The organism is Psychroflexus salinarum, from assembly GCF_042677225.1.
Classification (GTDB): Bacteria; Bacteroidota; Bacteroidia; order Flavobacteriales; family Flavobacteriaceae; genus Psychroflexus; species Psychroflexus salinarum.
Genome location: NZ_JBHTIV010000009.1, coordinates 173,015 through 229,774, shown reverse-complemented (window position 1 = coordinate 229,774; position 56,760 = coordinate 173,015). Strand labels below are relative to the sequence as shown.

At 34.9% G+C, this 56,760-nt stretch carries 63 protein-coding genes (2 of these 63 only partly in view); 47 read left to right on the top strand and 16 right to left on the bottom strand.

Annotation, left to right across the window (positions count from 1 at the left end; all coding sequences use genetic code 11):
* Positions 1-257, top strand: the final stretch of a protein-coding gene (locus tag ACFQ0R_RS09005) for a rhomboid family intramembrane serine protease (RefSeq protein WP_379658031.1). 511 nt of this gene lie to the left of the window's left edge; the window shows 257 of its 768 coding nt (coding positions 512-768); its start codon lies off the left edge, out of view; the stop codon is at positions 255-257.
* Positions 258-262: 5 nt separating this feature from the next.
* Here the strand turns inward: ACFQ0R_RS09005 and rlmB are convergent, their stop codons facing one another.
* The 6 genes from rlmB to ACFQ0R_RS08975 form a co-directional block, all read right to left on the bottom strand.
* Positions 263-1,006, bottom strand: a complete 744-nt coding sequence (rlmB, locus tag ACFQ0R_RS09000; RefSeq protein WP_379658030.1) for a 23S rRNA (guanosine(2251)-2'-O)-methyltransferase RlmB — start codon at positions 1,004-1,006, stop codon at positions 263-265.
* 67 nt (positions 1,007-1,073) lie between these two features.
* Positions 1,074-2,924, bottom strand: coding sequence for a S8 family serine peptidase (locus tag ACFQ0R_RS08995; RefSeq protein ID WP_379658029.1), 1,851 nt, complete (start codon positions 2,922-2,924; stop codon positions 1,074-1,076).
* Between the two features lie 157 nt (positions 2,925-3,081).
* Entirely contained in the window at positions 3,082-3,801 is a 720-nt protein-coding gene (locus ACFQ0R_RS08990; RefSeq protein WP_379658028.1) for a hypothetical protein, read from the bottom strand.
* 5 nt (positions 3,802-3,806) lie between these two features.
* Positions 3,807-5,297, bottom strand: a complete 1,491-nt coding sequence (locus ACFQ0R_RS08985) for a RagB/SusD family nutrient uptake outer membrane protein (RefSeq protein WP_379658027.1) — start codon at positions 5,295-5,297, stop codon at positions 3,807-3,809.
* A gap of 12 nt (positions 5,298-5,309) precedes the next feature.
* Positions 5,310-8,537 carry a SusC/RagA family TonB-linked outer membrane protein gene (locus ACFQ0R_RS08980; RefSeq protein ID WP_379658026.1) on the bottom strand — a complete coding sequence of 1,076 codons (3,228 nt, stop codon included), beginning with the start codon at positions 8,535-8,537 and terminating at the stop codon, positions 5,310-5,312.
* A 119-nt stretch (positions 8,538-8,656) separates the two neighbouring features.
* Entirely contained in the window at positions 8,657-10,309 is a 1,653-nt protein-coding gene (locus tag ACFQ0R_RS08975) for a ShlB/FhaC/HecB family hemolysin secretion/activation protein (RefSeq protein ID WP_379658025.1), read from the bottom strand.
* Between the two features lie 232 nt (positions 10,310-10,541).
* On the opposite strand from ACFQ0R_RS08975, the gene rpsL reads away from it, so the two are divergent.
* From rpsL to carA, 33 genes are all read left to right on the top strand, one after another.
* Entirely contained in the window at positions 10,542-10,916 is a 375-nt protein-coding gene (gene rpsL / locus ACFQ0R_RS08970; RefSeq protein WP_019039484.1) for a 30S ribosomal protein S12, read from the top strand.
* A 19-nt stretch (positions 10,917-10,935) separates the two neighbouring features.
* On the top strand, positions 10,936-11,412 hold the full coding sequence (gene rpsG / locus ACFQ0R_RS08965) for a 30S ribosomal protein S7 (RefSeq protein WP_379658024.1): 477 nt from the start codon (positions 10,936-10,938) through the stop codon (positions 11,410-11,412).
* Between the two features lie 3 nt (positions 11,413-11,415).
* Positions 11,416-13,524, top strand: a complete 2,109-nt coding sequence (fusA, locus tag ACFQ0R_RS08960) for an elongation factor G (protein WP_379658023.1) — start codon at positions 11,416-11,418, stop codon at positions 13,522-13,524.
* A 12-nt stretch (positions 13,525-13,536) separates the two neighbouring features.
* Positions 13,537-13,842, top strand: a complete 306-nt coding sequence (gene rpsJ / locus ACFQ0R_RS08955; protein WP_019039487.1) for a 30S ribosomal protein S10 — start codon at positions 13,537-13,539, stop codon at positions 13,840-13,842.
* Between the two features lie 164 nt (positions 13,843-14,006).
* On the top strand, positions 14,007-14,621 hold the full coding sequence (rplC, locus tag ACFQ0R_RS08950) for a 50S ribosomal protein L3 (RefSeq protein WP_379658022.1): 615 nt from the start codon (positions 14,007-14,009) through the stop codon (positions 14,619-14,621).
* Positions 14,621-15,250, top strand: a complete 630-nt coding sequence (gene rplD, locus ACFQ0R_RS08945; RefSeq protein WP_379658021.1) for a 50S ribosomal protein L4 — start codon at positions 14,621-14,623, stop codon at positions 15,248-15,250. The genes rplC and rplD overlap by 1 nt, the downstream gene beginning before the upstream one ends.
* Before the next feature lie 5 nt (positions 15,251-15,255).
* Positions 15,256-15,546 carry a 50S ribosomal protein L23 gene (gene rplW, locus ACFQ0R_RS08940; protein WP_379658020.1) on the top strand — a complete coding sequence of 97 codons (291 nt, stop codon included), beginning with the start codon at positions 15,256-15,258 and terminating at the stop codon, positions 15,544-15,546.
* A gap of 9 nt (positions 15,547-15,555) precedes the next feature.
* Positions 15,556-16,383 carry a 50S ribosomal protein L2 gene (gene rplB, locus ACFQ0R_RS08935; RefSeq protein WP_379658019.1) on the top strand — a complete coding sequence of 276 codons (828 nt, stop codon included), beginning with the start codon at positions 15,556-15,558 and terminating at the stop codon, positions 16,381-16,383.
* A 3-nt stretch (positions 16,384-16,386) separates the two neighbouring features.
* Entirely contained in the window at positions 16,387-16,665 is a 279-nt protein-coding gene (rpsS, locus tag ACFQ0R_RS08930) for a 30S ribosomal protein S19 (RefSeq protein ID WP_379658018.1), read from the top strand.
* Positions 16,666-16,672: 7 nt separating this feature from the next.
* Positions 16,673-17,080: a 50S ribosomal protein L22 gene (rplV, locus tag ACFQ0R_RS08925; RefSeq protein WP_379658017.1), complete on the top strand. Its 408-nt coding sequence runs from the start codon at positions 16,673-16,675 to the stop codon at positions 17,078-17,080.
* Between the two features lie 7 nt (positions 17,081-17,087).
* Complete coding sequence (gene rpsC / locus ACFQ0R_RS08920) at positions 17,088-17,798, top strand: 30S ribosomal protein S3 (RefSeq protein ID WP_379658016.1); 711 nt, start codon at positions 17,088-17,090, stop codon at positions 17,796-17,798.
* A 22-nt stretch (positions 17,799-17,820) separates the two neighbouring features.
* On the top strand, positions 17,821-18,240 hold the full coding sequence (rplP, locus tag ACFQ0R_RS08915; RefSeq protein ID WP_224453483.1) for a 50S ribosomal protein L16: 420 nt from the start codon (positions 17,821-17,823) through the stop codon (positions 18,238-18,240).
* Between the two features lie 6 nt (positions 18,241-18,246).
* Positions 18,247-18,438: a 50S ribosomal protein L29 gene (gene rpmC / locus ACFQ0R_RS08910; protein ID WP_379658015.1), complete on the top strand. Its 192-nt coding sequence runs from the start codon at positions 18,247-18,249 to the stop codon at positions 18,436-18,438.
* A gap of 11 nt (positions 18,439-18,449) precedes the next feature.
* Positions 18,450-18,707, top strand: coding sequence for a 30S ribosomal protein S17 (gene rpsQ, locus ACFQ0R_RS08905; RefSeq protein WP_019039497.1), 258 nt, complete (start codon positions 18,450-18,452; stop codon positions 18,705-18,707).
* A gap of 2 nt (positions 18,708-18,709) precedes the next feature.
* Positions 18,710-19,078, top strand: a complete 369-nt coding sequence (rplN, locus tag ACFQ0R_RS08900) for a 50S ribosomal protein L14 (RefSeq protein WP_019039498.1) — start codon at positions 18,710-18,712, stop codon at positions 19,076-19,078.
* 10 nt (positions 19,079-19,088) lie between these two features.
* A complete protein-coding gene (rplX, locus tag ACFQ0R_RS08895) occupies positions 19,089-19,400 on the top strand; it encodes a 50S ribosomal protein L24 (protein WP_224459850.1) in 312 nt (103 codons plus the stop codon).
* A 2-nt stretch (positions 19,401-19,402) separates the two neighbouring features.
* On the top strand, positions 19,403-19,954 hold the full coding sequence (gene rplE, locus ACFQ0R_RS08890) for a 50S ribosomal protein L5 (protein WP_379658014.1): 552 nt from the start codon (positions 19,403-19,405) through the stop codon (positions 19,952-19,954).
* A gap of 2 nt (positions 19,955-19,956) precedes the next feature.
* The gene (rpsN, locus tag ACFQ0R_RS08885; RefSeq protein WP_224487569.1) at positions 19,957-20,226 is read left to right on the top strand and encodes a 30S ribosomal protein S14; all 270 of its coding nucleotides are present in this window, start codon (positions 19,957-19,959) and stop codon (positions 20,224-20,226) included.
* Between the two features lie 21 nt (positions 20,227-20,247).
* Positions 20,248-20,646 carry a 30S ribosomal protein S8 gene (gene rpsH, locus ACFQ0R_RS08880; RefSeq protein ID WP_379658013.1) on the top strand — a complete coding sequence of 133 codons (399 nt, stop codon included), beginning with the start codon at positions 20,248-20,250 and terminating at the stop codon, positions 20,644-20,646.
* Positions 20,647-20,664: 18 nt separating this feature from the next.
* Positions 20,665-21,207, top strand: a complete 543-nt coding sequence (gene rplF, locus ACFQ0R_RS08875; RefSeq protein WP_379658012.1) for a 50S ribosomal protein L6 — start codon at positions 20,665-20,667, stop codon at positions 21,205-21,207.
* A gap of 2 nt (positions 21,208-21,209) precedes the next feature.
* Positions 21,210-21,566, top strand: a complete 357-nt coding sequence (gene rplR, locus ACFQ0R_RS08870; RefSeq protein ID WP_379658011.1) for a 50S ribosomal protein L18 — start codon at positions 21,210-21,212, stop codon at positions 21,564-21,566.
* Positions 21,567-21,569: 3 nt separating this feature from the next.
* Positions 21,570-22,094 carry a 30S ribosomal protein S5 gene (rpsE, locus tag ACFQ0R_RS08865; RefSeq protein WP_379658010.1) on the top strand — a complete coding sequence of 175 codons (525 nt, stop codon included), beginning with the start codon at positions 21,570-21,572 and terminating at the stop codon, positions 22,092-22,094.
* A 10-nt stretch (positions 22,095-22,104) separates the two neighbouring features.
* Positions 22,105-22,287: a 50S ribosomal protein L30 gene (gene rpmD, locus ACFQ0R_RS08860; protein WP_093364563.1), complete on the top strand. Its 183-nt coding sequence runs from the start codon at positions 22,105-22,107 to the stop codon at positions 22,285-22,287.
* Between the two features lie 4 nt (positions 22,288-22,291).
* The gene (gene rplO, locus ACFQ0R_RS08855; RefSeq protein WP_379658009.1) at positions 22,292-22,744 is read left to right on the top strand and encodes a 50S ribosomal protein L15; all 453 of its coding nucleotides are present in this window, start codon (positions 22,292-22,294) and stop codon (positions 22,742-22,744) included.
* A gap of 11 nt (positions 22,745-22,755) precedes the next feature.
* Positions 22,756-24,096: a preprotein translocase subunit SecY gene (secY, locus tag ACFQ0R_RS08850; RefSeq protein ID WP_379658008.1), complete on the top strand. Its 1,341-nt coding sequence runs from the start codon at positions 22,756-22,758 to the stop codon at positions 24,094-24,096.
* A 2-nt stretch (positions 24,097-24,098) separates the two neighbouring features.
* Positions 24,099-24,314: a translation initiation factor IF-1 gene (infA, locus tag ACFQ0R_RS08845; protein ID WP_093364570.1), complete on the top strand. Its 216-nt coding sequence runs from the start codon at positions 24,099-24,101 to the stop codon at positions 24,312-24,314.
* A gap of 5 nt (positions 24,315-24,319) precedes the next feature.
* A complete protein-coding gene (gene ykgO, locus ACFQ0R_RS08840) occupies positions 24,320-24,436 on the top strand; it encodes a type B 50S ribosomal protein L36 (RefSeq protein WP_015361145.1) in 117 nt (38 codons plus the stop codon).
* A gap of 2 nt (positions 24,437-24,438) precedes the next feature.
* Positions 24,439-24,813, top strand: a complete 375-nt coding sequence (rpsM, locus tag ACFQ0R_RS08835) for a 30S ribosomal protein S13 (protein WP_379658007.1) — start codon at positions 24,439-24,441, stop codon at positions 24,811-24,813.
* An 8-nt stretch (positions 24,814-24,821) separates the two neighbouring features.
* Positions 24,822-25,205, top strand: a complete 384-nt coding sequence (rpsK, locus tag ACFQ0R_RS08830; protein ID WP_093364575.1) for a 30S ribosomal protein S11 — start codon at positions 24,822-24,824, stop codon at positions 25,203-25,205.
* Positions 25,206-25,277: 72 nt separating this feature from the next.
* Entirely contained in the window at positions 25,278-25,883 is a 606-nt protein-coding gene (gene rpsD / locus ACFQ0R_RS08825) for a 30S ribosomal protein S4 (RefSeq protein WP_379658006.1), read from the top strand.
* A 21-nt stretch (positions 25,884-25,904) separates the two neighbouring features.
* Positions 25,905-26,897: a DNA-directed RNA polymerase subunit alpha gene (locus tag ACFQ0R_RS08820; RefSeq protein ID WP_224459841.1), complete on the top strand. Its 993-nt coding sequence runs from the start codon at positions 25,905-25,907 to the stop codon at positions 26,895-26,897.
* 29 nt (positions 26,898-26,926) lie between these two features.
* On the top strand, positions 26,927-27,409 hold the full coding sequence (gene rplQ, locus ACFQ0R_RS08815) for a 50S ribosomal protein L17 (protein WP_379658005.1): 483 nt from the start codon (positions 26,927-26,929) through the stop codon (positions 27,407-27,409).
* A gap of 73 nt (positions 27,410-27,482) precedes the next feature.
* Positions 27,483-28,601 (top strand): glutamine-hydrolyzing carbamoyl-phosphate synthase small subunit, encoded by a 1,119-nt coding sequence (carA, locus tag ACFQ0R_RS08810; RefSeq protein WP_379658004.1) that lies wholly within the window; start codon positions 27,483-27,485, stop codon positions 28,599-28,601.
* Between the two features lie 46 nt (positions 28,602-28,647).
* Here carA and ACFQ0R_RS08805 read toward each other — a convergent pair whose 3' ends face one another.
* A complete protein-coding gene (locus ACFQ0R_RS08805; RefSeq protein ID WP_379658003.1) occupies positions 28,648-29,193 on the bottom strand; it encodes a fasciclin domain-containing protein in 546 nt (181 codons plus the stop codon).
* Between the two features lie 223 nt (positions 29,194-29,416).
* Between ACFQ0R_RS08805 and eno the strand changes: the two genes are divergently transcribed.
* The 3 genes from eno (at position 29,417) to azu (ending at position 32,666) form a co-directional block, all read left to right on the top strand.
* A complete protein-coding gene (eno, locus tag ACFQ0R_RS08800; protein ID WP_379658002.1) occupies positions 29,417-30,709 on the top strand; it encodes a phosphopyruvate hydratase in 1,293 nt (430 codons plus the stop codon).
* Positions 30,710-30,852: 143 nt separating this feature from the next.
* Positions 30,853-32,133 (top strand): citrate synthase, encoded by a 1,281-nt coding sequence (locus tag ACFQ0R_RS08795; protein WP_379658001.1) that lies wholly within the window; start codon positions 30,853-30,855, stop codon positions 32,131-32,133.
* A 23-nt stretch (positions 32,134-32,156) separates the two neighbouring features.
* Positions 32,157-32,666, top strand: a complete 510-nt coding sequence (azu, locus tag ACFQ0R_RS08790; protein WP_379658000.1) for an azurin — start codon at positions 32,157-32,159, stop codon at positions 32,664-32,666.
* A gap of 84 nt (positions 32,667-32,750) precedes the next feature.
* On the opposite strand, the gene ACFQ0R_RS08785 is transcribed toward azu, so the two are convergent.
* The 8 genes from ACFQ0R_RS08785 to miaB all read right to left on the bottom strand — a co-directional run bounded on the left by ACFQ0R_RS08785 (position 32,751) and on the right by miaB (position 41,041).
* On the bottom strand, positions 32,751-34,241 hold the full coding sequence (locus ACFQ0R_RS08785) for a S10 family peptidase (protein WP_379657999.1): 1,491 nt from the start codon (positions 34,239-34,241) through the stop codon (positions 32,751-32,753).
* 386 nt (positions 34,242-34,627) lie between these two features.
* A complete protein-coding gene (gene groL / locus ACFQ0R_RS08780; protein ID WP_379657998.1) occupies positions 34,628-36,259 on the bottom strand; it encodes a chaperonin GroEL in 1,632 nt (543 codons plus the stop codon).
* Positions 36,260-36,288: 29 nt separating this feature from the next.
* Positions 36,289-36,564, bottom strand: a complete 276-nt coding sequence (locus ACFQ0R_RS08775) for a co-chaperone GroES (protein ID WP_379657997.1) — start codon at positions 36,562-36,564, stop codon at positions 36,289-36,291.
* A 137-nt stretch (positions 36,565-36,701) separates the two neighbouring features.
* On the bottom strand, positions 36,702-37,025 hold the full coding sequence (secG, locus tag ACFQ0R_RS08770; protein WP_379657996.1) for a preprotein translocase subunit SecG: 324 nt from the start codon (positions 37,023-37,025) through the stop codon (positions 36,702-36,704).
* Entirely contained in the window at positions 37,025-37,795 is a 771-nt protein-coding gene (locus tag ACFQ0R_RS08765; RefSeq protein WP_379657995.1) for a hypothetical protein, read from the bottom strand. The genes secG and ACFQ0R_RS08765 overlap by 1 nt, the downstream gene beginning before the upstream one ends.
* On the bottom strand, positions 37,795-38,295 hold the full coding sequence (locus tag ACFQ0R_RS08760) for an LptE family protein (protein ID WP_379657994.1): 501 nt from the start codon (positions 38,293-38,295) through the stop codon (positions 37,795-37,797). The genes ACFQ0R_RS08765 and ACFQ0R_RS08760 overlap by 1 nt, the downstream gene beginning before the upstream one ends.
* Positions 38,295-39,569 (bottom strand): sigma 54-interacting transcriptional regulator, encoded by a 1,275-nt coding sequence (locus ACFQ0R_RS08755; protein ID WP_379657993.1) that lies wholly within the window; start codon positions 39,567-39,569, stop codon positions 38,295-38,297. The genes ACFQ0R_RS08760 and ACFQ0R_RS08755 overlap by 1 nt, the downstream gene beginning before the upstream one ends.
* A 14-nt stretch (positions 39,570-39,583) precedes the next feature.
* Positions 39,584-41,041: a tRNA (N6-isopentenyl adenosine(37)-C2)-methylthiotransferase MiaB gene (gene miaB / locus ACFQ0R_RS08750; RefSeq protein WP_379657992.1), complete on the bottom strand. Its 1,458-nt coding sequence runs from the start codon at positions 41,039-41,041 to the stop codon at positions 39,584-39,586.
* A 185-nt stretch (positions 41,042-41,226) separates the two neighbouring features.
* Here miaB and topA point away from each other — a divergent pair, with 185 nt between their 5' ends.
* The 7 genes from topA (at position 41,227) to ACFQ0R_RS08715 (ending at position 50,889) form a co-directional block, all read left to right on the top strand.
* On the top strand, positions 41,227-43,803 hold the full coding sequence (gene topA, locus ACFQ0R_RS08745; protein WP_379657991.1) for a type I DNA topoisomerase: 2,577 nt from the start codon (positions 41,227-41,229) through the stop codon (positions 43,801-43,803).
* Positions 43,804-43,818: 15 nt separating this feature from the next.
* Positions 43,819-44,973 carry a formimidoylglutamase gene (locus ACFQ0R_RS08740; RefSeq protein ID WP_379657990.1) on the top strand — a complete coding sequence of 385 codons (1,155 nt, stop codon included), beginning with the start codon at positions 43,819-43,821 and terminating at the stop codon, positions 44,971-44,973.
* A 74-nt stretch (positions 44,974-45,047) separates the two neighbouring features.
* Positions 45,048-46,406, top strand: a complete 1,359-nt coding sequence (porK, locus tag ACFQ0R_RS08735) for a T9SS ring complex lipoprotein PorK/GldK (RefSeq protein WP_379657989.1) — start codon at positions 45,048-45,050, stop codon at positions 46,404-46,406.
* Between the two features lie 28 nt (positions 46,407-46,434).
* Positions 46,435-47,079 (top strand): type IX secretion system motor protein PorL/GldL, encoded by a 645-nt coding sequence (gene porL, locus ACFQ0R_RS08730; protein WP_379657988.1) that lies wholly within the window; start codon positions 46,435-46,437, stop codon positions 47,077-47,079.
* Positions 47,080-47,104: 25 nt separating this feature from the next.
* The gene (porM, locus tag ACFQ0R_RS08725) at positions 47,105-48,661 is read left to right on the top strand and encodes a type IX secretion system motor protein PorM/GldM (RefSeq protein ID WP_379657987.1); all 1,557 of its coding nucleotides are present in this window, start codon (positions 47,105-47,107) and stop codon (positions 48,659-48,661) included.
* A gap of 9 nt (positions 48,662-48,670) precedes the next feature.
* Positions 48,671-49,693 carry a type IX secretion system ring protein PorN/GldN gene (porN, locus tag ACFQ0R_RS08720; RefSeq protein ID WP_449314343.1) on the top strand — a complete coding sequence of 341 codons (1,023 nt, stop codon included), beginning with the start codon at positions 48,671-48,673 and terminating at the stop codon, positions 49,691-49,693.
* A gap of 146 nt (positions 49,694-49,839) precedes the next feature.
* A complete protein-coding gene (locus tag ACFQ0R_RS08715) occupies positions 49,840-50,889 on the top strand; it encodes an NAD(P)/FAD-dependent oxidoreductase (RefSeq protein WP_379657985.1) in 1,050 nt (349 codons plus the stop codon).
* On the opposite strand, the gene ACFQ0R_RS08710 is transcribed toward ACFQ0R_RS08715, so the two are convergent.
* Positions 50,855-51,256, bottom strand: a complete 402-nt coding sequence (locus ACFQ0R_RS08710; RefSeq protein WP_379657984.1) for a DUF983 domain-containing protein — start codon at positions 51,254-51,256, stop codon at positions 50,855-50,857. The genes ACFQ0R_RS08715 and ACFQ0R_RS08710 overlap by 35 nt on opposite strands.
* Positions 51,257-51,319: 63 nt before the next feature.
* Here ACFQ0R_RS08710 and ACFQ0R_RS08705 point away from each other — a divergent pair, with 63 nt between their 5' ends.
* The 3 genes in view from ACFQ0R_RS08705 to ACFQ0R_RS08695 are tightly spaced (at most 45 nt apart) and all read left to right on the top strand, a layout consistent with a single transcriptional unit that may run on beyond the window.
* Positions 51,320-53,230 (top strand): ABC-F family ATP-binding cassette domain-containing protein, encoded by a 1,911-nt coding sequence (locus ACFQ0R_RS08705; protein ID WP_379657983.1) that lies wholly within the window; start codon positions 51,320-51,322, stop codon positions 53,228-53,230.
* A gap of 45 nt (positions 53,231-53,275) precedes the next feature.
* On the top strand, positions 53,276-54,394 hold the full coding sequence (locus ACFQ0R_RS08700) for an efflux RND transporter periplasmic adaptor subunit (protein WP_379657982.1): 1,119 nt from the start codon (positions 53,276-53,278) through the stop codon (positions 54,392-54,394).
* A gap of 10 nt (positions 54,395-54,404) precedes the next feature.
* On the top strand, positions 54,405-56,760 hold the 5' portion of the coding sequence (locus ACFQ0R_RS08695) for an efflux RND transporter permease subunit (protein ID WP_379657981.1). 851 nt of this gene lie beyond the right edge of the window; the window shows 2,356 of its 3,207 coding nt (coding positions 1-2,356); its start codon is at positions 54,405-54,407; the stop codon falls past the right edge of the window.

The following is a 56,760-nucleotide window of genomic DNA, read 5'->3' as shown; positions in this document are numbered from 1 at the left end:
GGGAAGGTCATCTTTCCGGTTTTATTATCGGTCTGGTGTTCAGTTTTATTTTGAAGTCAACTCACTTTAGTAGTTTGCCATCTATTCAAAAACCTAAACCCCATAGCGAAAAAGAAGATGAATTTCTAAGGCAATTTGATGAGCATGGCAATTTCAGCCCTAAGGAACCAGATGTTGAAAATTCAATAGATTATACTCAAGATACAACTGCAGGTGATCAAGATGGTGTGACTTATAAGCAAAACCCTAATTCATGAATTAATTATATGTTGAAAAGCCTTTGTCTTACACTTTCATACAAGACAACACCACAAGCGACGGATACATTTAGAGATTCAATATTTCCTGACATTGGTAATTTGCCTCTATGATCTGCCATTTTTAGAATACTGGATTGTATGCCTTCTCCTTCACCTCCCATAATAATCGCTAATGGTTTATTTAGATCAAGGTCATAAATAGTATCATCAGTTTTTTCTGTAGCTGCTATAAGCTCAACTCCTGACGATTTTAGATAGAATATTGCATCTTTAAGATGATCTACTTTACAAATCGAGATATTAAATGCAGCACCGGCAGAGGTCTTAATGGTTTCGTTATTGACTTGAGCACTCCCGCTTTTTGGTAAGACAACAGCATCTACACCAGTACATTCTGCAGTTCGTAAAATAGCACCTAGGTTTCTAACATCTGTAACTCCATCCAAAAGTAAGAATAGAGGTTTATCCTTTGTTTCTAATACTGCCTCAACGGTAGATTCAAAGTCTTGATAGGTGATTTGAGAGGTGTAAGCGATCACCCCCTGATGATTTAAATTCTCAAACTTTTTAAATTTCTGTATAGGAACATAAGAGACTTTCACCGTTTGCTGTTTAGCTAAACCTTCAATCTCTTTTAGTTTAGGGTTGTCTGAATCTTTTAGCAAATTGATTTTTTCAATATCCTTATTTTGCTTCAGAGCTTCTACAACACTATGAATGCCGAATATAATATGAGAATCTTCCATTGTATTTAAATTAAAAGGAATTGACAAAATTATGTCAATCCCTTTAGTTATCCTATGAATAAGTGCTTTATTCTTTTATGATTCTTTTCTGAATGCTTTGAGCACCATCTGTTAACTTTAGAATATAAATTCCTTTAGATAGTGTACTCGTATCAATACTTAGATTACTTGTCGAACTAAAATCTTTTTTATCGATTACTTTACGACCTACCATATCATAAATTGAAATTCGAGTATTTTTAGTAAGGTCAAATTCTGCAGATGTTATGTTCAACTTATTCTTTACTGGGTTTGGCCAGAATGCAATGTTTTCTGTTTTAAAATCGATAGAATTTAAAGTTGTAGATGTCATACCAGTTATAATGATACTTAACATTTGTTTTCCGCCATCTAGAACTCCTTTGTGTGAGATTTCAACTTGATACGTATTAGCATTTTTATCATCAATTTCAACAACTTCAACATTATCAACATTATTTACTCCTTTAATAGCACCATCAGATAAATTTGCTAAGTCTAACTTCCATGGGAAATATTCTGTTTGATCAGAACCTAACACCTTTAAATCAATATCATTTACCAAAGAAGCTCTAGGATTATTCAATTGATTTTCCAAGGCTTCACCCCTTACGTCAGTCCAAACTACTCCAATTTTCAGTTCTTTGGCTCCGTCTTTAGAGACATTGAATGTAAGATTTTCATCATTTTGCAATTCATATTCATAAATTTTAGAAGTTGTCCCGTTGTCTAATATTGTTTCAGCAGCTTTTTTACTATTCATTATGCCCCAACCCCATAATGGATCTGGTCCAACATCTCCTGCATCATCTGCAGTAATGAAAATTAAATTTTTTAAAGTTGAAGCTAGCATATATTCATTATTTAAGTTGAAGTATAGCTCTTGTAGTAACGTAGCTGATCCAGTGATATTCGGGGCGGCCATAGATGTACCTGTTTCAACTCCGTAGGCACTATTGTTAGTATTGCTTGTTGATAATATTTGAGTACCAAGACCAGTTATATCTGGTTTTATTCTACCGTCATCTGTAGGTCCTTGAGAACTACTAGTGTTTATGTTACCACTTTGGAAATTACCATCATTGTCCAGTACTATATTAGACGCATTAGCAACAACTAAATTATTCTTAGAATTTTTATTTCCAGTTAATTTATCTAGTCTTGAATCTAAGCCTCCAGGATAATTTGCATTACCATCATTTCCCGCTGAAACAACCATTAAGTAATAAGGATTAATATTCAAAACAGCGTCCCATGCCCTGGCCACATTGCTGTATGCTCCCATGTACCATTCATTTCCCTCTAAGTTATCTACAGGAACTCCGTAAGAATGGTTTGAAAATTTTAATCCATTATCTCTAGCTTCCACAAGTGCCTCCGTGACATCGCTTAAGTTATCGAAAGCTAAAAGATTAGATTTTGATGCCATTCCTTTAGCACTTGGGTTTAATCCTATCGCCACTAAAGTACCTGCTACGTGTGAGGAATGAAAACTAGCTTGTTCAACATCATCTCCTATCGATATTTTGCTGAGACCTCTATTATTTCTAAACTCTAGGTGAGTCAATAATGGGTGTCCGCCAACTTCCCATATTCCAATATCTATACCTTCACCTTCTAAATCTAAACCTAAATCTCCGCCTAGTTGTAAAAAATTTGTACGTGTTGCTTCAGAGGCATTTATGTTATGATTCTCTGCATAAATTGGCTTTCCATTAATAACATCTACTAAACTTCTAAGTTGTGAGCTATTCGCTTTAGGGTTATGTTCTAAATAATTAGCTACTCGATTTTGTCTTTCTGCTTCATAAGTTAGCACATCATTTGTAGTGTTATTTTGTGCATATACTTGAAAAAAGCAACATAATGTAAATATTATGATTGTAATTAATTGTTTCATTTTTTTTGTTAAATATATAAAATTATTTATTAATCTTTTAAGCTTATTATTACAATTATGTAAAACAATTATTAATACTCTTTTAAAATTTATTCATAAAAAAACTCCGGATTTTTACAAATCCGGAGTTAAATAAAATTTGATAAAATATTAAAGGTTAATTTTGGATAGAAAACTCGCCTTCAAATAGCTCTCCAAAATCTCCAACTGCTTCGACAAGTACTTCTCCTTTGAAAGTTACACTTGCGGAACCAATGTTCGGAAAAGAAAGACCGTCTCCAAAACTGTCTTCAACAATAAATTTATAGTCACCATCTAGAAGACATACTTCTCTAGTAAATGATTCTTGTCCGTCTACATAATCACTACCTTGATAAATAACAATACCCTCTGAATCAGTGATGAACCAAGTTGTTTCACTTGCATAACCATCAAAATCGAAATTTATAATTGCTCTTTCAGCACAAGAAATACTTATGTCTATGACAGATGAACTTCCGGTTGATAAAGAACTTTGCTCTTCGAGTGATAATTCAAAACTACCACCAGAAATTTCAAAACCTGTGTCATTTACATTTATTGGAATGACGGCTGAATTTGATCCCGCAGGAATTGTTACTGTATTTGGAACATCTAATGCATCGTCATCAGCTCCTAAATTTGAAGTATCAAGAACAACGTTTAGAGTTCTATCACTACCTTGAATATTTGCAGCATAGACATTTACATCCAAAGATGATGATGCACCTATATCAAGATCCACAACATAACTTTCATTTTCTATGCTGACGTAGTTAGGACTTCCTAACTCATCATTTTCACAAGAAATGATGAATGTTGATAATAATAATAAGACTAAAATTTTAGTAATCTTCATCTTTCTTAGTTTTGAGTGTTAATAAATGGGTTATCCTGGATTTCTCTTTCAGGTATTTCAAACGTCATTCTCTCATCATTGTAAGGAATTTCTTCACCTACAAAGGATAAATGGTTTTCACCTCTTGTAGCAGTTCTTTCGTTTCTTTTGAAAGCTAGATAAGTTTTACCTTCACCCCATAATTCTATCCTAGTCTGTAGGTAAATTTCGTTCATTAAATCACTACCATTAAGAGCATCAACATATGATGCGTCAGGTACTCTTTCTTCCATTAACAGCTTTAATGCTGCTCTAGCAGGAGCTGGTTGATTTAACTTTGCGTGAGATTCAGCTTTCAACAAAATCATTTCAGCTACTCTCATATAAACGTAATCTGTAGTTACTACAGTTTGTCCTCCAGCAGTTCTTCCTGGGTGATAAAATTTATTAATTGGAGTTAAAGCAGGCGCTGTTGCATCCTGACCAGTATTAAATTGACTTTTTCTTATATCATCAGCTGGTATGAGGTCATATAATGACTCATCAATAACTTTAGGATCACCTGCCCAAGCGTAGCTATAGGTGTAATAATCCATTTGACCCCACCAAGAAATCAATCCAAGTCCAAGATCCTCATTTAGATCAATACCCCATAACCATCCTTGATTATTCAAGTCATTAAAGCCTCCTAAAGCTTCACTTTCTGGTGTTAACTGAGCTCCGCTATTGCCAATTACATCATCAGTAAGAGCAATAACTTCAGGAAGTCTAGATTCATCTTTTGTTGATGCTATAACATAAGCTAATAAACCTTTAGCTACATACTGATTTATTTGAGCTTTAGTAGGTCTAGAATATGTTGATAACAAATCGATTGAACGATTCAAGTCAGTTTCCATCAAAGTGTAAACTTCACCCATTGTTGATTTAGGAAGACCAGTATTGATCGTTTCATCTAGTAATGGTAAAACTTCAGCATTAGGATCGTACTCATTTACAAAATATTGAGTCAAGTAGAAATATGAAAAAGCTCTTAAAGCGAAAGCTTGACCTAAGATATGCTGGTTTGTTTCTAATTGAGGATCAGCATCATTTCCACCTAAAGTTCCAATTACAGTATTTGCAGATCTTATTATACTGTAATAAAATTGCCAAGGCTGTCTGTTTGATTGTCTAGTAAAATCTAATGGCGCTTGAAATTCTGTAATATCAGCTCTATACCATCCATAAGTACTTACAGATAAAGCGACATCTCCTACAAGCATATCAGAATATAGGTCATATGCTTTATGGCCAAAATCTGTATGGCTAGTAGTTCCTCCTGATGCTGCCTCGGCATTTAAAGCATAAATCCCATCTAAAAACCCTCTTACAATATCAGGGTTATTCTCTGCCGCTACTTCTAATTGATCACTAGTTAAAAACTGCGATGGCTCTTCTACAAGAAATTCATCTTGACATGATACCATATGTACTAAAACAAATGATATCAGCGTAATTTTAATTAATCTTTTCATTTTCATTTTTTTTTAAAATTTAACATTTACACCCATTGTAAGTGTTGTCAACGGAGCGTACAAGGCTCTTCCAGAAAATCCATCTTGCCTTGTTTGAGGATTGTATCCATCTCTCACTGTATTTGCAAACAAGTTATCGCCAGATACAAATATATTCAAACTTTTAATTCCAGTATCACCTAGCATTTTTTGATTAAAAGTATAACCAACTAACAGATTGTTCAATGCAAAATAGTCAGATTTTGTTAAGAATCTAGTCGAAGTTGATGCCGCATTCACATCAGCTGCATCAGCCAATCTTGGTACATTAGTAATGTCACCAGGTTGTTGCCATCTTCCTAAGATATCAGAATGAAAGTTGTTACCTGCCGCACCAAATCTATCAGTCATTAATTCACTATATTGGTTATCATACCCATACCCTCCAATCTGGTAAGTAAACTGTGTAGAAATATTGAAGTTCTTATATGTTGCATTTAATCTAAAAGCTCCTGCTACATCTGGAATTGCAGATTTACCAACATACTTATCAGTAGCTGTAGCATAATCATCCGTTACTCTCTTAGCAACATTAGCTTCAGGGTTTTCATCTAAGTATGGAGTTAATGATTGAATAGCTTCCTCACTACCATCTAGGATTCCATTTCCGTTTTCATCATTAAAGTATTGATTCCATAGCGGAGCACCATTAGAAGAATCTACTCCAGCCCACTCTCTCATGTAGAAATCATAAATTGAACTACCATCTGAATATCCATAAATACCATTTCTGTTTAAAACTTGCGCTTCATTGGTTGAAGGATCGATTGGCATTCGTGTTAATTCGTTTTTGTAGCTAGCACCATTTAATGTAGCAGATAAATTAAAATCTGCAGTCTCTACAAGAGTACTTGAGATATCAAATTCTAGACCTTGATTTCTTAACTCACCATCGTTTACAGTAATAATAGATTCTCCTGTTGATAATGGTATTCTTCTATCAAAAATAAGATTTTCTGTGTCTTTGCGGTAATAGTCAAGAGTTACATCTAGGTATTTTCCTAACCTAAACTCTGTACCAACTTGAGCCATTTTTGATATTTCCCAAGTTAAATCTGGGTTACCAACTTCTCTTAGTGAAAATGTATAGTCTTCACCTAATAGGCCTTGATTCCAAAGATCTTGTCCTGTGTAAAAACCAACTCCACTTTCATCACCAGTTACACCCCAAGAAGCTTTTAGCTTTAAAAAGTTTAAATATTTATTGTTTACTAAGAAATCTTCGTTAGATAAAATCCAAGCACCACCAACGGAACCGAACGTATCCCACTTATCTGTTGTAAATCTAGAGGACCCATCAGTTCTAATAGAAGCTGTAAGGTAATAAGTATCTTTATAATTATAATTGACTTGACTAAAATAAGATTCAAGAGATCTACCAAATGTATATCCAAATGGTTGTTGTAGGTTTTGTACATAATTGGAAAGTTCATATAAACCTGGTACAACTACTTTACCCTTGTAAGCGTTACTTATATTAGTTTCTCTTTTGTTGGTTTCGTGAGCAGCCAACACTTCAAGGTTGTGATCACCAAAACTATTATTGTACCTTAATAATTGTAAAGCGTTTATAATTAAATCTTGTCTGTTCTGTAAGAAAAGATCACCTTGATTTGCTCGACCTCCACCATAAAATGGATTTCTAGCATCCTTGTCTATTCTATTAAAATATTGAGCACCTAAATTAGTTTCAAAAGTTAAATTATCGCTCAAATTAATATTAACAGAAAATGATCCATTAATCTCATGATTCTCATAGCCTGCACGATCATATCTTGCTGATGCAATTGGGTTTAAGGTATTTGCATTGGGTCTATCTCTAAATCCCGAGTCACTACCATAATCATATTGATTACCTCCAAATATCGGATCTGGAACTAATTGATAATTATCATCTCTTAAAAATACTGGGAATATTGGAGCCATTTTATCTGCAAATTCAAATAAATTTTCTGCACCATCAGTTTGACCATTTTGTATGCTCTCTGAATATGCATAACCAATGTTACCTTGAATATCTAACCAATCTTTTACTTGAGACTGTAAATTCAATCTAGTAGTAATTCTTTCGTAGCCAGTGTTAATAGCATAACCTTGATCATCTAGATAGCCAGTAGAGAAGAAGTATCGGCTTGTATCATCACCACCACCCATTCTTATGTTAGCTTCTTTTCTCAATGCAACGTTAAATGCTTCTTCCGCATATCTTTTTGGAGTGTATCTTCTGGTAATCCCTTCATTTACAGTTCTTGTAGTAGGATTAATAAGTTCACCACCATCAGCTGCATTCCACATGTTGTATCCCACAGGTACGTTGTTAGGACTAAACAGGTTATTGTTAGCATTGTCTATAGCTGCAGCATTGTCCAATCCATTAACTCTATTTCTGTTGTACAACCCTTCCCAAACTAAACCAATGTATTGTTCTGGAGATTCTATTACATCATATCTATCAATCAACTGGAAATTCACACCAGTTTTAACGTCTGCCTCAACAAAATTCCCTTCAGCAGTTCCGCTTTTAGTTGTTATTAAGACAACACCGTTGGCACCTCTAGACCCATATATTGCAGTAGCAGTTGCATCTTTTAATATAGTAGTTGATTTAATATCGTTAGGGTTTATTGAGTTTAAGCTACCCGAGAAAGGAACACCATCTACAACGTAAAGCGGAGCTCTGTTACCGTTTACAGATCCAAAACCACGAATTCTAACTTGAGAAGTTGTACCCGGCTGTCCGGATGTATTAATAACTGTCACACCTGCAGCTTCACCCGCTAATGATTGAGAAACATTCGAGAAGTTTTTACTAGCAATGTTTTCTGCATCAATTTGTTTTGCAGAACCAGCAAATGCTTGTTTTGTTGTAGTACCATAACCTACAACAACAACTTCATCTAAAGCTTCCCCTCTTTCAAGTTGAACATTAATTTCGGTTTTTGCTCCAACTTGAATTGTTTGTTTAGTAAATCCAATATATGAAAATACTAATCTGTCAGAACTACTTGCATCGATAGAGTATATACCATCAAAATCAGTCTGAGTTCCAGTACCTTTTCCGTCAATTAGAACGTTTACACCTGGCAGCGGATAGCCGTCAGGGTCTGTTACTGTTCCAGTAACTGTTTTCGTTTGTGCAAAGGTTACTTGCACAACTAACACTAAAATTAGTGTCAAAATCCCATTAATTTTTAATTTCATCTTTTTGTTTATTTGAATTAGCCAATGCCAAAAATGAAAATATAAAGTTAATTCCACAACTTTTATTGGCATTATTTTAATATAACTATTGTTAAATATTAATATACCGGTAACATTCATTAAAAATATGAGACGAAACCTATGTGGATTTTACTGTTTGATAAATTTGATTTTTGGTTGCTTGATACTGCATTTGCGAGCACTAGTCTGAAAATACCAGCTTCTGTCTTTAGCCCTAAACCCATTCCGTAACCCATTATGTTTTCGTTAATTTTATTTGTTTTGTTTTGATAGTTTCCTATATCTAATACACTATTTACAAAGAGATTATCGTCTAATAGGTATCTGTATTCAGTCTTTAATATGGCAAACCGATTGGCTAATAGTGAATTTTCTGCAAATCCTCGTATAGAATTTATGCCTCCAAAGCGAAATAATTCATTATTGTAGTAAGAGTCAGAAATTAAGAATTGACTGTTTAGGTTGATGTATATTTTATTTCTATAGTTCACAGAGATTTGGTGCTGGCCTTCAATTGATAATTTATATTGATCAGAATCTATTTCTGCTTCTCTTTTTCCCAGCGATGCTTCTATGTTAATGAATGTGTCTTCATTAAAACCCCGTCTGGAATTCATTTTTAAATATTCTAGGCCAACTCCGTAGAAAGTAGATTTAAAGTCAGCGATATCGTCAAGTGAGTTTATTTCTTCTATTTGTATGTTGGTTGAATTTGTAAAGTCGAGTCCGCCCTTAAAATTCACTCTTTCGTTGATTTGGTAGCTGAGATCTATATTTTGAGTATTATTTGTAAACAAAGAATCTCTTCTGAATATTCTTACTGAAGCTCCTAAGCTCAAAGGGGATTTTAAAACGAATGGCATTTTGATGTTACCTTCAAATATTTGCTGGCCAGAGCCATTATTTTTGTAAATAATTCCAAGTCGTTCACCAAAGTTTAAATTATTTAGTAGGACCATGTTTAAATAGCCATTAAGTTGGAAGTTGTTTTCTTCATTGGTGCTAAAGCCTAGAAGACCATCAAAACTATTTGACTTTACCTTGTCTATATATATAAACAACTCCGTAGAGTCTTTTTTGAATAAGACTTCAGTTGGTTTTTTTACATTAATAAATGGAATATTGTTTAACTGCTCAGTTTTTTTTTGGATTTCGGATTCAATAAAGGTATTTCCAATCTTTAAATTTGAGTATCTGGATACGTAAGTTTCAGATAGCATTGAATAGCCTTTGATATTTATTTTGTCAATTGTGCGTTTCTGTCCAGTATCTATTTTTAATTCCGCCTCAAGTGACTTTCCTTTTTTTCTTATGTTTATAAGTGTCACTTTTCCAAATGCTGAACCTGATTCTTTTAATTGATGAACTGCATAGTTGAGCGTTTTATCAATTTTAAAATAGGGGATTGCTATAGTTTTGTCATTTACTATACTTTTTTTTGGAAAAAGTTTTAAATCAGCATCCCTTATATCAATATGTATTGAGTCAATTTTTTGATTTAATTCAATATGAGCGAAAAGCGTATTTCTTTCGAATTTTGTGTTTTCTGACAAAAAAAGGTAACCTATGGTTTTGAGACTATCAATTTTGAAATCTAAATGTTTTTCAGCTTCGTTTACTGAGTTGAATTTTTGTTTGTTATTTTCAACTAATGAATCACTTGAAAATTGAGTATGAAGGATAATGTCTTGAGACCAAATTGAATTTGTGATCCCTAGAATAATTAAAAACTTAATAGTAATTCTATTCATGAAACAGTTTTGTAGGCGAAAAAAGGTTAGGCGGTTGGTTTTGCAAACGTAGTTACAGGTTCTCATATTATATAGAATCCGATCTTAGTTTATGGTTGAAATAAATAATTGATGTTGTTTAGTTTTCTTAGTTACTGAAAATTAATAGATTAAAATTTGTTTTTTAAAATTATATATCTACATTTGCAAACCTTAAAAATAATAGATTTTTTAAAACAATTTAAGTAAAACTATGCCAACAATTTCACAGTTAGTAAGAAAAGGAAGACGCAAGATGACTAAGAAGAGCAAATCGGCGGCTTTAGATTCTTGTCCTCAAAGACGTGGAGTTTGTACGCGAGTTTACACAACTACACCAAAAAAACCAAACTCAGCAATGCGTAAAGTTGCTCGTGTAAGGTTAACAAATGGTAAGGAAGTAAACGCATACATTCCAGGTGAAGGACACAATCTACAAGAGCACTCGATAGTATTAGTTAGAGGCGGGAGAGTTAAAGATTTACCTGGTGTAAGGTATCATATTGTTCGTGGTGCTTTAGATACGGCAGGAGTAGAAGGTCGTCTACAACGTAGATCCAAGTATGGTGCAAAAAGACCTAAAAAATAATCAGAGTTAAAGTAAAGACATGAGAAAAAGACAGGCCAAAAAACGTCCCATACTTCCAGATCCAAGGTTTAATGATCAGTTAGTAACAAGATTCGTCAACATGATGATGTGGGACGGTAAAAAATCAATTGCTTTTAAAATATTTTATGATGCGATGGATATCATAGAAGAGAAAAAGCAAGATGATGAGAAAACCGCTCTAGAAATTTGGAAAGAAGGATTATCTAATGTTATGCCGCACGTTGAAGTGAGAAGTAGACGAGTAGGTGGAGCAACATTCCAAATTCCTTCGCAAATTCGTCCAGATAGAAAGATATCAACAGCTATGAAGTGGTTGATTAGTTATTCTAGAAAGCGAAATGAAAAAACCATGGCAGCAAAACTTGCTGGAGAATCCATGGCAGCTGCAAAAGAAGAAGGTGCAGCCGTTAAGAAAAGATTAGATACGCACAAGATGGCTGAAGCCAACAAAGCATTTTCACATTTTAGATTCTAAATAATGGCACAAAGAGATTTAAAATTTACTAGAAATATAGGAATCGCTGCTCACATTGATGCTGGTAAAACAACAACTACAGAGCGTATTCTTTATTATACTGGTATAAGTCACAAAATAGGAGAAGTTCATGATGGTGCTGCCACAATGGACTGGATGGAGCAAGAGCAGGAAAGAGGTATTACTATTACTTCTGCTGCAACACATTGTACATGGCCTTATAGAGATCATGAATATATTGTGAATATTATCGATACTCCGGGTCACGTTGACTTCACTGTTGAAGTTGAGCGTTCTTTAAGAGTACTTGATGGTGTCGTTGCTTTGTTTAGTGCTGTTGATGGTGTTGAGCCACAATCAGAAACGGTTTGGAGACAAGCTGATAAATATAAAGTTCCACGTCTTGGGTTCGTTAATAAAATGGACAGACAAGGTGCGAATTTCTTCAATGTATGTAACCAGGTAAGAGAAATGTTGGGTGGGAACCCAGTACCTCTTCAGGTTCCAATTGGAGATGAGATCGACTTCAAAGGAGTTGTGGATTTAATTTCTAAAAAAGCTATCATCTGGAATGAAGAAGATTTCGGGATGACTTATGAAGAAATTGATATTCCAGCTGAATTAGAAGCTGATGTTACAAAGTATAGAACTGAATTGGTGGAAGCAGTTGCTGAATATGATGAGCAATTGATGGAGAAATTCTTCGAAGATGAAGATTCCATTACTGAAGATGAGATAATTGCAGCTTTAAGAGCAGCAACTATCGACATGTCTATTATACCGATGATGTGTGGTTCTGCATTTAAAAATAAAGGTGTTCAGGCTATGCTTGACGCAGTAATGAGATATTTGCCTTCTCCAGTAGATGTAGAAGCTATTGAAGGAGAAAATCCTGAAACTGGCGAAGTAGAAACAAGAAAGCCACATGTTGACTCTCCATTTTCTGCTTTAGCATTTAAGATCGCTACAGATCCTTTCGTAGGTCGTCTAGCTTTCTTTAGAACGTATTCTGGTAGATTGGAAGCTGGTTCTTATGTTTTGAATAACCGTTCAGGTAAAAAAGAACGTATTTCCAGAATGTATCAAATGCACTCTAACAAGCAAGAGCCTATAGAATTTATTGAGGCTGGAGATATCGGTGCTGCAGTTGGGTTTAAAGATATCAAAACTGGAGATACTCTTACAGATTTGAAAAATCCAATTGTTTTGGAATCTATGTCTTTCCCAGAGCCGGTAATTGGTATTGCTGTAGAGCCAAAGACTAAAGCTGACGTTGAGAAACTAGGTGTTGCACTTGGTAAATTAGCAGAAGAAGATCCTACATTCCAGGTTAAAACTGATGAAGTTTCTGGACAGACAATTATTTCTGGTATGGGAGAACTTCATATTGAAATCTTAGTAGATCGTTTAAAGCGTGAATTTAAGGTTGAAGTTAACGAAGGTGAACCACAAGTAGAGTACAAAGAAGCTGTAACGAAAACTGCAGAAATCAGAGAAGTTTATAAGAAACAATCTGGTGGTCGTGGTAAGTTTGCTGATATTGTTTTCGAAATGGGACCTGTAGATGAAGATTTTGAAGGACCAGGATTGCAATTTGTCGACCAGATTAAAGGGGGTAGAATTCCAAAGGAATTTGTTCCTTCAGTAGAGAAAGGTTTTCAGGAAGCTATGAAAAACGGACCTTTAGCTGGATTTAGAATGGATACGTTGAAAGTAACTCTTAAGGATGGATCTTTCCACCCTGTGGATTCTGACCAACTATCTTTCGAGCTTGCTGCTAAATTAGGTTTTAAATCAGCCGCTAAAAGCGCAGGTGCAATAGTACTTGAGCCGATTATGAAAGTTGAAGTGGTAACTCCAGAAGAAAACATGGGTGATATCGTTGGTGACTTAAACAGAAGAAGAGGTCAGGTGAATAACATGTCAGACAGATCTGGTGCGAAAATCATCAAAGCAGATGTGCCACTTTCAGAAATGTTTGGTTATGTGACTACTTTAAGAACATTGTCTTCAGGTAGAGCAACATCAACAATGGAATTTTTAAAATTTGAAGAAACACCTGCAAGTATTTCTGAAAAAGTAATCAAAAGTGCTAAAGGTTTAAACGAATAATTAGAGCTTATTATGAGTCAAAAGATAAGAATTAAACTAAAATCATACGACTACAACCTGGTAGACAAGTCTGCTGAGAAGATTGTAAAGACGGTGAAGACTACAGGTGCTGTTGTAACTGGTCCAATACCATTACCAACAAAGCGTAAAATCTTTACTGTATTGAGATCTCCTCACGTCAACAAAAAAGCTAGAGAGCAATTTCAATTAGACTCTTTCAAGAGATTATTGGATATCTATAGCTCTTCATCAAAAACGATTGATGCGTTGATGAAGCTTGAATTACCAAGTGGAGTAGAAGTAGAGATTAAAGTATAAGTAGGTTCCCGTGAAAACGGGAACCTCAATAAAATTCTCACGAGCTGAGAATAGACATGTCCCGAGCATTTGACGAGGGAAAAACGGAAGAAAAATACATTCAGGGCAACGTATTTTTTGTCCTGAATTTTTTTTAAATAAATAGTAATAATCAAAAATTAATTATGTCTGGGTTAATAGGAAAAAAAATCGGCATGACAAGTCTCTTCGACGAGAACGGAAAAAACATTCCGTGTACTGTGATAGAGGCTGGTCCATGTGTAGTTACCCAAGTCAGAACCAACGAGGTTGACGGGTATGAAGCGCTTCAACTTGGTTTCGATGACAAATCAGACAAAAATGCCACTAAAGCAGACTTAGGTCACTTTAAGAAAGCTGGTACTTCTGTCAAAAGACGAGTCATGGAATTCCAAGGATTTAAAGAAGAGTATAAGTTAGGTGATGAAATCACTGTAGACTTATTTAAAGAAAATGAATTTGTAGACGTAAGTGCTACATCTAAAGGTAAGGGATTCCAGGGTGTTGTAAAACGCCACGGCTTTGCAGGTTCTGAGAGAACTCACGGACAACAAAGTATGTTGAGAGCTCCTGGTTCTGTTGGTGCTGCCTCATATCCAGCCCGTATTTTCAAAGGAATGAAAATGGGTGGACAAATGGGAAGTGAAAAAGTAAAAGTTCAAAATCTAAGAGTGTTGAAAGTTGTTCCGGAAAAGAACTTGATTGTAATCAAGGGATGTGTTCCAGGGCATAATAACACTTATGTAACTATTCAGAAGTAATGAAAGTATCAGTTTTAGATATAAAAGGAAAAGAAACAGGTAGAGAGGTAGAACTTTCTGAATCTGTTTTTGGATTGGAACCTAATGATCACGTAGTGTATCTTGATGTAAAACAGCATTTAGCTAATAAACGTCAAGGAACTCACAAGGCTAAAGAAAGAGCTGAGATTGTTGGTAGTACAAGAAAGATAAAGAAGCAAAAAGGTACTGGTACGGCGCGTGCTGGTAGTATAAAATCTCCAATTTTTAAGGGTGGTGGTAGAGTTTTTGGTCCTAGACCAAGAGATTATCATTTCAAACTGAATAAGAAGTTGAAGAGATTAGCTAGAAAGACTGTTTTGTCTCAAAAACTGAAAAATAATCAGTTGATGATTGTTGAGGATTTCGGTTTTGATACTCCTAAAACAAAGGAATTTATTAATGTTCTTGATAATCTGAACATTAGAGACAAAAAATCTTTACTTGTCTTGGATGAGTCGAATAAAAACGTATATTTGTCGTCCCGTAATTTGAAATCTGCTAAAGTTGTAAATGTCTCAGAATTAAACACTTACAATATTTTAAATAGCAACGTTTTATTAATTACTGAAAGCAGATTAGAAGAATTACAAAATAATCTCAACAAATAGTAGCTATGAGCATTTTGGTAAAACCAATTATTACAGAGAAAGCAACAAATGAAAGCGAATTAAGAAATGCTTTTTCATTTGTAGTAGATCGTAATGCCAACAAAATCCAAATTAAGGAGGCTGTTGAGTCTGCTTATGGCGTTACGGTAGAAGGAGTTCGCACATTGAATGTTATTCCAAAAATCAAGTCTCGTTATACAAAAACGGGAATGGTGACGGGTAAAACATCAGCGTACAAAAAAGCTATAATTAAAGTAGCTGAAGGAGAAACAATTGATTTGTATAGTAATCTATAAGCTTAAAACATGTCGGTTAAAAAACTAAAACCAAATACACCAGGACAGCGATTTAAAGTAGCTAATGGCTTCGATGCTATTACTGCCAGTAAGCCAGAGAAATCTTTGCTTGCTTCCCGCAAACGTTCAGGTGGACGAAATAATCAAGGTAAGATGACCATGCGCTATATTGGTGGTGGTCATAAGAAACGTTACAGAATTATAGACTTTAAAAGGAATAAGAAAGATATTCAAGCTGAAGTTTTGACTGTAGAGTATGATCCTAATAGAACAGCATTTATCGCTCTGCTTCAGTATGAAGACGGCGAAAAGAGTTATATTATTGCGCCTAGCGGAATTAAAGTTGGACAAAAAATTGTTTCGGGATCTTCACAGGTTCCTACTGAAATAGGTAATGCAATGCCTTTGTCTGAAATTCCTTTTGGAACTATAATTTCCTGTGTTGAGTTAAGACCTGAGCAAGGTGCTGTGATGGCTAGAAGTGCTGGTACATTTGCTCAGCTTATGGCTAAAGACGGTAAATATGTAACTATTAAGTTGCCTTCTGGAGAAACTAGAATGGTATTATCCTCTTGTATTGCTACAGTAGGTGCAGTATCAAATAGTGATCATCAGTTAACTATATCAGGTAAAGCTGGTAGAAGCAGATGGTTGGGAAGAAGGCCAAGGACAAGGCCTGTTGTGATGAACCCTGTCGATCACCCAATGGGTGGTGGAGAAGGTAAGTCTTCTGGAGGTCACCCTAGATCAAGAAATGGTATACCTGCTAAAGGTTATAAAACACGTTCTAAGACGAAGTCTAGTAATAAGCACATCATAGAGCGTAAAAAGAAATAAGATATGGCACGTTCATTAAAGAAAGGACCTTTTGTCCATTATAAATTAGATAAAAAAGTTGCTTTAAACCTTGATTCAGGAAAAAAATCTGTAATCAAGACATGGTCTAGAGCATCCACCATTACTCCTGATTTCGTTGGTCAAACATTTGGAGTTCATAATGGAAGACAATTCGTACCTGTTTTTGTGACAGAAAACATGGTAGGACATAAGCTTGGAGAATTTTCTCCAACGCGTACTTTCAGAGGTCACCAAGGTTCCAAGAATAAAGGAAAAAAATAATTGAACAATGGGAGTAAGAAAAAGAAATAGAGCAGAAATGCTCAAGGAACAGAAAAGTCAACTTGCTATTGCAAAATTGAACAACTGTCCAACATCTCCACGTAAAATGAGACTTGTTGCTGATTTGGTGAGAGGTAAGGATGTTGGTCATGCCTTGCAAATATTAAAGTTTAGTACAAAAGTTGCCTCTGGTAGATTGGAGAAATTAGTTCTTTCTGCTATTGCAAACTGGCAAGCTAAGAATGAAGATTCTGATATAGAGCAGGCTGGAGTTTTTGTAAAAGAGATTAAAGTTGATAGTGGCAGCATGTTAAAACGCCTACGTCCAGCACCACAAGGTCGTGCTCACAGAATACGTAAGCGTTCTAATCACGTCACTCTTATACTAGGAGAAAAAAATAACACTGAAAGCTAGATAGACTATGGGACAAAAAACAAATCCAATCGGTAATAGACTTGGTATCATTAAAGGATGGGAATCCAACTGGTACGGAGGAAACGATTACGGTGATAATCTTGCGGAAGATCACAAGATTAGAAAGTATATCCATGCACGTTTAACTAAAGCTAGTGTTTCGCGCGTAATTATTGAGCGTACGCTTAAACTTGTAACCGTTACTATCACTACTGCCAGACCTGGTATTATTATCGGGAAAGGTGGCCAAGAGGTAGACAAGTTGAAAGAAGAGCTTAAAAAAATTACGGATAAGGAAGTTCAGGTAAATATTTTTGAAATCAAAAGACCCGAATTAGATGCGCATCTTGTAGCTACCAGTGTGGCAAGACAAGTTGAAAACAGGATTTCTTATAGAAGAGCTACAAAAATGGCAATTGCGGCAGCTATGAGAATGAATGCTGAGGGAATTAAGATTCAGGTATCCGGACGTTTAAACGGAGCTGAAATGGCTCGTGTTGAAACTTATAAAGAAGGACGAATTCCTTTGTCTACTTTTAGAGCTGATATTGATTATGCTTTGGTGGAATCTCATACTACTTATGGTAGATTGGGTATCAAGGTATGGATCATGAAAGGTGAAGTTTATGGAAAACGAGAGTTATCTCCATTAGTTGGCCTGGCTAAAAATGAGACAAAAGGAAAAGCGAGACGACCTAAAGCACGTCGTAGAAAATAATCATTAAAGATTAAGATAAGAAATGTTACAGCCTAAAAGAACAAAATTTCGTAAGCAGCAAAAGGGACGTATGAAAGGGGTCTCGCAGAGAGGTCACAGGCTTTCAAATGGAACTTTTGGAATCAAATCTTTAGATTCTTCTTTTGTTACTGCAAGACAAATTGAGGCTGCACGTATCGCAGCAACGCGTTACATGAAAAGGGAAGGTTCTATCTGGATTAAGATATTTCCAGATAAGCCTATTACCAAAAAGCCTCTTGAAGTCCGTATGGGTAAAGGTAAAGGTTCAGTAGAATATTGGGCAGCTGTAGTACAGCCAGGTCGTATTTTATTTGAAATCGGTGGTGTTCCTCAAGCTGTTGCTAAAGAAGCACTGAGATTGGCAGCCCAAAAATTACCCGTTAAAACAAAATTTATAGTCGCTAGAGATTATCAAGAATAAATAAAGATGAGACAATCTGAAGTAAAAGAGCTTTCGGTAGAAGAATTGCACGAAGAATTGACAAACCATCAGACTAAATTGGCTGATTTGAAAATGACTCATGTACTTTCTCCTTTAGAAAATCCTTCTGAAATTAAAAAAATCAGAAGAACAATTGCGAGAATCGCTACCGAAATCAATCAAAGAGAATTAGATTAATTCTACTTACAATGGAAAAAAGAAATTTAAGAAAAGAACGTATCGGTGTTGTGACGAGCAACAAAATGGATAAATCCATTGTCGTTTCTGAAGTCAAGAAGATAAAGCATCCAATGTATGGTAAGTTCGTTTTAAAAACGAAAAAATACGTTGCGCATGATGAAAAGAATGACTGTAATGACGGTGATACTGTAAGAATTATGGAGACAAGACCTCTTAGCAAAACAAAACGCTGGAGATTGGTTGATATAATTGAAAGAGCTAAATAACTATGGTACAACAAGAATCAAGATTAAGAGTAGCAGACAATACTGGTGCTAAATCAGTTTTAGTTATTCGTGTCCTTGGGGGTACGAATAGAAGATATGCTTCCGTTGGCGATAAAGTTGTAGTCAGCGTTAAAGAAGCTACTCCTAATGGTAATATAAAGAAAGGTGCTGTTTCTACAGCAGTAGTTGTTAGAACAAGTAAAGAAGTGAGACGTCCAGATGGCTCTTACATTCGCTTCGACGATAATGCCTGTGTTTTATTGAACCCAACAGGAGAAATGAGAGGTACACGTGTATTTGGACCAGTTGCCAAAGAACTTCGTGAAAATCAGTTTATGAAAATTGTTTCACTTGCACCTGAGGTGCTTTAAATCTATCATCATGAAAAGAAGTAGAATTAAAAAAGGTGATCAAGTAAGAGTAATTGCTGGTGATCATAAAGGAAAAGAAGGCAAAGTATTAGATATACTTGTAAAAAAAGATAAGGCCATTGTTGAAGAAGTCAATATGATTTCAAAACATCAAAAGCCCTCTGCAACAAATCCACAAGGTGGAATTACTAAAAAAGAAGCTCCTATCCATGTTTCTAATCTTTCACTTATCACAAAAGATGGTAAAACGACAAGACTTGGAACTAAAATAGAAGATGGCAAAAAAGTAAGAGTTGCTAAGAAAACAAATGAAGTGATTTAATTATGAGTTACGTACCAAGATTAAAAGAGGAATATAACAGCAAAATACTTCCAGCTCTTCGAGAAGAGTTTAGTTACTCAAATACTATGGAAGTGCCAAGACTCAAGAAGATTGTTTTGAGTAGAGGTGTTGGTGCAGCGATTGCAGATAAGAAATTAATAGATCACTCTATTGAAGAATTTTCTACAATTACTGGTCAGAAAGCTGTTCAGACTATGTCAAAAAAGGATGTTGCTTCTTTCAAATTAAGAAAGGGAATGCCGATAGGTGTTAAAGTGACTCTTCGTGGCTATAGAATGTATGAATTTTTGGATAGATTAATAACTTCAGCATTACCACGAGTTAGAGATTTCAACGGTATCAATCCAGATGGATTTGATGGTAGAGGAAATTATAACTTAGGTATTACTGAACAAATTATCTTTCCTGAAATAAACATTGATAGAGTGAATAGAATCTCAGGAATGGATATAAGTTTTGTAACATCAGCTCAAACTGATCAAGAGGCAAAATCATTATTGACAGAGATGGGATTACCATTTAAAAAGAAATAATTATGGCAAAGGAATCAATGAAAGCCCGTGAGGTGAAACGCCAGAAAATGGTTGAAAAATATGCTGAGAAAAGAAAAGCTTTGAAAGAAGCTGGAGATTTTGAAGCTTTACAAAAACTACCTAAGAATGCTTCTCCCGTGAGAATGCATAACCGATGTAAGCTTACAGGTAGACCAAAAGGATATATGAGACAATTTGGCCTTTCTAGAGTAATGTTTAGAGAGATGGCAAATCAAGGTCTTATCCCAGGGGTTAAAAAAGCAAGTTGGTAATTAATTTAAAAATGCAATAAAATGAATATTGATCCAGTTGCAGATTATTTAACTAGAGTTAGAAACGCAGTTTTAGCAACTCACAGAGTTGTAGAAATACCGGCTTCTAACCTAAAAAAGGAGATCACAAAAATATTGTTCGATCAAGGCTATATCTTAAGCTATAAATTTATTGATGATGATACACAAGGCATCATCAAAATAGCTTTAAAATATGACAAGTTTACTAACGATCCTGTAATTAAAAAATTACAGAGAGTCAGTAAGCCTGGTTTGAGAAAGTATTCCGGTTCTGATGAAATTCCTAGAGTTCTTAATGGACTTGGAATCTCTATCGTATCTACTTCTAAAGGAGTAATGACAGGAAAACAAGCTCAGAGAGAACATGTTGGAGGTGAGATTCTTTGTTACGTATACTAATATAAAAAGACAAAAATTATGTCAAGAATAGGTTATAGTCCAGTTAGTATTCCAGAAGGTGTTACAGTCGATTTAACAGATGATACTATTACAGTTAAAGGAAAGCTTGGTGAGTTGAAACAGACTTTTCAAGAAATTACTATCAAAATTGAAGACAACGAAATCACTTTTGAAAGACCTTCTGATAAGAAAACGCACAAAGCAAAGCATGGTTTATATAGATCATTAGTATATAACATGATTGAGGGGGTTACCAAAGGCTTTACTAAAGAATTAGAACTTGTTGGAGTTGGTTATAGAGCTTCAAATCAAGGTCAAAAATTAGATATTGCAGTTGGCTTTTCTCATAACATTGTTATAGATTTGGCGCCAGAAGTAAAGTTGGAAACTATCTCAGAAAAAGGTAAGAATCCGATTATAAAATTATCGTCATTTGACAAACAACTTGTTTCACAAGTAGCTGCTAAAATTCGTTCATTTAGACGACCTGAGCCGTACAAAGGAAAAGGTATCAGATACGTAGGTGAATATATAAGAAGAAAAGCAGGTAAATCAGCTTAATTATGGGATTTTCTAAAGAAAAAAGAAGACTTAAAATACGCAAGCGTGTAAGAAAAACAATTTCTGGAACACCAGAAAAGCCAAGGCTTTCTGTATTCAGAAGTAACAATGAAATTTATGCGCAATTGATTGATGATGTTAATGGAGTTACATTAGCTTCAGCATCTTCAAGAGATAAAGATATTGATGTTGCTAACAAAACGAAGTCTGAGGCTTCGATCGCTGTTGGTGAAGCTATAGCTAAGAAAGCAATAGATAAAAAAATCGACTCAATTTCTTTTGATAGAAGTGGTTATTTATATCACGGTAGAGTAAAATCATTAGCCGAAGGTGCTCGTAAAGGAGGCTTAAAATTTTAATATATGTATCAAGATTATAAAAATGTTGAAACAGTAAAACCAGGTGGGCTAGATCTTAAAGATCGTTTAGTTGGTGTTCAACGTGTTACAAAAGTTACAAAAGGTGGTAGAGCATTTGGTTTTTCTGCTATTGTTGTTGTAGGTGATGAAAATGGTGTAGTAGGCCATGGTTTAGGTAAATCTAAAGAGGTTGCTGATGCCATTTCTAAAGCCGTTGAAGATGCTAAGAAAAACTTAGTTAGAATTCCTTTATATAAATCTACATTGCCACATGAGCAGTTAGGTAAATATGGTGGAGCAAGAGTTTTCTTATTGCCTGCTTCTGAAGGTACTGGTGTTATCGCTGGTGGACCAACTCGTATGGTTTTGGAATCCGTTGGCGTTCATGATGTACTTTCTAAGAACCAAGGTTCATCTAACCCACACAATATGGTGAAAGCAACTTTTGATGCTCTTTTAAAACTAAGAGGTGCTGAACAAATTGCTAAGCAAAGAGGAATTACCCTCGAGAAATTATTTAATGGTTAAGACCCTTATTATGGCTAAAATTAAAGTTACAAAAACCAAGAGCGCTATTAAGCGACCAAAAAACCAAAAGCTTACTTTAGAAGCAATGGGTTTGAGAAAAATCGGCCAGTCAAATGAATTTGAAGTATCTGATTCATTGATGGGTATGATTAATAAAGTTAAACATTTAGTTTCTGTACAAGAAATAAACTAATATTATGGAATTACACAATTTAAAACCTGCTAGAGGTTCTGTGAAAACCACAAGCAAAAGACTCGGTAGAGGTGAGGCGACTGGTAACGGAGGTACAGCTGGTAGAGGACATAAAGGTGCAAAATCACGTTCTGGTTATTCTAGAAAAATTGGATTTGAAGGTGGTCAAATGCCTTTGCAAAGACGTGTTCCTAAATTTGGATTTACAAATCCTAATAGAGTTGAATACCAAACGATCAATTTAGATCGTCTACAAGAATTGGTAGACAACAACTCTATTTCAGATTCTGTAGATTTTAGCATTTTACATGCTATGGATCAAGTCAACAAAAACTTACCTCTAAAAGTTTTAGGTAGAGGTGAATTGAAAGCAAAATTGAAAGTTTCTGCTCATAAATTTTCTGCTTCTGCAAAGTCTGCAATTGAAGCAGCAGGAGGAGAAGCTGTCACTATTTAACTAATCACCTTATGAAGTTTTTTGAAACATTAAAGAATATTTGGAAAATAGAAGAATTGAAAAATAGAATTCTTCTCACTTTAGGTTTGTTATTGGTTTATCGATTTGGTGCCCAAATCGTTTTGCCTGGTATCGATGCAGCTCAATTAGCTAGTTTGTCATCACAAACTGATGGTGGAATTCTTGGTTTATTGAACGCTTTCACTGGTGGTGCATTTTCTAATGCTTCAGTTTTTGCATTAGGAATAATGCCTTATATTTCAGCTTCTATTGTTGTACAATTAATGACAATCGCTATTCCTTATCTTCAGAAACTTCAGAAAGAAGGTGACAGTGGAAGGAAAAAAATCACGCAAATCACAAGGTGGTTAACTATTGCTATTACGTTAGTTCAGGGTCCTGGTTATATTATCAATTTGTATAATATTTTACCTTCATCCGCATTTTTAATGGACAGCACATTTACCTTTGTAGCTTCTTCTGTTATTATCTTGACTACAGGTTGTATTTTTGCTATGTGGTTAGGTGAAAAGATTACTGATAAGGGAATTGGTAATGGAATTTCATTACTGATTATGGTTGGAATTATCGCTACATTACCACAGGCATTCATTCAAGAATTTATTTCTAGAGTAACTGAATCTAATGGTGGACTGATTTTAATTCTTATTGAATTAGTGATTTGGTTTGTAATCATCCTTGCATCTGTGATGTTAGTAAGAGCAGTAAGACAGATTCCTGTTCAGTATGCTAGAAAAAATGCTTCTGGTAAGTATGAAAAGGCTTCCGTTGGAGGTGCTAGACAATTTATTCCGTTGAGACTAAATGCTTCTGGTGTTATGCCGATCATTTTTGCTCAAGCTATCATGTTTATTCCAGCAGCAGTTGCTGGATTATCTGACACTGAAATGGCTCAAGGAATTACAGCCGCCTTCCAGGATATGTTTGGATTTTGGTATAATCTTACCTTTGGGATTTTAATTATTGTATTTACTTATTTCTATACAGCAATTACAGTCCCTACAAACAAAATGGCAGATGATTTAAAAAGAAGTGGTGGATTTATTCCTGGCATAAGACCGGGTGCTGAGACATCAGATTATTTGGATAGAATCATGTCACAAATTACACTACCAGGTTCTGTATTTTTGGCCTTAATTGCAATATTCCCAGCTATCGTTGTATCCCTTTTAAATGTACAACAAGGATGGGCTCTCTTCTTTGGAGGAACTTCTTTATTGATTATGGTAGGTGTAGCAATAGATACTATTCAGCAAGTAAATTCTTTCTTATTGAATAGGCATTATGATGGATTAATGAAATCTGGTAAAAATAGAAAAGCAGTAGCATAATTATGGCAAAACAACCCTCGATAGAACAAGATGGAACTATTATTGAAGCATTGTCAAATGCAATGTTTCGTGTAGAACTTGAAAATGAGCATATAGTTACAGCTCATATATCTGGTAAGATGAGAATGCACTACATTAAACTTTTACCAGGAGATAAAGTAAAATTAGAAATGAGTCCTTATGATTTGTCAAAGGCTCGTATAACCTATAGATATTAATTACTATGAAAGTAAGAGCATCAATAAAAAAGAGAAGTGCTGATTGTAAGATCGTTCGTAGAAAAGGACGTCTTTATGTCATTAACAAAAAGAATCCTAAATTTAAACAAAGACAAGGATAATTATGGCTAGAATTGCAGGTGTAGATATACCAAAACAAAAACGCGGAGTTATAGCTTTAACCTATATCTTCGGAATCGGTAAGAGCAGAGCTCAAAGAATACTTAGTGAAGCCGGTGTAGATGAAAGTACCAAAGTTTCAGATTGGAATGACGATCAAATCGGAAAGATAAGAGAAGCAGTTGGTAACTTTACAATAGAAGGTGAGTTAAGATCTGAAGTACAAATCAACATTAAGCGATTAATGGATATTGGTTGTTACAGAGGAATCAGACATAGATCTGGACTTCCATTGAGAGGCCAAAGAACTAAAAACAACTCCCGTACTAGAAAAGGAAGAAGAAAAACAGTTGCTAACAAGAAAAAGGTAACTAAATAATAATTAAAATGGCAAAGTCAACAACAAAAAAGCGTAAAGTAGTTGTAGATGCATATGGCGAAGCTCATATTTCTGCCTCTTTTAATAATATCATTGTTTCGTTAACAAACAAAAATGGTGATATTATTTCCTGGTCATCTTCTGGTAAGATGGGCTTTAGAGGTAGTAAAAAGAACACTCCTTATGCTGCACAATTATCTGCTGAAGATGCAAGCAAAGTTGCACATGAAGCTGGATTGCGTAAAGTAAAAGTTTATGTTAAAGGTCCTGGTAACGGAAGAGAATCTGCAATCAGATCTTTACATAATTCTGGTATAGAAGTTACCGAAATTATCGATGTAACACCAATACCTCACAATGGATGTAGACCTCCTAAGCGTAGAAGAGTCTAATTAATAATAATCATTACTATTATCGAAGGATAAGACCTTAATTCATAATAGAGATATAATAAATACTTAACAATGGCAAGATATACCGGTCCTAAAACCAAAATAGCAAGAAAATTTGGCGAATCCATTTTCGGTGACGACAAATCTTTTGAAAAAAGAAACTACCCTCCCGGACAACACGGGAATAACAGAAGAAGAGGCAAAAAGTCTGAGTACGCTGTACAGCTTATGGAAAAGCAAAAAGCTAAATATACTTACGGTATTTTAGAAAAGCAATTCCGTAATATGTTTAAAAAAGCAACCAGATCATCAGGTATTACTGGTGAAATCTTACTTCAATTATGTGAATCAAGATTAGACAATGTGGCTTTCAGATTAGGTATTGCACCATCTAGAAGTGCTGCAAGACAATTAGTATCACACAAGCATATTACTGTTAATGGTGAGTTAGTAAACATACCATCTTACCAAGTAAAACCAAATGATGTTGTTGGAATAAGAGAAAAATCTAAGTCTCTTAATGTAATCCAAGAATCTCTTTCAAATAGTAAATCTGTTCATGAATGGATGACTTGGAATAATGAGAAAATGCAAGGTACATTTGTAAATGTTCCAGAAAGATCTCAGATTCCTGAAAAAATTAATGAGCAATTCATCGTTGAATTGTATTCTAAATAATAACTGACAACACTCAAATTTATGGCATTATTTAATTTTCAAAAGCCCGATAAGGTAATCATGATTGATTCTACCGATTTTGAAGGCACTTTCGAATTTAGACCATTAGAACCAGGTTACGGTCTTACAGTAGGAAACGCTTTGCGTAGAGTATTGTTATCATCGCTAGAAGGTTTTGCAATCACATCAGTAAGAATAGAAGGTGTTGATCATGAATTCTCTACAATAGAAGGAGTTGTTGAAGATGTTACTGAAATTATTTTAAATCTTAAGCAAATCAGATTCAAGAAAAGAGCTGAAGATGTAGATAACGAAACTGTTTCTATCTCTTTCTCTGGAAATGAAAAAATGACAGCTGGTGATTTTCAAAAATATCTTACTGGTTTCGATATATTAAACCCAGATCTTGAAATTTGTACAATGGATAAGAAAGTATCTCTTAACCTTGAACTTACAGTTCAAAAAGGTAGAGGATACGTTCCGGCTGAAGAAAACAAAACTTCAAAAGCTCCTATTGGTACTATTTTCACAGATTCAGTCTTTACTCCCATTAAAAATGTAAAGTATAGTATAGAGAACTTTAGGGTTGAACAAAAAACTGATTACGAGAAATTAATTTTCGAAATAAGCAGTGATGGTTCAATTCATCCTAAAGATGCACTTACAGAAGCTGCAAAGACGTTGATTCATCACTTTATGTTGTTCTCTGATGAGAGAATAACATTAGAAACTGAAGAAATGTCTCAAGCTGAAACATACGATGAAGAATCTCTTCATATGAGACAATTACTTAAATCTAAATTAGTTGATTTAGATTTATCTGTACGAGCTCTTAATTGTTTAAAAGCTGCTGAAGTGGAAACTTTAGGAGATTTGGTTTCTCATAATAAAAGTGATTTAATGAAGTTTAGAAACTTTGGTAAAAAATCACTTACTGAATTAGAAGAACTGGTAGAAAATAAAGGTCTAGACTTTGGAATGGATCTTTCTAAATATAAACTTGACAAAGACTAGCTTTTTGTTAAGCTCAAAATACATTAATCATGAGACATAGAAAGAAATTTAATCACTTAGGAAGAACGTCCTCACATAGGAAAGCAATGCTTTCTAACATGGCATGTTCCCTAATTGAACATAAAAGAATAAACACTACAGTTGCCAAGGCTAAAGCCTTAAGAACATTTGTAGAGCCACTTATCACTAAATCTAAATTGGATACAACTCATAATCGTCGTTTGGTTTTTTCTAAATTGAAAGACAAATATATGGTAGCTGAGCTTTTTAGAGAAGTTGCTCCTAAAGTTGGAGAACGTCCAGGTGGTTATACACGTATTATTAAGCTTGGTAACAGACTTGGAGATGCTGCTGAAATGGCAATGATAGAACTTGTTGATTTCAACGATGTTTATACTCCTGGCAAGAAACAAGCTAAGAAGAAATCTACAAGAAGAGCTGGTAAAAAAGTAAAAGTTGAAGACCAGACTGAAACTTCAAATGATTCTGAAACTAAAACTGATGAGGCTTAATAAACTTCACATATTTAAATCAATTAAAAGGGTAAACTTTAGCTAGTTTATCCTTTTTTTTATTTTTACACTTATGAAATATAATTTAAAAACACCTGCAGTAATTCTCCTTGCTGATGGAACTCTTTTCCATGGCAAAACAACCAAACCTTTTGATTCCAACCGTTTAGGAGAAATTTGTTTTAATACAGGCATGACTGGTTATCAGGAGATATTTACGGATCCATCTTATTTTGGCCAAATTATGGTAACTACAAATGCTCATATTGGTAATTACGGAGTGAATTCAGATGAAAGTGAATCCGATTCTGTAAAAATATCCGGTCTGATTTGTAAAAACTTTTCGTTTACACCTTCTAGAGTAAACTCTGATATGTCTTTAGAAAAGTTTTTAGAAGATGCTCATTTGCCAGTCATTTTTGATGTAGATACTAGAGCTCTTGTCTCACACATCAGACAGCATGGTGCTATGAATGCTGTAATGTCTACAGATACAAATAATATTGACGACCTTAAAGAAGAATTGTCCAATCATCCATCTATGAAAGGGCTTGAATTGGCCTCTAAGGTATCCACTAAAGAACCATATACACTTGGAGATAAACTTTCTGATCATAAGGTCGCAGTTCTAGATCTTGGTACCAAGAAAAATATCTTAAGGAGACTAACAGATAGGGGTGCTTTTATAAAGGTTTTTCCTTATAATTCTTCTTTTGAGGATCTCATGGAGTGGAACCCTACTGGTATTTTAATCTCAAATGGTCCTGGTGATCCTGAACCATTAACTTCAGCAATTGAAGTTGCTAAAAAGTGTATTCAAAATGAGGTTCCTACATTCGGAATTTGTTTAGGTCATCAAATTATTGCATTAGCTATGGATATTCCTACATTAAAGATGCATAACGGTCATCGAGGTATAAATCACCCCATTCAGAACCTTAAAACTGGAAAAAGTGAAATAACTTCACAAAATCATGGATTTACAATTGATAAAGATTCTACAGTAAATAATTCTCAAGTTGAAATTTCACATATTCATTTGAATGATGATTCAGTTGCCGGAATAAATATAAAAAATAAACCTTGTTTTTCGGTTCAATATCACCCCGAAGCAGGCCCAGGACCAAACGATGCTACCTATTTGTTTGATGATTTTTTTGATATGATGTCTAAACTAAAAGTTGAAGCATAAAAAAAGTGGGCATTTGCCCACTTTTTTATTTGTTTTAAATAATTATTTAAGGAAGCATTACAGTATCAACTACATGGATTATACCATTAGATTGATTAACATCAGCGATTGTTACAGTTGCTATACTGCCTTTAGAATCTTTTATTTTTACATTTTTACCATCTAGCATAGCTGTAAGAGTTCCTCCGCTTAAAGTCTTTAATTCAGCTTTTCCATTTCCTTTTTCTATAGCCTCAATAACATCTTTTGCACTAAACTTACCAGCAATGACATGGTAAGTTAATACAGTCTGAAGTTGTTTTCTGTTCTCTGGTTTTAAAAGTGTTTCCACCGTTCCATCTGGAAGATTACCAAAGGCTATGTTTGTAGGAGCAAAAACAGTAAAAGGCCCACCACTTGATAACGTTTCTACAAGCTCAGCTGCTTTTATAGCAGCTACTAGTGTTGTATGCTCTTTTGAATTTACTGCATTTTCAATAATATTTTTTGTAGGATACATTTCAGCACCTCCAACCATTTTAGTTTGGGCATTAGTAAATGTTGTTACTAGAATACTCATTACTAGTAGTAGTTGTGTTTTTAGACTTTTCATAGTGTTTATTTTTAAATATTAACTAAATGTACGTAAGTAAGGTGCTGATGGTTTTTGTATTCTTATATTTTAACTAGATATTTTAAGAGATTGATCACATAAGTAAATAAAAAATTAATCAGCTATAACGTTTTAGCTTAATTCAAGCCTATATAGAAGAGGAGGAAAGATACTAACTTAAGCTTTAATTTAGTAAATTGCAATAAACCAAAAATCAGATAATATGAGTGCAATTTTAGACATACACGCAAGACAAATTTTCGATTCTAGAGGTAACCCAGCTATTGAAGTTGATGTAGTTACTGAAATGGGAACTTTAGGAAGATTTGCTGTTCCTTCTGGAGCTTCTACTGGAGTTCATGAGGCTGTAGAGTTGAGAGATGGAGGCAAGGATTATATGGGAAAAGGCGTTTCCAAAGCTGTAGAAAACGTAAACACTACAATCGCTGATAGTTTGCTAGGCATTTCCGTATTTGAGCAGTCTGAAATTGATCAAATAATGATTGACCTAGATGGAACTGAAAATAAATCTAAACTTGGAGCAAATGCTATTTTAGGAGTTTCGTTAGCTGCTGCCAAAGCTGCTGCAAACGAACTTAATTTACCTTTGTATAGATACATTGGAGGAGTTTCAACAAATACGCTTCCAGTTCCTATGATGAATATCATAAATGGAGGATCTCATAGTGATGCTCCTATTGCTTTTCAAGAATTCATGGTGATGCCAGTGAAAGCAGAAGATTTTTCACATGCTTTAAAAATGGGAACAGAAATTTTCCATCACTTAAAAAAGGTCCTTAAAGAAAGAAATTTGAGTACAGCTGTAGGTGACGAAGGAGGTTTTGCTCCAAAGCTAGAGGGAACAGAAGATGCTTTAGATTCCATAAAATTAGCAGTAGAGAATGCAGGTTATAAATTTGGAGATGAAGTTATGATTGCCTTAGATTGTGCAGCTGCTGAATTTTATGAAGATGGTAAATACAATTACAAAAAATTTGAAGGCGATTCAGCAAAGACTATGTCTTCTGAAGAGCAGGCAAGTTACTTAGCCGAGCTTTCAGAAAAGTATCCTATCATATCTATTGAAGATGGAATGGATGAAGATGATTGGGACGGATGGAAAATATTGACTGATAAAATCGGTGATAAAGTTCAGCTTGTAGGAGATGATCTTTTTGTTACTAACGTGAAGCGTCTGCAAAAAGGAATTACAAACAACATTGCCAACTCTATTTTGATAAAAGTCAATCAAATAGGAACACTTACAGAAACTATCGCTGCTGTAAATCTTGCTCACAATGCAGGATATACCTCTGTAATGTCTCACAGATCTGGTGAAACTGAAGACAATACTATTGCAGATTTAGCAGTAGCTCTATCTACAGGACAAATTAAAACTGGCTCTGCTTCGAGAAGTGATCGTATGGCAAAATATAATCAATTAATCAGAATTGAAGAAGAACTAGGCAGCAATGCGTACTTTCCAAAAATGAATGCTTTTAAAATTAAAAAGTAATCTATTTGCAGTAGATGTAAATTAAATATTAAATTAACGTAAGCTTAGGCGTTAACAGGCTCTTCATAATGTTTGTTAACGCTTTTTTAACACGATTTTTTGTAAATTTGATACTTAATGAAAATCGAAAAAAAATACAATATATGGACGCAAAAATTAGTTTTGACGGTAAGGATTATTCCTTTCCAGTAGTAAAAGGGAGTGAAGACGAATTTGCAATAGATATTTCCAAACTGAGAGGTTCAACCAATGGACTTATTACTCTGGATAGAGGGTTTAAAAATACAGGTTCTTGTGAAAGCGCAATTACTTTTTTAAATGGAGAAGAAGGTATATTAAGATATAGAGGTTATGCTATTGAAGATTTGGCAGATAATGCTAGTTTTCTTGAAGTAGCTTACTTGTTGATTTTTGGTGAATTACCAAATAAGACTGAGCTTGATAATTTCTATTCAGATATAAAGAAGGAGTCTCACGTAGATGAAGATGTGAAGAAAATTCTTGACGGATTCCCAAAATCTGCACACCCAATGGGTGTAGTTTCGTCTTTAACAAATGCTCTTATTGCCTTTAATCCATCATCTGTAAATGTTGATTCTGAGGAAGACATGTATAAGGCAATTGTGAAATTACTTGCTAAATTTCCAGTTATCTGTGCCTGGGCTTTACGCAAATCTAAAGGGCAGCCATTAGACTATGGTGATAATAGTTTAAATTATGTCGATAATGTCTTGAAAATGATGTTCAAGAAACCTAATGAAGATTATAAAGTTGATCCAGTTGTTTCTTCGGCATTAAATAAACTTTTGATCCTGCATGCAGACCATGAGCAAAATTGCTCAACATCAACTGTAAGAATTGTAGGGTCTTCTCACGCTGGGTTATTTGCTTCAATCTCTGCTGGTGTTTCTGCATTATGGGGTCCACTTCACGGTGGCGCAAATCAGGCAGTTATCGATATGCTAGAAGGAATTAAAGAAGATGGTGGTGATACTAAAAAGTACATGTCTAAGGCAAAAGACAAAGAAGATCCTTTTAGATTAATGGGATTTGGACACAGAGTTTATAAAAACTTTGATCCAAGAGCAAAGATTATTAAAAAATCAGCAGACGAAGTTTTAAATAATCTTGGAGTACAAGAACCTGTTTTGGATATAGCTAAAGGTTTAGAGAAAGAAGCGTTGGAAGATGATTATTTCGTAAAAAGAAAGTTATACCCTAACGTAGATTTCTATTCAGGAATTATCTACAGAGCGTTGGATATACCAACAAATATGTTTACTGTTATGTTTGCTCTTGGTAGGCTTCCAGGTTGGATTGCTCAATGGAGAGAAATGCGTCTACAAAAAGAGCCTATTGGAAGACCAAGACAGGTTTATACCGGTGAAACTCATAGAGAGTTAAAACCAATTGAAAAAAGATAAAAAAAAGATTTAAAAAAATTACTATGAAAAAGATTTTAATGTTATTGCTTTCAACAACACTATTGGTTAGTTGTGGTGGAGATGGCAAAAAAGAAGAGAAAAAAGATAATTCTATAAAGTTAAATACTCAAGCTGAACCTAAAGAAGAGAAAGAAGATGGTGTAACTAGAGTTTATTTAACCGGTAGTGACCAGATGAAATTCAATAAGAATGAAATCGTAGTTAACGCTGGAGATAAAGTAGTCTTAACTTTTGAGCACGTAGGGAAAATGTCCAAAGAGACAATGGGACATAACTTTGTACTTCTTAAAAAGGGAACGAACGTTCAAGAATTTGGGCAAGAAGCTTTAGAATATAAGGATAACGATTATATTCCTGAAGATACAAATGCAATCATAACTCATACTAAAATGCTTGGTGGTGGTGAAAAAACAGAAATTACTTTTGAAGCTCCTGAAAAAGGTAATTACGATTACATCTGTAGCTTTCCTGGTCACGTTGCATTAATGAATGGAATTTTGGTTGTTAAGTAATTTAATACTAGTAAAAGCTAAAAAGCCTTTCAGATTCTTCTGAAAGGCTTTTTTTATGCATTCATATAAAATATAATATATCTTTTAGTATTTAATCGGTGTATTATCCTGTGGGAGGCTATTCTTTATAAACTCTCTGATATCATCATTCGCATTTTTTAAATCCTCTTTTCTCAGATACATCATATGACCACTTTCATAAGTTTTGAAGTGAAGTCTGTCCTTCATTTTTCCGCTTTCATCAATATGCCACATTGTATACTTCGCATTGAAATAGGTGGTAGCGCCATCAAATAGTCCAGACTGGATCAATACTTCCATGCTTGAGTTTTGAGCCATAGCTTGTCTTAACTGTTTTCCTGTATTGTTATTCTGCGTCCTATCCCAAGGGTACACATTGCCAAACATATTGTATTTCAAATCTGTTTTATAGTTAAGCTCGTTTTTAATATAGTGGTTAATAGCAGGAGTAAAGGAATGAAGCCAAGAGGTTAGTTCTGAATTATAATCAGGTCTAGTGCCTGCCTCTTTTTCATCTAATCCTAGATATCTAGAATCTAATCTTCCTACCGTATACCCATCATCAATTTTGAGAGTTTTCCAAAATGTATTAAAAGGCACTTCTAAATTGTTTTGTAGAAAAACCTTCTCATCAACACTAGAGTAATAAGACATTTTTTCTACAATCTTCATTTTCTTTTCAGAGTCTAAAAATCCACCTTTTGTAAGAGCTGGTATAAGTTCCTGAATCGTGAAATTTTCAACTTCTTCTAGCATATCTAGGATTGGTTTGTCTTGTAATTCTGGAGCTAGTTTATTGTGATACCAAGCAGCAGCAGCAAAGTATGGTAATCTATTTGCTACTTCTATAGGACCATCTCTTTCGATACCAAGCTCAGTAGGAGAGACGAGGATGACTCCATTGATATACATCCAGTGTGAATTTTGAAGCTCATTAGCTAGGCCAGAAACTCGAGTAGTACCATAGCTTTCTCCGATAAGGTATTTTGGAGCTAACCATTTATCTTTTCTGCTAACAAAAGTGTTTATCCACTCTGCCAAGTAATTAATATCTGCATTAACGCCAAAAAAAGTCTTTTTATTAAAATTTCCTTTTTCGTCTAAGACAGGCCTAGAGTGACCAGTATTTACTGGATTTACATATACTATATCTGCAACGTCTAGAATACTGTGTGGATTTTCCTTAAAACCATAAGGTTGTACAGGGAAGCCTTCATCACTTATGTTTAATATTCTAGGTCCAGTATATGCGAGATGCATCCAAACTGATGCAGAACCAGGTCCGCCGTTAAATGATATAACTAGAGGTTTTTCTTCTGAGTTTTTTCCCTTATCATTTTCAGCTTTATAATAGGTAAACTGAATCCCAGCTATTGGCTTACCTTGGTCATCCCAAACAGGTTGCATACCGGTTTCTGCGGTGTAATTTAATTTCTTACCGTTGATAGTAACTTCATGATTAGTAATCACTGTTTCATCCACGTTGAACTCTACAGATTGAGAAAGCACCATAGAGGTGCTTAAAATGGTGATAACTGCTAATATTTTTTTCATATTTCTGAATTTTGCTCTAATATAATTAAGCTTTTTTAGTTGGTCTAAAATATTTCAATAATATTACTCCCTTTGATATCTCTAGATCATTTAAGCTTTAAGAAATTAATTGGATATAATTAGAAATATGATAATACAATCGGAAAGCAGGGGCAACTTCAAGATTAATCTAGGTATGAAAATGATATATTTAAATAGAATCATTTTCAGTTCTATCTCCTTCTCATTACTTCTATAGTAAAGATTGTGTAAATCAATTATAGTGTTATTATAACCAAATAACGTCTTTATTTTTAATGTGATAATTTTAGAACTAAATCGGTACATCAAAAAAAAGCCGCTTCTATGAAAGAAACGGCTTTAAATTTACTCTATATAGGGGATGCTTACATCATTCCTGGCATTCCACCTCCCATTGGTGGCATTCCGCCGCCACCATTATCATCTTCCTTTATGTCCACAAGAGCACATTCTGTAGTAAGAATCATTCCTGAAACAGATGCTGCGTTCTCTAAAGCGATACGAGTAACCTTTTTAGGATCTATGATACCGGCTTTAAGCATGTCTACGAAAGTGTTGGTTTTAGCGTCATAACCTTGAGTTCCTTCAAGAACTTTGTTAATAACCACAGATGCTTCACCACCAGCGTTTTCTACAATGGTTCGCATTGGAGATTCGATAGCTTTTGCGATGATATTGATTCCTGTTTGTTCATCTGCATTTTCAACTTTAAGACCTTCTAGAGCTTTTAAAGTTCTGATTAATGCTACGCCACCACCAGCGACAATACCCTCTTCTACAGCTGCACGTGTTGCGTGAAGTGCATCATCTACTCTATCTTTCTTCTCTTTCATTTCTACTTCAGAAGCTGCACCTACGTAAAGTACGCCAACACCACCAGAAAGTTTAGCTAGACGTTCTTGTAACTTTTCTTTATCATAGTCGCTTGTAGTAGATTCTAACTGAGCTTTAATTTGGTTCACACGGTTAACGATGTTGTCCTTTTCTCCAGCTCCGTTCACTATAGTTGTGTTGTCTTTGTCTATAGTTACGTTCTCTGCAGTACCTAGCATGTCTAAGGTAGCGTTTTCTAAAGTGAATCCGCGTTCTTCAGAAATAACAGTTCCACCTGTAAGTATAGCGATATCCTCCAACATTGCTTTTCTACGGTCGCCAAATCCTGGTGCTTTCACAGCAGCGATTTTTAATGAACCTCTTAATTTATTGACTACTAGCGTTGCTAAAGCTTCACCTTCTATATCTTCAGCAATAATCAATAAAGGTTTTCCGCTTTGTGCAGCTGGTTCTAATACAGGAAGTAAATCCTTCATAGAATTAATCTTTTTATCCACAATCAAGATGTATGGATTCTCAAGATCTGTAGTCATTTTTTCACTATCAGTAACGAAGTATGGTGATAAATAACCTCTGTCAAACTGCATACCTTCTACGACATCAACATAGGTTTCAGTTCCTTTAGCTTCTTCTACAGTGATAACACCTTCTTTACCAACTTTACCAAATGCTTCAGCGATTAATTCACCAATTTGGTCATCATTGTTGGCTGAAATTGAAGCTACTTGTTTGATCTCTTCTGAAGTATCTCCAACTGATTTTGCTTGTTTTGTCAATTCTGCAACAACAGCCTCTACAGCTTTGTCAATCCCTCTTTTGAGATCTAGAGGATTTGCTCCTGAAGCTACGTTCTTTAAGCCTTCTTTTACGATGGCTTGAGCCAATACAGTTGCAGTAGTTGTACCGTCACCTGCAAGATCGTTGGTTTTGGAAGCTACTTCCTTTACCATTTGAGCTCCCATATTTTCTAAAGGATCTTCTAATTCGATTTCTTTAGCAACGCTTACACCATCTTTGGTGACCATAGGAGCGCCAAACGATTTTCCTATGATGACATTACGACCTTTTGGTCCTAAGGTTACTTTTACAGCGTTAGCTAGTGCATCAACACCTCTTTTTACGCCATTTCTTGCTTCAATATCAAAAATTATATCTTTTGCCATTTTATCTAGTTTTTTGTTGATTATTTGGTTTAAACGATTGCAAGGATGTCATCCTCTCTCATGATGAGATAATCGTGATCTTCATGCTTTAGTTCGGTTCCTGAAAACTTTCCATAGAGCACCATATCTCCAACTTTTACTGTCATAGTATGGTCTTTTTTCCCACTTCCTACAGCTACTACTTTGCCACGTTGTGGCTTTTCTTTAGCGGTTTCTGGAATGATGATTCCAGAAGCTGTTTTAGTTTCTGCGGCTTGAGGCTCTACAAGCACTCTATCTGCCAATGGTTTAATGTTTACTGCCATTATAAATGAGTTTTTATGTTTAACTTTCTACTGATTAGTCTAAAAGTGTGCCAATGCATAAGTACTGCCAAGAACTTAAAAAAAAATGCCAGCTTGTCACAAGCTGGCATTTTGATATTTTAAATTGTATAGTCTTCTTATTCTACTGGAGGTAGATCATTGGACTGTGTATTTTCTATCGGAGCTTGATTTTCATCAAGTAATTTTGAATCTTGTCCTGTTCTATTGCTTATGATGGTCACATTGGATAACAATATCAAAATCAATAGCAGTGTTGCTAAAGCCCAGGTACTTTTATCTAAAAAATCTGAGGTTTGTTTTACGCCACCTACTTGCTGGGAACCACCACCACCAAATGATGAGGATAAGCCGCCGCCCTTAGGGTTTTGAACCATAATAACAACGATTAGCAAAAAGGCTACAATTACAATTAGGATTAAAAATATGGAAAATGTACTCATTATATTTTATTTTCTTTAAGTCTTTCTATTTCTTGAATTTGGTCTGCAAAGAAAGTACTTTTTTCGGGATTATTCAAAATTAATATCTTAAATGCTTGAATTGCTTTGTCGTATCGTTTTTGCTCCATATAGACCCTGGCTAGAGTCTCAGTCATAAGGCTAGATGAAGGTTCATGTTTCGCTATTATTTTTTCTGAAGTTTCATAAGATTTTGTAGGGACAATTTTAGGGTTATTTTTTATGAATTCATCAATGACCTGAAATTGGGGGTTTGCAACAAATTTTTCTCTCGTATCTTGCTTTTCTTCAAGAGGTTCAATTTGAGTTAATTTCAACCATTCTTTAAAGGAGTGAGTTTCTGAAGAGTTAAAATTTAAAGGTTTCCCTGTTTCTTTAGTAGGAGTTATTTCTTTTTCCACAAAAAGTTCCGGATCGTTTATCTGCTCTACCATTTCTTCATTGATTTCGAATTCCGCATTCTCTTTTTCATGCTTGATCAATAAATCAATTCTGGTGGCAATTTCAAGTTGAGAAAATTCCTCTGAGGTAATGTAATCAAATAAGACAGCTCTATCTTGGGTTCTAGCCGCAGTTTTTTTTAAGAATCTATTGTAATTAAAACTCCCGTAATGTTTTAAAAGTTTCAATTTTAAAGCATAAAGAGGCTGGAAGTAAGGATATTTCTCCATAGCCTCATCGATAAAACTTGAGGTTTTAATCTCAAATTTTATTGGTGTTTTGATGAGGTCAAGTAAAGTATCCTTTTCCATTACCAATTGGTTAGTGAAGCGTTAAAGACATCTTGAGTAATTCTCGTAAATATTTCATCAATAGCTTCCTCTTTTTGAGCTCCAGTTAATTGTGCATTTCCTGGAAAATCAAAATAGAAAGAAAACCTTTGTTCGAAATCTTTTTCTGGGTCTAAAGTGTTATAAAACCTGACGTTTACTTCTATGGTAAGTCTACTTTGAGCAGCTCTGCTATCTGCTGTTGCAGTCATAGGTGCTACATAATATCTTGTAATTTCGCCTTCATAAATCAAATCTCCGTTGGTGTTTACTAAGCTTAACTTTGTTTGATTAAGAATTAAATCTTGAAGCTGTAGAGTAAAATCCCTGTCAATACCTGGCTCAACAAGTTGCGCTGTATTCTGGAAGAAGTTTACTTGGTATGTTTCTGCGTTACCAGTATCTGCTCCTGTGAATGAATAATAGCCACAAGATTGTAAACTTAAAATCGAAAATAACGCAATTATAAATCTTATTTTCATTACAGGTCGTATTGCTTAATTTTTCTGTATAATGTTCTTTCGCTTATGCCCAATTCGTCAGCTGCAGGTTTACGCTTACCTTGATGGCGATCAAGAGATTTCTTTATAAGTTCCACTTCTTTGTCTTGAAGTGATAAGGTCTCTTCTTCCTCGATATCTTCAGCGTAATCGTATGGATCTTCAATTTTTGGCTCTGCCTCTCTATTTTTTTTCTGATTTGGGAGCTGTAAAATTTCCAACTGCTCCTCGTGTGTTTCATCAGAAAATTCTTTTTCAGAAGAAGAATCCCCATAAACTTTCTTGATGAGGTTGATGTTCTCTTCTTTGAAGGTCTCATCATTTTCCTTTTCCATGAGTTCCATGGTCAGTTTTTTAAGGTCATTCAAGTCGCTTTTCATATCAAAAAGCACTTTATAAAGAATTTCCCTTTCATTGCTGAAATCGCCTTTATTACTGCTTTTTTCTCCCGAAATTACCGAAGGTAGATTTGAGCTTTTTGGTAAATAATGACTCAAAGTAGTTTCATCAACTTCTCTGTTGGTCTCTAAAACTGAAACTTGTTCAGTTACGTTTTTGAGCTGTCTAATGTTTCCCGGCCAACTACAATTTTCCAGGGCCTTTACGGCTCTGTCCGTAAGTCTAATTGTTGGCATTTTATATTTCAAAGCGAAGTCCGAAGCAAACTTTCTAAACAATAAGTGAATATCACTGCGTCTCTCTCTTAATGGTGATAGATGAATTTCTACAGTATTTAATCTATAATATAAATCCTCTCTAAATTTATTATCCTTGATGGCTTGGATCATATTTACATTGGTAGCAGCAACTATTCTCACACTCGATTTTTGAACTTTGGAGGACCCTACTTTTATAAATTCTCCTGTTTCAAGTACTCTAAGCAATCTAACTTGAGTTGTTAAAGGCAATTCTCCTACTTCATCAAGGAAAATGGTGCCGCCATCGGCTTCTTTGAAGTATCCGTCTCTTGCTTGATTGGCCCCGGTAAAAGCTCCTTTTTCATGTCCAAATAACTCGCTATCTATAGTTCCTTCCGGGATAGCACCACAGTTAACGGCAATGTATTTAGCATGCTTTCTATGGGATAAGGCATGAATAATTTTAGGTAAACTTTCTTTACCAACTCCACTTTCTCCCGTAACTAAAACCGAAATGTCTGTAGGAGCTACACGTATAGATTTTTCTATCGCCCTGTTGAGGCTTGGATCGTTTCCTATGATTTCAAATCGCTGTTTTACAGCTTGTGGTGATTCCATATTCTGATTTTAATTTAGGATAAAGTTGGTTGCATAGGTCCGTATCCTACAGCTTCACCAATTAATGTAGCAGTTGTGCAATCTTTCATTTTTACAAGAACATAATCGCCTACTTTATAATCCCCTTTTGGAAAAACTACTGTTGTGTTTTGGGTATTTCTACCACTCCATTGGAGATTAGATTTTTTGGATTCTTTTTCAATTAATACTTCTTCAATTTGTCCAAGGTGTTTTTCCGTTGTTAAGCGAGAATGTTCTTGTTGCAAATCAATGATTTCTTGAAGCCTTCTCTTCTTTGTAGATTCCGGGACATCATCTTCAAATTTCTTGGCGCCCAGAGTTCCGGGACGTTCAGAATAAGTGAACATATAGCCAAAATCATATTTGACATATTTCATAAGAGATAAAGTATCTTGATGATCCTCTTCAGTTTCTGAAGGGAAACCAGCAATCATATCTTGGGAAATTCCGCAATCAGGCATTATTGACCTGATGTTGTCAATCAATTTGAAATATTCTTCACGTGTATGTAGTCGATTCATTTTCTTCAAAATTCTATCGCTACCACTTTGTACTGGCAAATGGATGTAATTACAGATATTTCTATGCTTGGACATGACTTCAATTACATCTAGAGTCATATCTTGAGGATTGGAAGTTGAGAAGCGAATGCGCATACCTGATTGTGCTTTAGCAACCATATCAAGCAAATCAGCAAAATTAACTGCAGTTGCTTTTTGCATTTCGGTAGCATTTTTAAAATCTTTTTTTAAGCCTCCTCCATACCACAAGTAGCTATCAACATTTTGTCCAAGTAAAGTGATTTCTTTGAAGCCTTTAGACCACAAATCATTGATCTCGTCCAAAATACTTTTGGGATCACGACTTCTTTCTCTTCCTCTCGTAAAAGGAACCACACAAAAAGTGCACATATTGTCGCAACCTCTAGTGATAGAAACAAATGCAGAAACGCCGTTGCTTTGCAGTCTTACAGGGGAAATATCTCCATAAGTTTCTTCTTTAGAAAGAATCACATTGATGGCATCTCTACCATTTTCAACTTCGTCTAATAAGTTTGGTAAATCTTTATAGGCATCTGGTCCTACAACAAGATCAACAATTTTTTCTTCTTCTAGGAACTTATGTTTCAATCGCTCAGCCATGCATCCTAAAACTCCAACTTTCATGGAAGGATTATCTTTTTTTATAGCATTGAATTTCTCTAAGCGTTTTCTAACTGTTTGCTCTGCCTTGTCTCTAATGGAACAAGTATTAACAAGAACTAAATCTGCTTCAGCTAGTTCTTTTGTGGTGTTGTAGCCTTGTTTGTCTAAAATGGAAGCTACGATTTCACTATCACTAAAGTTCATAGCACATCCGTAGCTTTCAATATAAAGCTTCTTTGAATTGCTTTTTTTCTCTTCTTTTACCAGAGTTTGGCCTTGTAGAGTTTCGTCAATAATCTTCTCCATGTAAAGCTGTAAAATTTTGTACAAAGATACACGATATGGATTTACTGACAAACTGTCATTTTATTCTTTTCGAAATTCATTTTGGAGAAAAAAGATTAAGTTTGAGTTAATGAGAAAATACTTAAATGACGTTCTTAAATTGAAATCCAAAAAATCGTATACTTTTGCAATATAAATAATATCCAATGGCAAAAAATCTAGTAATTGTTGAGTCTCCTGCCAAAGCTAAGACTATAGAAAAATTTTTAGGAAAAGATTATAAAGTGGCCTCCAGTTTTGGTCACATTGCAGATTTGCCTTCAAAAGAGCTTGGAGTTGATGTTGATAATGATTTTAAACCAACCTATATCGTTAATAGCGATAAGAAAGACGTGGTAAGAAAACTTACCAAGATGGCAAAAGAATCTGAAACGGTCTGGCTGGCAAGTGATGAAGATAGAGAGGGAGAAGCCATAGCTTGGCATTTGTCTGATGAGTTAAAACTGGATGAAGCAAAAACAAGACGTATTGTTTTTTCTGAAATAACTGAATCTGCCATTAAAAATGCAATCGAAAACCCTAGAGAAATTGATTATAATCTTGTAAATGCACAAAAGGCTAGACGGGTTTTGGATCGATTAGTAGGTTATGAATTGTCTCCCATATTATGGAGAAAAGTAAAAGGCGGTTTGTCTGCTGGAAGAGTTCAATCTGTCTCAGTTCGGTTAATAGTTGAAAGAGAGCGTGAGATTTTAGATTTCAATCCTGAAGTGTTTTACAGAGTTGATGCTGAGTTTAAAACAGAGCAAGGTTCTAGTTTTAAAGCAAAACTTCCAAAAAACTTAGATTCTAAAAAAGAAGCTGAAGCATTTCTTGAAGCTCAGAAACAGGCTAGTTTTGAAGTAAGTGATCTCACCAAAAAACCAGCAAAGAAATCTCCTGCTCCACCGTTTACTACTTCTACCTTACAGCAGGAAGCTGCTAGAAAACTATATTTCTCTGTAAGCAAAACAATGAATATGGCACAGCGTCTTTATGAAGCCGGTCATATTACTTATATGAGAACTGACAGTGTGAATTTATCTAAGCAGGCAAAACAAAGTGCAGAAGATGAAATTAAAAGTGCTTACGGAGATAAGTATCATAAAGCCAGAAATTATAAAGGGAAATCTAAAGGCGCTCAGGAAGCTCACGAAGCTATAAGGCCAACAAATTTTGCTGTACATCAAATTGATGCTGAACGTGACCAGCAAAGACTTTATGAGTTGATCTGGAAACGAGGAATTGCTTCACAGATGAGTGATGCAGCTTTAGAAAGAACCAACGTCAGAATTTCTTCAGATAAAGATGATAGAGAATTCTCAGCTAATGGTGAGGTTGTGAAATTTGACGGGTTCCTAAAAGTTTATCTGGAAGGGAAAGATGAAGAAGACGAGGAGCAAAGTGGACTTCTTCCTGCAATGAAAGTAGGTGAGTCTCTTCTTAATCAATTTATTCAAGCTACTGAACGTTATACAAGACCGCCATCTCGTTACACAGAAGCTGCGCTTGTGAAAAAGCTTGAAGAACTCGGTATTGGTAGACCTTCTACTTATGCTCCTACAATTTCAACTATTCAGAATAGAAAATACATAGAAAAAGGAAATGTAGATGGAACTGAACGCAAGTACATCCAGTATACATTCAAAAATGATGATATTAAAACGAAAACACTTTCAGAAAAAGTAGGAAGTGATAAGGGGAAACTGGTTCCTACAGATGTTGGAATGGTAGTGAATGACTTTTTAGTCAAGCACTTTAAAGGTATACTCGATTATAACTTCACAGCCAAACTCGAACAAGATTTTGATGAGGTGGCAGAAGGAAACGCTAAATGGACAAAGGTGATGAAAGACTTTTACGTCCATTTTCATCCTAATGTTTTAGACGTTGCAGCAAATGCAGATAGGGAAGTTGGTGAGAGAATTCTAGGTAAAGATCCAGAATCTGGGAAACCAGTGAGTGCGCGTTTAGGAAAATTTGGTCCAATGGTACAGATTGGCTCCGTAGAAGATGATGAAAAGCCAAGATTTGCAAGTTTAAAGCCAAGCCAGACTTTAAATTCTGTCACCTATGAGGAAGCGATGGATTTGTTTAAACTTCCTAAACAACTTGGGGAATACAAGGATGAAGAAGTAGAGGCGAATATTGGCAGGTATGGTCCTTATGTTCGTTATGGCAAGAAGTTCGTTTCTCTAGAGAAAGGCGAAGATCCTTTGGATATATCCTATGAACGTGCTATCGAATTAATTAAGGCAAAAGAGAAAGCTGAGGAACCTATTTATTACTATCAGGATAAAGGAGTTCAGAAAGGGGTTGGTCGTTTTGGTCCATATTTGAAGTGGGATGGAATGTTTATTAATGTGAATAAAAAATATGATTTTGATAATTTAAGTGAGGATGATATCGTCGAATTGATCGAGGATAAAATTCAGAAGGAAAAAGATAAATTAATCCACCACTGGGAGGAGCAGGGTATCAAACTGGAAAAGGCAAGATGGGGTCGATACAAACTATCAAAGGGTAAAACGAAAGTCGAACTTCCTAAGACAACGGATGCTGAGGGAATGGCGCTTGATGAGGCTGAAGCAATACTTGAGAAGAATACAAAAACAAAGAAAAAGCCAGCTAAAAAGAAAACTGCTTCTAAAGCTAAGAAAACAACGACCAAAAAAAAGGCAACTACTAAAACAAAGAAATCTACCACCAAAAAATCGACAAATACAAAATCTAAGTCGAAATAATTCTAATTGAAATTAATGGCATTTGAATATTTAGAACCCGTAAATGTAGAATTACAGGAGACCATCCAATCCTTTTCAAACCAGACTTTATCAAATTTCGTAAGTTTTTATAACGGCGAAGAGGAAGAGAGCTTTGATAATACCCAGCTTGCCATTATTTGTGTGAAAGATTCTCGTAACAGTGTTTATGATGATAAATCTGAATTTTACTATGATGAGGTAAGGTCTCAATTATACAATATGTACGTTGGTAATTGGGAGTTGAATATTTTGGACTTAGGTGATATTTCGAAAGGTGATGAGGTTTCAGATACTGCTTATGTCCTTAAAATAATTCTTACTCAACTTTATAAAAAGTCTATTATTCCGATTATTCTAGGGGGTAGTCAGGATTTTACATTTTATCAATATAGAGCATACGATGGAGTAAAATATATGGTTAATCTTACTTCCGCCGATCATAAATTTGATTTAGGCAATTCGGAATTACCTATGAATGGGCAGTCTTATATTGGTAAGATGATAATAGATGAACCCTATAATCTTTTTAATTATTGCAATCTAGGGTATCAAACTTTTTTATCACCACAAGAAGAAATTGATTTGATGGAAAAACTCTTTTTTGAGGCTTTAAGATTAGGAGAGCTTAAGCAAGACTTCATAAGGGCTGAGCCTATTCTAAGAGATACAGACTTGCTAAGTATTGATATTTATTGTGTTAAATCTTCAGAAATTGCTGATTCTAGCCATAAAAATATTAATGGATTCAGTACATTTGACTTGTGCAAGTTATCTAGGTATGCTGGGATGAGTGATAAGCTAAGTTCTTTTGGAATATATGAGTTGCAAGCGATGAAAAAATCAGAAAGCCTTATTCATCTGATTTCCCAGATGTTATGGTATTTTCTGGAGGGATTCAACTTGAGGTTAAATGAAAAAGTATCTGAAAGTAATTCCAGTTTTGTAAAATATAATGTTCCTATACAAGATGAAATTTTAGTTTTTATTAAAAGTGAGGTTTCAGGACGTTGGTGGATCAAAATTCCAAATGGAAATAATAATGAACATAAACCCTCGTTATTAGCATGTGATAAACAGGATTATTTGGACGCTACTTCTTCGATAATACCGGATAGGTGGTTGAAAGCCAAATATAAAAACAGTATTTAATCACATATATTTTAATTATCGTTAAGAAAAAAATTGTTTATTTGCACACAATATTTGAATTTAATCACTTAATTATGAAACTTTATTTTGCATCTTCTAAAGGTTTTTATATCGCACTTCTAGCCTTTTTGGTAATGAGTTGTGGAAAAAGCGATAAGGGACAGCTTGTTGGAGTAGAAGGGAAAAAATGGTATCCTGAAAAACCATATGGTATGGTTTTAGTAAAAGGGGGCTCTTTTATCATGGGTAAATCTGATGATGATTTAGCAGGTGTTCAAAATGCTCCTCCAAAAACTGTTACTGTTCCTTCTTTTTACATGGATGAAACCGAAATTACTAACTCAGAATACAGACAATTTGTTGAAAGAGTTAGGGATTCTGTGATAAGACAAAAATTAGCTGAAGCTGCGGAGTTAGCCGGGGATGCTGATGGTAATGATGAAGGTATACAGCGTTTTGCTTTTAAAAACGCTAGTAGAGATGATGATGAAGAATTGAGCCCTTATCAGGAATTTTCTAAACATTATGATCCTTTAAATCAAGATTTGAACTGGAATCCTAAGATTATATGGGATCCCGCTCAATATCCTGATGAAGATTATGTTTATGTAATGGATGAATTTTATTTATCCAACGATCAATCTTATAACGGTAGAAGGATGCTTGATGTAACTCAATTCAAGTACAAATATAAGACGATGGATATCGACGCCGCTGCTAGAAAAAAAGGAGAGCGTACAGATTTTATAACCGATCAAGAAGTTATGGTATATCCTGATACTACAGTTTGGATAAAAGACTTCAATTATTCTTATAATGAACCAATGCATAACGACTATTTTTCACACACTGCCTACGACAATTACCCTGTAGTTGGTGTGACTTGGGGGCAAGCCAAAGCTTTTGCTAATTGGAGAACCAAGTATTTGAATGATTTTAGAAAGCAGAAAAATGAAGCTAATGTCAACTTTTTCAGACTTCCGTCTGAGGCTGAATGGGAGTATGCAGCAAGAGGCGGTATAGAGGGAGGAACATACCCTTGGGGTGGTCCCTATGCCAAAGACGATAGAGCTTGTTTTTTAGCAAATTTCAAACCTTTTAGAGGAGATTATGCAGCTGATGAAGCTCTTTATACAGTAGAGGCAGATGCTTATGAGCCTAACGATTACGGCTTGTATAATATGTCTGGTAACGTTGCTGAATGGGTTAACACTTCTTATGATCCGGCATCCTACGAATATGTATCTTCAATGAGTCCCAATGTGAATAATAGTGAAAATCAACGTAAAGTAGTAAGGGGTGGATCCTGGAAAGATGTAAGTTACTATCTACAGGTAAGCACAAGAGATTATGAATACTCAGATTCAGCTAGAAGTTATATAGGGTTCAGAATAGTTCAAGATTTCTTAGGTAATTCTTTAAATTTAAATTAAAACTAACTAAACGATCAAATTTTAAATTATGGCAAACTCAAAATCAAGTAAGAAAATAATGAATATGGTATACGGTCTTGGAGCGGCTGTAGTAATTATTGGTGCATTGTTTAAAATCATGCACTGGCCATTCGGTAATACAATGTTAATTATAGGTCTTCTTGTGGAAGCTGCAGTTTTTGCAATATCTGCATTTGAACCAGTAGATAATGATTTAGACTGGTCTAAAGTCTACCCTGAATTGAACCAGGACGGGACATCTTTAAGAGGAAAATCATCAAGTATGACAACTGAAGATGAACAAGGGCTTTTATCTAAAAAGCTGGACGATATGCTTAAAGAAGCTAAAATCGATTCAAGATTGATGGAAAGTTTAGGAGAGAGCATTAAAAATTTCGAAGGAGCAGCTCGTAATATTCAGCCTACAACAGATTCTATGGTATCTCAGAGAAAGTATAGTGAAGAACTAACACTTGCTGCCACTCACATGGAATCCTTGAACAATTTATACAAAGTACAGGTGGAATCTGCATCAAAACAAGCCGAAGCTAACCAGGCTGTTGCTGAGAATGCAGGCAGGTTGAAAGAACAAATGGAATCTTTGACCGCTAACTTAGACTCTCTTAATGGTGTTTATGGTGGTATGTTAACAGCAATGAGACCTAAAGCTTAAATTATAATTTCTTAAAAGAAAAACTATGGCTGGAGGAAAGCAAACCCCAAGGCAGAAAATGATTAACCTTATGTACTTGGTTTTTATAGCTATGATGGCTTTAAATATGTCCAAGGAAGTTTTGACTGCATTCGGGATAATCGATGAATCTTTGACTGAGTCGAATGAAAGTTTCATTGAAAAAAACAAAGTTGCTGTAGCAGGGCTTGAACAAAAAGCTCAAGAGTCGCCTGATCAGTTTAGAGAGGCTAAAAACTTAGCGACTTCTGTTGCATCACTAACAAACTCATATTTTCAGTATTTAGGTTCATTGAAAACTGAATTGAAAGGAACAGTTGATGATCCTAAGAATTACGAAAGTATGGATAAGACTAGTTACTTGGATGAGAAAATGATATCAAGTGGTAATCTTACTGAAGATGGAAAAAAGTTCATGAATGAAATGAAAACATATCATGATGGTATGATGGAATTGATAGGTGATGATCCTAAATATGCACAAATCTCTAGTGCTATTTCAAGAAAGTTTAATGGTGAGGACGTTGTTAATAATGAAAATGTAACGAAGAATTATATTGAATATCATTTCATTGGTTTTCCGTTAATTTCATCAATTACAAAATTATCTGCTCTTCAAAATGATATTAAAGTTTATGAAAACGAGCTTTTATCTAAAATGCTCGCCGGAGAATTGACTCAGATGGTTTCTATGGATAATTATTCAACTCTTTTGCAAACAGAAAGAGGAGCATATTATCAGGGAGACAAATTTAACGGTTCTATTGTTTTGGGAAGGACTGATGAATCAACTCGACCAAATAAAGTTGATTTGACTCTTGATGGAAGACAATTGTCAGAATCTGACTATGAAATTAAAGAAGGACGTGTAGTTCTAAATGTAAATGCCGGTCAGGCTGGTGAACATTTGATTAAGGGAAAATTAGTTTTTAATCAAGATGGAGAAACCATTGAAGTTCCTGTAAATCAATCTTTTTCTGTGATTCCGAAACCAAACCAGGCTATTGTGTCTGCAGACAAAATGAATGTGGTTTACAGAGGTATTGAAAATCCAATTACTGTTTCTATGCCTGGTGTACCAGGGAATAAAGTGAATGCAAGTGCTCCTGGTTTAAGGCGTGTGCAAGGTTCGCAGTATATGATGGTGCCACAGACTGGTAATGAAGTGAAAATAAGTGTAGTTGGTGAAATTGATGGTGAAAAATTCCCGTCAACAACAACTTTTAGAATAAAGAGTTTACCAAGGCCAACACCAACAGTGAGAGGTCAGGTGCAAGAAGGTGGAGCTGTACAAATGCCTAAAAATGCATTAAAAGTTTCACCGATTGGAGCAACTTTTGAAAATTTCGATTTTGATATTACTCCTGTCGTGAAGCGTTTTACATTAAGCATACCTGGTCAGCCTTCTGTCGTTGTAAACGGAAGCAGGTTGGATAGAAAAGCACAAGAACTTTTGGAACTTGCTAGAGCTGGAGATATTATACAAATATTCGATATCAAGGCCGATGTGCCGGGCGTGAATGTTAAAAATATGCCTGCATTATTGGTTCAAATAACAAATTAAATTAAGATGATGATGTATTCTAATTTTAAAGTATTTATGTGTTCGATTCTTGCTTTGTGCGGAAGTTTAGCAGTAGCTCAGTCGAATATTTTAAATGCCTCTAAACCCTCTCAGGTAGGTGTTTTGACAGAAGATCAAAAAAGGGCTGATGACGATAAACCTCTAGAATACGGTTATATTGGTGACAGAGATATTCTATGGTCTAAAGTTGTCTGGGAAAAAATTGATTTGAATCAAAAGGTCAATTTTCCTTTACTTTATCCAACTCAAGATGATTCTTTTTCTTCAGACAGACGTTCTCTTTATAAAGTTTTGCTCGATGCTATTGAAGAAGGAGCTAAAGACTCTACTTCTGCTGATGGTATCACTGAAGTGTATGCAACTAGTTATTTTAATAAGAAGAAATCGTATGAAGATATTCTTGGGTCTACAAAATCTGTTTTCCTTCCAGATGTTGCTTTGGATATTCTTGGTCAATATGGTGTTACCGGAACAGAAAGTGTTCAAGAGTTTATAAATAGATCTCTAGCTGGAAACCTTTCAAATTACCCAGATCAATATCCACAAGAATTGATTGACCAAATGGAACCTTACTTGATTCCTTATGAAATTACTAGTGACAGCATCTTAGAATACCATATTAAAGGAATGTGGTACTTTGATAAACTTCAAGGTGAGATGAGGTATAGATTGCTTGGTATTGCACCAGCTGGAAAAGATATACAAAGTAAAAATCCGAGTTTCACTGGAGAAGCAGAAATTGTTCCTTATTTTTGGGTTTGGTTTTCTGACGCTAGACAGGTTTTACATGAGGCTAAAGTATTGAACAACGAGAATAGTTCTATGCCTTTTAGTTTTGACCATTTACTAAATTCTAGACGTTTTGATGCCGTTATCTATAAGACTCAAAACGTTTATGAGGATAGAGAGGTCTCCGATTACATTCAAGATAATGCATTATTGCAGCTTCTAGAATCCAATAGAATTAAAGAAGAAATAAGAAACTTCGAATTAGATATGTGGAATTACTAATTTCAAATTATTTTTAATCATAAATTAGCCCTTGCAAATTGTAAGGGTTTTTTTATGGAATATACCATAAAAACTAAGCTGATATTAAGTGATATGTTGAAAGATGAAATACATATGACCTTTAAAAAATTAAAATATATGGACATATGAAAGATGTTTTAATAGTTGGATTTGGTATTGCGGGTTTGTCGTTTGCTAAGCAGCTTGAGATAAGGTCAAAAACCTTTGATGTTATCTCAGATGAAAGCCAGCAGTCTTCTAAGGTAGCTGGAGGTGTTTTAAATCCAGTAGCACTTAAACGCTATAACTTAGCCTGGAACGCAGATGTTTTGATGTCTGAAGCTATAGAATTTTACAATCATTTTAATACAGACTCTGACAAAAATTATTTTAAAAAAGTTCCAGTTTACAAACTTTTTTCTTCAGTCGAAGACCAGAATAATTGGATTGTTGCTTCAGATCAACCGAAACTTGAACCATTTCTTAACACGAATATTAGTAGTTTAGATTCTTCAGTACAATCTAAATACAAAGCGGGTGAAGTTCTTCAGTCTCATCTTTTAGAGCTTAAAAGACTGATTGAAGATAAGAAATCAAACTATAGGAAAGCTTCAAAATTCTTTTCTGAACACATAGAGTATAACGAGATTGAATTCAGAAATGAAAGCGTAGTTTATAAGGACAGAGAGTATGGATCCATTGTTTTCTGTGAAGGATTCGGAGTTGTAAATAATCCTTTTTTCAAATGGTTGCCTATCTATGGTAATAAAGGCGAGTACTTAATTTTTAAGTCTACAGACTTGAATTCCAATCAAAAGATTCTAAAGTCCAAAAACTTTATTATTCCACTCGGAAACGACTTATATAAATTTGGAGCCACTTACTCTCGTGAACATCTTGATGATCAACCCACAGAAAATGCACGAGTAGAACTCAAAGCAAAACTTTCTGAAATGATAAATTGCCATTATGAAATTGTTGATCAGGTTGCGGGTGTAAGGCCTACTGTAAGAGATCGAAAACCTATTCTGGGATCTCATCCGGAATACAGAAATCTATTTATACTTAATGGTTTTGGAAGTAGAGGTGTTATGGCTGCGCCGAGCCTTTCTGAAAAACTAGTCAATTTGATGTTTCAAAATAAGGAAGTCGACAAAGAGATTAGTCTTGACCGCTTTTTGAAGCTTTATTCTTAGCATTCTTGTCGTAAGATAAAAACATATTGATCCAGACATTTCTGGATAGTCTCATAATGATAGGACCTAAAGCTACAAGGACCACTATTATGGATATAAAGGAAGGAACAACTCCCAATCCTATAAAAAAGTAAGAGGTGATAAATGCAGCTACTGCAAATGCAACGCCAATGCCATAACTTACGTACATAGCACCATAGAAAAATGAAGGTTCAATTTTATATTTAGTATTGCAAACTGAGCATCTTTCGTACATTTCATAAATTTTACTCAACTTGTAAGGGTTTGATTCTTTGTACATATCACCCTCGTGACAGACAGGACATTTTCCTGTAAAGACACTATATAATTTTGACCCCTTCAGCATTATGAATAAATTTTAGTTTTACATTACAAAAATACCAATATTTGCAAAAATTACAGGTAACATATGCTACACATTCACAATCTTTCTATTTCTTTTGGTGGAGAGTATCTTTTTAAAGAAATCAGTTTTAAGCTGAGTGCAGGAAATAGGGTAGGTCTTATTGGAAAAAATGGAGCCGGAAAGTCTACCATGCTTAAGATTATCTCTGGTGAAATGCCTCTAGATCAAGGTCAAATTGCAAAAGATAAGGAGATAAATATAGGCTTTCTAAAGCAAGATATCGATTTTGAAGAGGGAAGAACAGTTTTGGAAGAAGCTTATCAGGCTTTCGAAGCTATAAAATCCTTAGAATCAAAGTTAGATCATATCAATCAGCAATTAGTAGAAAGAACAGATTACGAAAGTGAAGGTTATAATCAATTGATGATCGACCTTAACGATTACCAGCATCAATATGAAATATTAGGAGGTTATAATTACCAAGGTGAAACCGAAAGAGTCTTAAAAGGGTTAGGTTTTACAACTGAGGATTTTGGAAAACAGACAGACACTTTTTCTGGAGGATGGAGAATGCGTATTGAACTTGCAAAATTACTTCTACAAAGCAATGATATTCTCCTTTTGGATGAGCCTACCAACCACCTTGATATAGAGAGTATACTATGGCTTGAAAGTTTTCTGCAAAACTTCCTTGGTTGTGTAGTTATTGTTTCTCACGATAAAATGTTTCTGGACAACGTGACCAACAGAACCATAGAATTATCATTGGGTCAAATTTACGATTACAACAAGCCATATTCTAAATTTAAAGTGCTTAGAGAAGAATTGCGCGAACAACAACTTGCTGCGCAAAAAAATCAGCAGAAGGAAATAGAGCAGACAGAAAAGCTTATCAGTAAATTTAGAGCCAAAGCGAATAAAGCTTCGATGGCGCAATCGCTTATCAAAAAACTTGAGAAAACTGAAGTTATTGAAGTCGATGAGGAGGACAATCAAGTAATGAACGTTAAGTTTAACAGTTCAAAAAATCCTGGTAAGGTTGTGATAGAAGCCGAGAATTTATCCAAATCCTTTGGTGATGACATCGTTTTCAAAGACGTAGATTTTTTAATCGAAAGGAATTCTAAAATTGCATTCGTTGGACAGAACGGACAAGGGAAGTCTACGTTGGCTAAAATTATAGTAGGAGAACTTGAGCATGGTGGACACATCAAGCTTGGTCATAATGTAGAAATAGGTTATTTCGCTCAAAACCAAGCTGAGTATCTGGATGGTAATAAGACGGTCTTAGATACGATGATAGATGCGGCCAACGAAAGTAACAGAAGTCGGGTGCGGGATATTTTGGGCTCTTTCCTCTTTAGAGGTGATGATGTTACCAAGTTTGTAAAAGTGCTTTCTGGTGGGGAAAGAAACCGTCTAGCTTTGGCTAAAATGTCTCTATCTCCTTTCAATGTCTTGATTATGGATGAGCCTACCAACCACTTGGATATTCAATCCAAAAACGTTTTAAAATCAGCGCTAAATAACTTTGAAGGAACATTAATTCTAGTTTCTCACGATAGAGATTTTCTACAAGGCCTTGCAGATTCTGTCTATGAATTTAGAAACAATACCGTGAAAGAATTCTTAGGTGGCATCAACGACTACTTAAAATATAGAGAGCTAGAGTCGATGAGGGAAGTGGAGAAGAAGGACAAGAAGCAGAAAGAAGCTAAAGCTGAGTCTTCCAGTAAAAACGACTATGAATTTCAGAAAAAACAAAAGTCGCTTCAGAATAAATTGAGTAGCGTTGAGTCCAAAATCTCTAAGCTTGAGAAAGAGATAAAGGAAATGGACAAAAAGCTTGAAGAAAAATACGAGGAAACGATCAAAAAAGAAGACTTCTTCGAAAATTATAATGCTAAAAAATCTAAAATGGAAACTCTCATGAAGTCGTGGGAAGATCTGCAAATTGAGATTGAAGAAATATAAAACAGCGGTTTAACTTTTTACCTGATTTGAGGTCTTAATGCTACTATGAGAAAAATAATTTTATCGGTTCTTGGAGTTTTGATCATCGTCTTAGCGATTTTTGTTGCAAAATTTATAATTGATAGCAACGTAAAAGAAAAGCCAGAAAATCTTCAGCTAGAAAAGCCAGTTGTTGTCCAAACAGTTAAAAACAGAACCATTCCAGTTCAATTGACTACAAATGGAACAGTATCAGCTCTAAACAAGTTTGAAATTTTCGCAGAAGTTGAAGGCGTGTTTTTGAAAAGTTCCAAAAACTTTAGGGCAGGTCAATACTATAGAAAGGGAGAGCTTCTTCTTAAAATCAATGACAGGGAATTTACAGCCAATGTTCAATCTGTGAAGAGTTCACTTTTTAGTTCATTATCATCTATAATGCCAGACTTGAGATTAGATTATCCAGATATTTATCCCAAATGGAAAGCTTATTTGGATGAGTTTTCAATGAAATCTTCAACTCCGGAATTACCGGAATTTGAAAATAATAAAGAAAGGTATTTTATAACTGGAAGAAATATTTTATCTGATTATTACACGCTCAAAAATCTCGAAGAGCGTTTATCCAAATTTAACTTGAGAGCACCATTTGACGGGGTTTTAACAGAGGCTTTAGTTAATGAAGGAACACTCGTGAGACCCGGTCAAAAACTGGGAGAATTTATTGATCCATCTGTCTTTGAATTAATGATAGCACTTAAGCAAGAATATATCAAATTTATTGATGTTGGCAACAAGGTAGAAATGCATCCTCTTAATCAGGACGAGACTTTTGAAGGTGAAATCACAAGAATAAATGCTCAAATTGACCAAAGCTCTCAAAGTGTTCAGGTTTTTATTCGATTTAAGAATGAAGACGCTAAAGAAGGCATGTATCTGGAAGCTATAGTTACAGCAAATGAAATTGAAAATTCAGTTCAGATTCCGCGTGAGCTTATTATAAATACGTCTGAAGTTTATGCCGTTGAGGATGGACTTTTGAAATTGATAACTATTAATCCTGTTCACTTCAACAAAGAACAGGTTATCGTAAAGGGAATTCCAGACGGTACTAAAATTTTATCTGGAGTCGTGCCTGGCGCCTATTCAGGAATGAAAGTTTCCATAGAAAAAGAAGAATCTTTGTAAGAATTGTATTGTGAGAAAACTTATTTCCTATTTCATAAAATATGACGTCGCCGTAAATGTCGTCATTCTAGCATTTGTCATTTTTGGGATTGCAGGGGCTTTAAGTCTGAAGTCTTCTTTCTTTCCACTTGTGGAGTCAAAAATTATTCAGATTTCGGTGAATTATCCTGGTTCCGCACCAGAAGAAATCGAAGAAGGAATCATCCTCAAGATAGAAGATAACCTGAAAGGACTTGAAGGGATAGATAGAGTCACTTCCGTCGCCAGAGAAAGCGGTGGTTCTATAACTGTAGAGATAGAGCAAGACGAAGATATTGACGTCATGCTTACGGAGGTGAAGAACGCTGTTGATCGAGTTCCAACCTTTCCTTCGGGAATGGAACCTTTGGTCGTTGCCAAACAAGAAAATGTAAGGCAGACTATTGATTTTGCTATCTCTGGTGATGATATTTCTCTGAAGACGCTTAAGGATATCAGTTACCAAATCGAGTCTGACTTGAGGAGGCTTGATGGTATTTCTCAAATTGAAATCACTGGTTTTCCAAATGAAGAAATTGAAATTTCTCTTTCTGAAGATCAACTTTTAGCTTATAATTTAACTTTTGAAGAAGTTGCTCAAAAAGTTGCTCAAAATAATATCCTTACCACAGGTGGAACTATTAAGACCTCTGCAGAAGATTATTTGATAAGAGCAAATCAAAGGAATTACTACGCAGACGCACTCAACGATATTGTAGTGAGATCTGATGCAAGCGGAAATACCGTAAGATTATCTGATATTGCTGAGGTAAAAGATCAATTTGAAGACACAGCGAACGTATCCTTTTTTAATGGGAATGTTTCTGTAAATATTTCAATAAGCAATACCAATTCCGAAGACCTTATTTCAACAGCTGATAAAGTAAATGTTTATGTTGATGAGTTCAATGAAAAAAACAATAATGTTCAGCTTAATGTTGTAAGTGATAATTCAATCACTTTGAAGCAAAGAACACAACTTCTTCTAGAAAACGGGGCAGTTGGGATCCTGCTTGTTTTGTTTTTCCTTTCCCTATTTCTTAACACTCGCTTAGCTTTTTGGGTCTCCTTTGGTTTACCTGTTGCTTTTTTGGGAATGTTTGTTTTTGCTGGGTTATTCAATGTAACTATAAATGTTCTTTCATTGTTTGGGATGATTATCGTAATTGGTATTCTGGTAGATGACGGGATTGTAATTTCAGAGAATATCTATCAACATTACGAAAGGGGTAAAAAACCAATTCAAGCTGCTATAGATGGGACAATGGAAGTTCTTCCTCCAGTGATTTCAGCTATTATTACTACTATTTTAGCCTTTGTCACTTTCTTGTTTTTAGACAGTAGGATAGGAGAATTTTTCAGTGAAGTCTCTACTGTAGTTATTTTGACGCTTGTCGTCTCACTGGTAGAAGCTTTCATAATCTTACCTGCTCACATAGCGCATTCTAAAGCACTTGTGAGAAATACAGATTCAGAAGATGAAAATAAAAGTTTCTTTGGGAAACTCTTTAGCAAATTAAGATCTGTCAACAAAGTTGGTGATAAAATAATGAGTTATCTCCGTGATAGGTTTTACGCTCCTATTTTGAGATTTTCCTTAAAAAATCAGATATTTTCACTTTCCATATTTGTAGCTTTCATCATTATCACCATAGGAGCTATTGGAGGAAATATTGTAAGAATTACTTTGTTTCCAAGTATTGCTAGTGATAGAGTATCTATAAATTTACTTATGGCTGAAGGTGTGAATCCAGCCAAAACAGACTCTATTATTTCCTATGTAGAAGCTGCCGCCTGGAGGGTGAACGAAGATTTTACCGAACGTCAATCTGGAAATAAACAGGTAGTAGAAAATATTATAAAACGAGTTGGACCGGGCAATAATAAAGCTTCTCTTCAAGTTAATCTATTGCCAGGGGAAGAGCGTGATTTTTCTTCTCCAGAAATTACCAACGCGATAAGAGAAGAGGCAGGAACTATACTTGGTGTAGAAAATCTCACTTATGGTTCTGGAGGTAATTTTGGTGGCTCACCAGTTTCGGTTTCTCTTTTAGGTAATAATATTAATGAGTTACAAGCAGCTAAGGAGGCTTTGAAAAAGGAGATGGAAGATAATCCCCTTTTAAAGGATGTCTCAGATACAGATCCGGAAGGGATTAAGGAAATAGATATAAGGCTTAAGGAAAATGCTTATGCTTTAGGTCTGGATTTATCTGAGGTGATGCGTCAGGTAAGAAATGGATTTTTCGGTGCTTCCGCACAACGTTTTCAAAGAGGTCAAGACGAAATACGAGTTTGGGTAAGATATAATTTAGAAAACAGGTCTTCCATTTCCAATCTTGAAGATA

Excerpts from the sequence above, each read along its gene's own strand:
- rlmB (WP_379658030.1), bottom strand. The coding sequence starts at position 1,006 with ATGGAAGATTCTCATATTATATTCGGCATTCATAGTGTTGTAGAAGCT.
- ACFQ0R_RS08995 (WP_379658029.1), bottom strand. The coding sequence starts at position 2,924 with ATGAAACAATTAATTACAATCATAATATTTACATTATGTTGCTTTTTT.
- ACFQ0R_RS08990 (WP_379658028.1), bottom strand. The coding sequence starts at position 3,801 with ATGAAGATTACTAAAATTTTAGTCTTATTATTATTATCAACATTCATC.
- ACFQ0R_RS08985 (WP_379658027.1), bottom strand. The coding sequence starts at position 5,297 with ATGAAAAGATTAATTAAAATTACGCTGATATCATTTGTTTTAGTACAT.
- ACFQ0R_RS08980 (WP_379658026.1), bottom strand. The coding sequence starts at position 8,537 with ATGAAATTAAAAATTAATGGGATTTTGACACTAATTTTAGTGTTAGTT.
- ACFQ0R_RS08975 (WP_379658025.1), bottom strand. The coding sequence starts at position 10,309 with ATGAATAGAATTACTATTAAGTTTTTAATTATTCTAGGGATCACAAAT.
- rpsL (WP_019039484.1), top strand. The coding sequence starts at position 10,542 with ATGCCAACAATTTCACAGTTAGTAAGAAAAGGAAGACGCAAGATGACT.
- rpsG (WP_379658024.1), top strand. The coding sequence starts at position 10,936 with ATGAGAAAAAGACAGGCCAAAAAACGTCCCATACTTCCAGATCCAAGG.
- fusA (WP_379658023.1), top strand. The coding sequence starts at position 11,416 with ATGGCACAAAGAGATTTAAAATTTACTAGAAATATAGGAATCGCTGCT.
- rpsJ (WP_019039487.1), top strand. The coding sequence starts at position 13,537 with ATGAGTCAAAAGATAAGAATTAAACTAAAATCATACGACTACAACCTG.
- rplC (WP_379658022.1), top strand. The coding sequence starts at position 14,007 with ATGTCTGGGTTAATAGGAAAAAAAATCGGCATGACAAGTCTCTTCGAC.
- rplD (WP_379658021.1), top strand. The coding sequence starts at position 14,621 with ATGAAAGTATCAGTTTTAGATATAAAAGGAAAAGAAACAGGTAGAGAG.
- rplW (WP_379658020.1), top strand. The coding sequence starts at position 15,256 with ATGAGCATTTTGGTAAAACCAATTATTACAGAGAAAGCAACAAATGAA.
- rplB (WP_379658019.1), top strand. The coding sequence starts at position 15,556 with ATGTCGGTTAAAAAACTAAAACCAAATACACCAGGACAGCGATTTAAA.
- rpsS (WP_379658018.1), top strand. The coding sequence starts at position 16,387 with ATGGCACGTTCATTAAAGAAAGGACCTTTTGTCCATTATAAATTAGAT.
- rplV (WP_379658017.1), top strand. The coding sequence starts at position 16,673 with ATGGGAGTAAGAAAAAGAAATAGAGCAGAAATGCTCAAGGAACAGAAA.
- rpsC (WP_379658016.1), top strand. The coding sequence starts at position 17,088 with ATGGGACAAAAAACAAATCCAATCGGTAATAGACTTGGTATCATTAAA.
- rplP (WP_224453483.1), top strand. The coding sequence starts at position 17,821 with ATGTTACAGCCTAAAAGAACAAAATTTCGTAAGCAGCAAAAGGGACGT.
- rpmC (WP_379658015.1), top strand. The coding sequence starts at position 18,247 with ATGAGACAATCTGAAGTAAAAGAGCTTTCGGTAGAAGAATTGCACGAA.
- rpsQ (WP_019039497.1), top strand. The coding sequence starts at position 18,450 with ATGGAAAAAAGAAATTTAAGAAAAGAACGTATCGGTGTTGTGACGAGC.
- rplN (WP_019039498.1), top strand. The coding sequence starts at position 18,710 with ATGGTACAACAAGAATCAAGATTAAGAGTAGCAGACAATACTGGTGCT.
- rplX (WP_224459850.1), top strand. The coding sequence starts at position 19,089 with ATGAAAAGAAGTAGAATTAAAAAAGGTGATCAAGTAAGAGTAATTGCT.
- rplE (WP_379658014.1), top strand. The coding sequence starts at position 19,403 with ATGAGTTACGTACCAAGATTAAAAGAGGAATATAACAGCAAAATACTT.
- rpsN (WP_224487569.1), top strand. The coding sequence starts at position 19,957 with ATGGCAAAGGAATCAATGAAAGCCCGTGAGGTGAAACGCCAGAAAATG.
- rpsH (WP_379658013.1), top strand. The coding sequence starts at position 20,248 with ATGAATATTGATCCAGTTGCAGATTATTTAACTAGAGTTAGAAACGCA.
- rplF (WP_379658012.1), top strand. The coding sequence starts at position 20,665 with ATGTCAAGAATAGGTTATAGTCCAGTTAGTATTCCAGAAGGTGTTACA.
- rplR (WP_379658011.1), top strand. The coding sequence starts at position 21,210 with ATGGGATTTTCTAAAGAAAAAAGAAGACTTAAAATACGCAAGCGTGTA.
- rpsE (WP_379658010.1), top strand. The coding sequence starts at position 21,570 with ATGTATCAAGATTATAAAAATGTTGAAACAGTAAAACCAGGTGGGCTA.
- rpmD (WP_093364563.1), top strand. The coding sequence starts at position 22,105 with ATGGCTAAAATTAAAGTTACAAAAACCAAGAGCGCTATTAAGCGACCA.
- rplO (WP_379658009.1), top strand. The coding sequence starts at position 22,292 with ATGGAATTACACAATTTAAAACCTGCTAGAGGTTCTGTGAAAACCACA.
- secY (WP_379658008.1), top strand. The coding sequence starts at position 22,756 with ATGAAGTTTTTTGAAACATTAAAGAATATTTGGAAAATAGAAGAATTG.
- infA (WP_093364570.1), top strand. The coding sequence starts at position 24,099 with ATGGCAAAACAACCCTCGATAGAACAAGATGGAACTATTATTGAAGCA.
- ykgO (WP_015361145.1), top strand. The coding sequence starts at position 24,320 with ATGAAAGTAAGAGCATCAATAAAAAAGAGAAGTGCTGATTGTAAGATC.
- rpsM (WP_379658007.1), top strand. The coding sequence starts at position 24,439 with ATGGCTAGAATTGCAGGTGTAGATATACCAAAACAAAAACGCGGAGTT.
- rpsK (WP_093364575.1), top strand. The coding sequence starts at position 24,822 with ATGGCAAAGTCAACAACAAAAAAGCGTAAAGTAGTTGTAGATGCATAT.
- rpsD (WP_379658006.1), top strand. The coding sequence starts at position 25,278 with ATGGCAAGATATACCGGTCCTAAAACCAAAATAGCAAGAAAATTTGGC.
- ACFQ0R_RS08820 (WP_224459841.1), top strand. The coding sequence starts at position 25,905 with ATGGCATTATTTAATTTTCAAAAGCCCGATAAGGTAATCATGATTGAT.
- rplQ (WP_379658005.1), top strand. The coding sequence starts at position 26,927 with ATGAGACATAGAAAGAAATTTAATCACTTAGGAAGAACGTCCTCACAT.
- carA (WP_379658004.1), top strand. The coding sequence starts at position 27,483 with ATGAAATATAATTTAAAAACACCTGCAGTAATTCTCCTTGCTGATGGA.
- ACFQ0R_RS08805 (WP_379658003.1), bottom strand. The coding sequence starts at position 29,193 with ATGAAAAGTCTAAAAACACAACTACTACTAGTAATGAGTATTCTAGTA.
- eno (WP_379658002.1), top strand. The coding sequence starts at position 29,417 with ATGAGTGCAATTTTAGACATACACGCAAGACAAATTTTCGATTCTAGA.
- ACFQ0R_RS08795 (WP_379658001.1), top strand. The coding sequence starts at position 30,853 with ATGGACGCAAAAATTAGTTTTGACGGTAAGGATTATTCCTTTCCAGTA.
- azu (WP_379658000.1), top strand. The coding sequence starts at position 32,157 with ATGAAAAAGATTTTAATGTTATTGCTTTCAACAACACTATTGGTTAGT.
- ACFQ0R_RS08785 (WP_379657999.1), bottom strand. The coding sequence starts at position 34,241 with ATGAAAAAAATATTAGCAGTTATCACCATTTTAAGCACCTCTATGGTG.
- groL (WP_379657998.1), bottom strand. The coding sequence starts at position 36,259 with ATGGCAAAAGATATAATTTTTGATATTGAAGCAAGAAATGGCGTAAAA.
- ACFQ0R_RS08775 (WP_379657997.1), bottom strand. The coding sequence starts at position 36,564 with ATGGCAGTAAACATTAAACCATTGGCAGATAGAGTGCTTGTAGAGCCT.
- secG (WP_379657996.1), bottom strand. The coding sequence starts at position 37,025 with ATGAGTACATTTTCCATATTTTTAATCCTAATTGTAATTGTAGCCTTT.
- ACFQ0R_RS08765 (WP_379657995.1), bottom strand. The coding sequence starts at position 37,795 with ATGGAAAAGGATACTTTACTTGACCTCATCAAAACACCAATAAAATTT.
- ACFQ0R_RS08760 (WP_379657994.1), bottom strand. The coding sequence starts at position 38,295 with ATGAAAATAAGATTTATAATTGCGTTATTTTCGATTTTAAGTTTACAA.
- ACFQ0R_RS08755 (WP_379657993.1), bottom strand. The coding sequence starts at position 39,569 with ATGGAATCACCACAAGCTGTAAAACAGCGATTTGAAATCATAGGAAAC.
- miaB (WP_379657992.1), bottom strand. The coding sequence starts at position 41,041 with ATGGAGAAGATTATTGACGAAACTCTACAAGGCCAAACTCTGGTAAAA.
- topA (WP_379657991.1), top strand. The coding sequence starts at position 41,227 with ATGGCAAAAAATCTAGTAATTGTTGAGTCTCCTGCCAAAGCTAAGACT.
- ACFQ0R_RS08740 (WP_379657990.1), top strand. The coding sequence starts at position 43,819 with ATGGCATTTGAATATTTAGAACCCGTAAATGTAGAATTACAGGAGACC.
- porK (WP_379657989.1), top strand. The coding sequence starts at position 45,048 with ATGAAACTTTATTTTGCATCTTCTAAAGGTTTTTATATCGCACTTCTA.
- porL (WP_379657988.1), top strand. The coding sequence starts at position 46,435 with ATGGCAAACTCAAAATCAAGTAAGAAAATAATGAATATGGTATACGGT.
- porM (WP_379657987.1), top strand. The coding sequence starts at position 47,105 with ATGGCTGGAGGAAAGCAAACCCCAAGGCAGAAAATGATTAACCTTATG.
- porN (WP_449314343.1), top strand. The coding sequence starts at position 48,671 with ATGATGTATTCTAATTTTAAAGTATTTATGTGTTCGATTCTTGCTTTG.
- ACFQ0R_RS08715 (WP_379657985.1), top strand. The coding sequence starts at position 49,840 with ATGAAAGATGTTTTAATAGTTGGATTTGGTATTGCGGGTTTGTCGTTT.
- ACFQ0R_RS08710 (WP_379657984.1), bottom strand. The coding sequence starts at position 51,256 with ATGCTGAAGGGGTCAAAATTATATAGTGTCTTTACAGGAAAATGTCCT.
- ACFQ0R_RS08705 (WP_379657983.1), top strand. The coding sequence starts at position 51,320 with ATGCTACACATTCACAATCTTTCTATTTCTTTTGGTGGAGAGTATCTT.
- ACFQ0R_RS08700 (WP_379657982.1), top strand. The coding sequence starts at position 53,276 with ATGAGAAAAATAATTTTATCGGTTCTTGGAGTTTTGATCATCGTCTTA.